General features: G+C 33.2%; 53 protein-coding genes, 1 tRNA gene, 1 other RNA gene and 2 pseudogenes (1 of these 57 running past the window's edge). 25 read left to right on the top strand and 32 right to left on the bottom strand.

From position 1 onward, the window contains the following. Both dcuC and ACLL8X_RS07355 read right to left on the bottom strand, forming a co-directional pair. Positions 1-53, bottom strand: partial view of a C4-dicarboxylate transporter DcuC gene (gene dcuC / locus ACLL8X_RS07360; RefSeq protein WP_411990279.1) — the start only. It extends 1,387 nt beyond the left edge of the window; 53 of the gene's 1,440 nt are visible here — the first part of the coding sequence; its start codon is at positions 51-53; its stop codon lies beyond the left edge, outside the window. Positions 54-56: 3 nt separating this feature from the next. Beyond that, entirely contained in the window at positions 57-419 is a 363-nt protein-coding gene (locus ACLL8X_RS07355) for a RidA family protein (protein ID WP_411990278.1), read from the bottom strand. Between the two features lie 168 nt (positions 420-587). On the opposite strand from ACLL8X_RS07355, the gene ACLL8X_RS07350 reads away from it, so the two are divergent. Then, positions 588-1,244: a helix-turn-helix transcriptional regulator gene (locus ACLL8X_RS07350; RefSeq protein WP_411990277.1), complete on the top strand. Its 657-nt coding sequence runs from the start codon at positions 588-590 to the stop codon at positions 1,242-1,244. On the opposite strand, the gene ACLL8X_RS07345 is transcribed toward ACLL8X_RS07350, so the two are convergent. Both ACLL8X_RS07345 and ACLL8X_RS07340 read right to left on the bottom strand, forming a co-directional pair. Further along, the gene (locus ACLL8X_RS07345; protein WP_411990276.1) at positions 1,245-1,715 is read right to left on the bottom strand and encodes a Cj1386 family hemin-binding protein; all 471 of its coding nucleotides are present in this window, start codon (positions 1,713-1,715) and stop codon (positions 1,245-1,247) included. It abuts the gene before it with no gap. A gap of 59 nt (positions 1,716-1,774) precedes the next feature. Then, positions 1,775-3,196: a catalase gene (locus ACLL8X_RS07340; protein ID WP_411990275.1), complete on the bottom strand. Its 1,422-nt coding sequence runs from the start codon at positions 3,194-3,196 to the stop codon at positions 1,775-1,777. Between the two features lie 164 nt (positions 3,197-3,360). Between ACLL8X_RS07340 and ACLL8X_RS07335 the strand changes: the two genes are divergently transcribed. From ACLL8X_RS07335 to fldA, 3 genes are read left to right on the top strand one after another with little or no spacing between them, the layout of a single operon-like run. Then, positions 3,361-3,675: a DUF2325 domain-containing protein gene (locus tag ACLL8X_RS07335; protein WP_411990274.1), complete on the top strand. Its 315-nt coding sequence runs from the start codon at positions 3,361-3,363 to the stop codon at positions 3,673-3,675. Between the two features lie 2 nt (positions 3,676-3,677). Continuing rightward, positions 3,678-4,373 carry a hypothetical protein gene (locus ACLL8X_RS07330; protein WP_411990273.1) on the top strand — a complete coding sequence of 232 codons (696 nt, stop codon included), beginning with the start codon at positions 3,678-3,680 and terminating at the stop codon, positions 4,371-4,373. After that, a complete protein-coding gene (fldA, locus tag ACLL8X_RS07325) occupies positions 4,373-4,864 on the top strand; it encodes a flavodoxin FldA (protein ID WP_411990272.1) in 492 nt (163 codons plus the stop codon). Before ACLL8X_RS07330 ends, fldA begins: the two co-directional genes overlap by 1 nt. A gap of 32 nt (positions 4,865-4,896) precedes the next feature. Here the strand turns inward: fldA and ACLL8X_RS07320 are convergent, their stop codons facing one another. Genes ACLL8X_RS07320 through selA form a run of 4 tightly spaced genes read right to left on the bottom strand, consistent with a single transcriptional unit; the run spans position 4,897 to position 9,315 of the window. Continuing rightward, entirely contained in the window at positions 4,897-5,424 is a 528-nt protein-coding gene (locus tag ACLL8X_RS07320) for a hypothetical protein (protein ID WP_411990271.1), read from the bottom strand. 7 nt (positions 5,425-5,431) lie between these two features. Next, entirely contained in the window at positions 5,432-6,142 is a 711-nt protein-coding gene (locus tag ACLL8X_RS07315; protein WP_411990270.1) for a bifunctional thiol oxidoreductase, read from the bottom strand. 48 nt (positions 6,143-6,190) lie between these two features. After that, positions 6,191-7,996, bottom strand: a complete 1,806-nt coding sequence (selB, locus tag ACLL8X_RS07310) for a selenocysteine-specific translation elongation factor (RefSeq protein WP_411990269.1) — start codon at positions 7,994-7,996, stop codon at positions 6,191-6,193. Beyond that, positions 7,993-9,315 (bottom strand): L-seryl-tRNA(Sec) selenium transferase, encoded by a 1,323-nt coding sequence (selA, locus tag ACLL8X_RS07305; RefSeq protein ID WP_411990268.1) that lies wholly within the window; start codon positions 9,313-9,315, stop codon positions 7,993-7,995. The genes selB and selA overlap by 4 nt, the downstream gene beginning before the upstream one ends. 69 nt (positions 9,316-9,384) lie before the next feature. On the opposite strand from selA, the gene ACLL8X_RS07300 reads away from it, so the two are divergent. Then, positions 9,385-11,049, top strand: a complete 1,665-nt coding sequence (locus tag ACLL8X_RS07300; protein WP_411990267.1) for a 4Fe-4S dicluster domain-containing protein — start codon at positions 9,385-9,387, stop codon at positions 11,047-11,049. A 145-nt stretch (positions 11,050-11,194) separates the two neighbouring features. Here the strand turns inward: ACLL8X_RS07300 and ACLL8X_RS07295 are convergent, their stop codons facing one another. The 6 genes from ACLL8X_RS07295 to ACLL8X_RS07270 all read right to left on the bottom strand — a co-directional run bounded on the left by ACLL8X_RS07295 (position 11,195) and on the right by ACLL8X_RS07270 (position 18,892). Beyond that, positions 11,195-11,980: a hypothetical protein gene (locus ACLL8X_RS07295; RefSeq protein WP_411990266.1), complete on the bottom strand. Its 786-nt coding sequence runs from the start codon at positions 11,978-11,980 to the stop codon at positions 11,195-11,197. 129 nt (positions 11,981-12,109) lie between these two features. Further along, a complete protein-coding gene (locus ACLL8X_RS07290; protein ID WP_411990265.1) occupies positions 12,110-13,078 on the bottom strand; it encodes a Cj0814 family flagellar-dependent secreted protein in 969 nt (322 codons plus the stop codon). 1 nt (position 13,079) lies between these two features. After that, complete coding sequence (locus tag ACLL8X_RS07285; RefSeq protein WP_411990307.1) at positions 13,080-13,295, bottom strand: hypothetical protein; 216 nt, start codon at positions 13,293-13,295, stop codon at positions 13,080-13,082. A gap of 101 nt (positions 13,296-13,396) precedes the next feature. Beyond that, a complete protein-coding gene (locus ACLL8X_RS07280) occupies positions 13,397-13,603 on the bottom strand; it encodes a hypothetical protein (protein ID WP_411990264.1) in 207 nt (68 codons plus the stop codon). A 562-nt stretch (positions 13,604-14,165) separates the two neighbouring features. Further along, positions 14,166-17,279, bottom strand: coding sequence for a S8 family serine peptidase (locus ACLL8X_RS07275; protein WP_411990263.1), 3,114 nt, complete (start codon positions 17,277-17,279; stop codon positions 14,166-14,168). A 317-nt stretch (positions 17,280-17,596) separates the two neighbouring features. After that, positions 17,597-18,892, bottom strand: coding sequence for an MFS transporter (locus ACLL8X_RS07270; protein WP_411990262.1), 1,296 nt, complete (start codon positions 18,890-18,892; stop codon positions 17,597-17,599). A gap of 168 nt (positions 18,893-19,060) precedes the next feature. Here ACLL8X_RS07270 and rdgB point away from each other — a divergent pair, with 168 nt between their 5' ends. Next, positions 19,061-19,657: an RdgB/HAM1 family non-canonical purine NTP pyrophosphatase gene (gene rdgB / locus ACLL8X_RS07265; RefSeq protein WP_411990261.1), complete on the top strand. Its 597-nt coding sequence runs from the start codon at positions 19,061-19,063 to the stop codon at positions 19,655-19,657. 34 nt (positions 19,658-19,691) lie between these two features. On the opposite strand, the gene ACLL8X_RS07260 is transcribed toward rdgB, so the two are convergent. The 6 genes from ACLL8X_RS07260 to mqnE are packed head-to-tail and all read right to left on the bottom strand — an operon-like array spanning position 19,692 to position 26,337. Next, a complete protein-coding gene (locus ACLL8X_RS07260; RefSeq protein WP_411990260.1) occupies positions 19,692-22,166 on the bottom strand; it encodes an efflux RND transporter permease subunit in 2,475 nt (824 codons plus the stop codon). Continuing rightward, the gene (locus tag ACLL8X_RS07255; RefSeq protein ID WP_411990259.1) at positions 22,166-22,735 is read right to left on the bottom strand and encodes a Tgt2/MlaC family protein; all 570 of its coding nucleotides are present in this window, start codon (positions 22,733-22,735) and stop codon (positions 22,166-22,168) included. The genes ACLL8X_RS07260 and ACLL8X_RS07255 overlap by 1 nt, the downstream gene beginning before the upstream one ends. Before the next feature lie 9 nt (positions 22,736-22,744). Beyond that, positions 22,745-23,443: an MlaA family lipoprotein gene (locus ACLL8X_RS07250; RefSeq protein WP_411990258.1), complete on the bottom strand. Its 699-nt coding sequence runs from the start codon at positions 23,441-23,443 to the stop codon at positions 22,745-22,747. A gap of 43 nt (positions 23,444-23,486) precedes the next feature. Continuing rightward, positions 23,487-23,930: a phosphoribosyltransferase gene (locus ACLL8X_RS07245; RefSeq protein WP_411990257.1), complete on the bottom strand. Its 444-nt coding sequence runs from the start codon at positions 23,928-23,930 to the stop codon at positions 23,487-23,489. A 13-nt stretch (positions 23,931-23,943) separates the two neighbouring features. Then, the gene (locus ACLL8X_RS07240; RefSeq protein WP_411990256.1) at positions 23,944-25,263 is read right to left on the bottom strand and encodes an NCS2 family permease; all 1,320 of its coding nucleotides are present in this window, start codon (positions 25,261-25,263) and stop codon (positions 23,944-23,946) included. 9 nt (positions 25,264-25,272) lie between these two features. Further along, positions 25,273-26,337 carry an aminofutalosine synthase MqnE gene (gene mqnE / locus ACLL8X_RS07235; RefSeq protein WP_411990255.1) on the bottom strand — a complete coding sequence of 355 codons (1,065 nt, stop codon included), beginning with the start codon at positions 26,335-26,337 and terminating at the stop codon, positions 25,273-25,275. 137 nt (positions 26,338-26,474) lie between these two features. Between mqnE and ACLL8X_RS07230 the strand changes: the two genes are divergently transcribed. The 3 genes from ACLL8X_RS07230 (at position 26,475) to fumC (ending at position 32,152) form a co-directional block, all read left to right on the top strand. Continuing rightward, on the top strand, positions 26,475-28,823 hold the full coding sequence (locus tag ACLL8X_RS07230) for an ACT domain-containing protein (RefSeq protein WP_411990254.1): 2,349 nt from the start codon (positions 26,475-26,477) through the stop codon (positions 28,821-28,823). A gap of 3 nt (positions 28,824-28,826) precedes the next feature. Further along, complete coding sequence (glmS, locus tag ACLL8X_RS07225; RefSeq protein ID WP_411990253.1) at positions 28,827-30,626, top strand: glutamine--fructose-6-phosphate transaminase (isomerizing); 1,800 nt, start codon at positions 28,827-28,829, stop codon at positions 30,624-30,626. 134 nt (positions 30,627-30,760) lie between these two features. After that, on the top strand, positions 30,761-32,152 hold the full coding sequence (fumC, locus tag ACLL8X_RS07220; RefSeq protein ID WP_411990252.1) for a class II fumarate hydratase: 1,392 nt from the start codon (positions 30,761-30,763) through the stop codon (positions 32,150-32,152). Positions 32,153-32,187: 35 nt separating this feature from the next. Here the strand turns inward: fumC and ACLL8X_RS07215 are convergent, their stop codons facing one another. Next, on the bottom strand, positions 32,188-33,231 hold the full coding sequence (locus tag ACLL8X_RS07215) for an AI-2E family transporter (protein WP_411990251.1): 1,044 nt from the start codon (positions 33,229-33,231) through the stop codon (positions 32,188-32,190). Positions 33,232-33,234: 3 nt separating this feature from the next. Further along, complete coding sequence (gene ruvB / locus ACLL8X_RS07210) at positions 33,235-34,242, bottom strand: Holliday junction branch migration DNA helicase RuvB (RefSeq protein ID WP_411990250.1); 1,008 nt, start codon at positions 34,240-34,242, stop codon at positions 33,235-33,237. 91 nt (positions 34,243-34,333) lie between these two features. On the opposite strand from ruvB, the gene ACLL8X_RS07205 reads away from it, so the two are divergent. Continuing rightward, complete coding sequence (locus tag ACLL8X_RS07205; RefSeq protein WP_411990249.1) at positions 34,334-34,744, top strand: histidine phosphotransferase; 411 nt, start codon at positions 34,334-34,336, stop codon at positions 34,742-34,744. Further along, positions 34,744-35,101, top strand: a transfer-messenger RNA (tmRNA) gene (ssrA, locus tag ACLL8X_RS07200). The genes ACLL8X_RS07205 and ssrA overlap by 1 nt, the downstream gene beginning before the upstream one ends. 29 nt (positions 35,102-35,130) lie before the next feature. Here the strand turns inward: ssrA and ACLL8X_RS07195 are convergent. The 4 genes from ACLL8X_RS07195 to ACLL8X_RS07180 all read right to left on the bottom strand — a co-directional run bounded on the left by ACLL8X_RS07195 (position 35,131) and on the right by ACLL8X_RS07180 (position 39,059). Then, complete coding sequence (locus ACLL8X_RS07195; RefSeq protein WP_411990248.1) at positions 35,131-35,385, bottom strand: hypothetical protein; 255 nt, start codon at positions 35,383-35,385, stop codon at positions 35,131-35,133. Further along, positions 35,382-35,993, bottom strand: a complete 612-nt coding sequence (locus ACLL8X_RS07190; protein WP_411990247.1) for a DNA adenine methylase — start codon at positions 35,991-35,993, stop codon at positions 35,382-35,384. The genes ACLL8X_RS07195 and ACLL8X_RS07190 overlap by 4 nt, the downstream gene beginning before the upstream one ends. Beyond that, on the bottom strand, positions 35,978-36,895 hold the full coding sequence (locus ACLL8X_RS07185) for a DNA cytosine methyltransferase (RefSeq protein ID WP_411990246.1): 918 nt from the start codon (positions 36,893-36,895) through the stop codon (positions 35,978-35,980). The genes ACLL8X_RS07190 and ACLL8X_RS07185 overlap by 16 nt, the downstream gene beginning before the upstream one ends. An 85-nt stretch (positions 36,896-36,980) precedes the next feature. After that, positions 36,981-39,059 (bottom strand): RNA degradosome polyphosphate kinase, encoded by a 2,079-nt coding sequence (locus ACLL8X_RS07180; RefSeq protein WP_411990245.1) that lies wholly within the window; start codon positions 39,057-39,059, stop codon positions 36,981-36,983. Positions 39,060-39,251: 192 nt separating this feature from the next. Here ACLL8X_RS07180 and nrfH point away from each other — a divergent pair, with 192 nt between their 5' ends. The 4 genes from nrfH to ACLL8X_RS07160 all read left to right on the top strand — a co-directional run bounded on the left by nrfH (position 39,252) and on the right by ACLL8X_RS07160 (position 42,456). Further along, positions 39,252-39,767 carry a cytochrome c nitrite reductase small subunit gene (nrfH, locus tag ACLL8X_RS07175; protein WP_411990244.1) on the top strand — a complete coding sequence of 172 codons (516 nt, stop codon included), beginning with the start codon at positions 39,252-39,254 and terminating at the stop codon, positions 39,765-39,767. Between the two features lie 14 nt (positions 39,768-39,781). Further along, positions 39,782-41,614, top strand: coding sequence for an ammonia-forming cytochrome c nitrite reductase subunit c552 (locus ACLL8X_RS07170; RefSeq protein WP_411990243.1), 1,833 nt, complete (start codon positions 39,782-39,784; stop codon positions 41,612-41,614). A gap of 121 nt (positions 41,615-41,735) precedes the next feature. Then, positions 41,736-42,302, top strand: a complete 567-nt coding sequence (locus ACLL8X_RS07165) for a hypothetical protein (RefSeq protein ID WP_411990242.1) — start codon at positions 41,736-41,738, stop codon at positions 42,300-42,302. A 64-nt stretch (positions 42,303-42,366) separates the two neighbouring features. Next, a tRNA-Ser gene (locus ACLL8X_RS07160) sits at positions 42,367-42,456 on the top strand. A 117-nt stretch (positions 42,457-42,573) separates the two neighbouring features. Here the strand turns inward: ACLL8X_RS07160 and ceuE are convergent. From ceuE to ACLL8X_RS07130, 6 genes are all read right to left on the bottom strand, one after another. Continuing rightward, positions 42,574-43,554: an enterochelin ABC transporter substrate-binding protein CeuE gene (gene ceuE / locus ACLL8X_RS07155; protein WP_411990241.1), complete on the bottom strand. Its 981-nt coding sequence runs from the start codon at positions 43,552-43,554 to the stop codon at positions 42,574-42,576. Positions 43,555-43,567: 13 nt separating this feature from the next. Then, positions 43,568-44,323 (bottom strand): enterochelin ABC transporter ATP-binding protein CeuD, encoded by a 756-nt coding sequence (gene ceuD, locus ACLL8X_RS07150; protein ID WP_411990240.1) that lies wholly within the window; start codon positions 44,321-44,323, stop codon positions 43,568-43,570. Next, positions 44,320-45,258 carry an enterochelin ABC transporter permease CeuC gene (gene ceuC, locus ACLL8X_RS07145; RefSeq protein ID WP_411990239.1) on the bottom strand — a complete coding sequence of 313 codons (939 nt, stop codon included), beginning with the start codon at positions 45,256-45,258 and terminating at the stop codon, positions 44,320-44,322. The genes ceuD and ceuC overlap by 4 nt, the downstream gene beginning before the upstream one ends. Continuing rightward, positions 45,251-46,219: an enterochelin ABC transporter permease CeuB gene (gene ceuB / locus ACLL8X_RS07140; RefSeq protein ID WP_411990238.1), complete on the bottom strand. Its 969-nt coding sequence runs from the start codon at positions 46,217-46,219 to the stop codon at positions 45,251-45,253. Before ceuB ends, ceuC begins: the two co-directional genes overlap by 8 nt. 129 nt (positions 46,220-46,348) lie before the next feature. After that, positions 46,349-47,347, bottom strand: a complete 999-nt coding sequence (locus ACLL8X_RS07135) for a phospholipase A (protein WP_411990237.1) — start codon at positions 47,345-47,347, stop codon at positions 46,349-46,351. Continuing rightward, on the bottom strand, positions 47,344-47,919 hold the full coding sequence (locus ACLL8X_RS07130; RefSeq protein WP_411990236.1) for a molybdenum cofactor guanylyltransferase: 576 nt from the start codon (positions 47,917-47,919) through the stop codon (positions 47,344-47,346). The genes ACLL8X_RS07135 and ACLL8X_RS07130 overlap by 4 nt, the downstream gene beginning before the upstream one ends. Before the next feature lie 61 nt (positions 47,920-47,980). On the opposite strand from ACLL8X_RS07130, the gene ACLL8X_RS07125 reads away from it, so the two are divergent. The 10 genes and pseudogenes from ACLL8X_RS07125 to ACLL8X_RS07080 all read left to right on the top strand — a co-directional run. Next, complete coding sequence (locus ACLL8X_RS07125; protein ID WP_411990235.1) at positions 47,981-49,288, top strand: NFACT RNA binding domain-containing protein; 1,308 nt, start codon at positions 47,981-47,983, stop codon at positions 49,286-49,288. Position 49,289: 1 nt separating this feature from the next. Continuing rightward, positions 49,290-49,622, top strand: a complete 333-nt coding sequence (locus ACLL8X_RS07120; protein ID WP_411990234.1) for a hypothetical protein — start codon at positions 49,290-49,292, stop codon at positions 49,620-49,622. Between the two features lie 8 nt (positions 49,623-49,630). Continuing rightward, complete coding sequence (locus ACLL8X_RS07115) at positions 49,631-50,356, top strand: phosphatidate cytidylyltransferase (RefSeq protein ID WP_411990233.1); 726 nt, start codon at positions 49,631-49,633, stop codon at positions 50,354-50,356. After that, on the top strand, positions 50,353-51,423 hold the full coding sequence (gene dxr, locus ACLL8X_RS07110) for a 1-deoxy-D-xylulose-5-phosphate reductoisomerase (RefSeq protein ID WP_411990232.1): 1,071 nt from the start codon (positions 50,353-50,355) through the stop codon (positions 51,421-51,423). Before ACLL8X_RS07115 ends, dxr begins: the two co-directional genes overlap by 4 nt. 1 nt (position 51,424) lies before the next feature. After that, on the top strand, positions 51,425-52,819 hold the full coding sequence (pgp1, locus tag ACLL8X_RS07105) for a peptidoglycan D,L-carboxypeptidase Pgp1 (RefSeq protein ID WP_411990231.1): 1,395 nt from the start codon (positions 51,425-51,427) through the stop codon (positions 52,817-52,819). Continuing rightward, positions 52,816-53,823, top strand: a complete 1,008-nt coding sequence (gene tsaD / locus ACLL8X_RS07100; RefSeq protein ID WP_411990230.1) for a tRNA (adenosine(37)-N6)-threonylcarbamoyltransferase complex transferase subunit TsaD — start codon at positions 52,816-52,818, stop codon at positions 53,821-53,823. The genes pgp1 and tsaD overlap by 4 nt, the downstream gene beginning before the upstream one ends. Beyond that, positions 53,824-54,339, top strand: coding sequence for a type II secretion system protein (locus ACLL8X_RS07095; protein WP_411990229.1), 516 nt, complete (start codon positions 53,824-53,826; stop codon positions 54,337-54,339). It abuts the gene before it with no gap. Further along, a pseudogene (locus ACLL8X_RS07090) lies at positions 54,340-55,588 on the top strand (DUF2920 family protein). Between the two features lie 98 nt (positions 55,589-55,686). Beyond that, a complete protein-coding gene (locus tag ACLL8X_RS07085; protein WP_411990228.1) occupies positions 55,687-56,943 on the top strand; it encodes a DUF2920 family protein in 1,257 nt (418 codons plus the stop codon). Between the two features lie 10 nt (positions 56,944-56,953). Then, a pseudogene (locus ACLL8X_RS07080) lies at positions 56,954-57,671 on the top strand (motility associated factor glycosyltransferase family protein); the annotation flags it as partial.

The following is a 57,671-nucleotide window of genomic DNA, read 5'->3' as shown; positions in this document are numbered from 1 at the left end:
AGCATAAAAACAAGTAAAAAAACACTAAATAAGGAAAAAACAATACCTAGCATGTTTTATCCTTTTTGAGCGATAATCTCTATCTCTACTTTAGCTTTTTTTGGCAGATCTTTTACTGCAAAAGCACTTCTTGCTGGATAAGGAGCTTTAAAAAATTCAGCATAAATTTCATTAAAGGCTACAAAATCATTAATATCAGCTAAAAAGCAAGTGGTTTTAATCACCTTATCATAACTGATACCATTTTCTTCTAAGATAGCACCGATATTTTTTAAAGATTGTCGGGTCTGTTCTTTAATGTCGGAACTTTCAATTTCACCTGAAGCAGGATTGATAGGAAGTTGTCCTGATATGAATAAAAGTCCATTTGCTTCTCTGTAAGCTGAGTATGGGCCTATAGCCTTTGGATAGTTTGACATAAATTCTCCTTTGTTAAATATAAATTGAATGTATTTTATCACTACAATAATAATTTGTCAATAGTTTATTATCATAATAATAAAATTTTATTTTTAAGAAATATTTTAAAGTATAAAGAGTAAAATTGAGCTCTAAATTTTATGTAAAAATTTCTTTAAGGTAATTTTATGGATGAGGGACAAAAACAGCAGTTTATAAAATTGACATATTTCTTAGGAGAAGTTTTAGGTGAGCAATATGAGATAGTTTTTCATGTGATTACAGAAGATGGAGCTTATCTTGCAGCTATTGCTAATAATCACATCAGCGGAAGGAATTTAGATTCGCCTTTGACTGCTTTTGCAAGTGAGCTTATACAGAATAAAAAATATTTAGAAAAAGATTTTTTATGTGATTATAAGGCTCTTGTTGGGAAGTCAAAATTAATCAGGGGTTCTACTTTTTTTATTAAAAATCATGATAGATTAGTAGGTATTTTGTGTATCAATCATGATACTAGTGTTATGAGAGATTTAATATGTAAAATGATTGATTTGGAAAAAATTGGAGATATGAGCGAAATTTTAGGGAATATCAACCTTTCTCAAAATGATTCTAATGTAGAAACGCTAAGCCACTCCATAGAGGATATTTTGATTCAAAGTGTGGATTCTAGCTATTTAAATTCTGATTATCAATTAAGCATAGTGCAAAAAGAAGAAATTGCTAAAAAATTATATGAAAAAGGTATTTTTAACATCAAAGGAGCAGTTCCAATTGTGGCAAAATTCTTAAAAATTTCAGAACCTAGTGTTTATAGGTATCTGAAAAAATTTAAAAAATAATTAGGACCTTTTTACAAGTTGAAGTATTTTTAAACTTATTCTTTTGAGAAAATTCTTTTTGGATTTTTTAAGTAAAAATTCCGCTACATCCTTGCGTCCAAACATAATAGCAAAACCATAAGGCGTCATTCCTAAGCCGTTGTTTTCATCGATATTAGCTCCATATTGAACCAAAAGCTCACACATAGGCAAATATCCTTTAAAACAAACTCCAGCCAAAGGAGTCTGACCCCTATCATTTTTTTCATCGACCTTAGCACCCTTTTCTAAAAGCATTTTAGCACTTTCATAAGAATTATTATAAGCAGCTAACATAAGCAAAGTATCGCCTTTATGTGTTTTTAAATTCACATTTAAACCCGCTTCTATCATAATTTTAAGATTTTCACATTCATCATTTCTTGCAAAATTAAAAGCCATTTTACAAAGTTCGGCAAATCTTTTTTCTTCTTCTAAACTAAGAGCTATCATTGTATTTCCTTTATCATTAATAATCTTAAATTTGCCACTAAAAAAGTGGCAAGTAAAAATTATTTTCCTAAAGCTTCTTTTACACCCACGGCATAATCAGGCGAAATTTTTTCAAAATGTCCTAAAGCTCTGTCGATGATTTTAGCTTCCACACCTTCCATTGAAGCGGCGATATTAGAAAAGAGTTGATTTTTTTGACTCTCATTCATTAGATTAAACAAGGCTCTAGGTTGAGTGTAAAAATTCTCATCCAGTGGAGCGTATCTTTGGGCTACACCTTCTAGGTCTAAGTCAGGTTCGAGATAAGATTTATCTTCTTTAGGACCATCATAGCTATTTGGCTCATAATAAGCTGCGTCATTTTTATAAGTGTCAAAATTCATAGCACCTGCGACATTGTAGGTATTGACTTCACTTCTGGCACGATTGACAGGTAAAAGATGATAATTTGTTCCTATTCTATACCTTTGAGCATCAGGATATGAAAAAATTCTAGCTTGTAGCATTTTATCAGGGCTAAAGCCAATACCCGGAACTATATTGCTTGGACTAAAGGCAGCTTGTTCTACTTCGTTGAAATAATTTTGTGGATTTTTATTTAAAATCATTTCGCCTATATCTATCAAAGGCACAATGTTATGTGGCCAAACCTTAGTCAAGTCAAAAGGATTAAATTCAAGTTTTTCTGTATCTTTTTCAGCTAAAATTTGAACTTGAACCTTCCATTTTGGGAAGTCTTTGTTTTCTATAGCATTGTAAAGGTCTCTTTGATGACTTTCTCTATCTTTTGCTATAAGTTCAGCGGCTTCTTTGTTGGTAAGATTTTTAATGCCTTGTTGGGTTTTAAAATGAAATTTTACCCAAAATCTTTCGTTTTTATCATTGATAAAGCTATAAGTATGACTTCCAAAACCATGCATATGACGATAGCTTGCAGGGATTCCTCTATCACTCATAAGAATGGTTACTTGGTGTAAGCTTTCAGGGCATAAACTCCAAAAATCCCAAGCTGCATTGTTGCTTCTTAAGTGAGTTCTTGGGTCTCTTTTTTGAGTGTGGATAAAATCAGGAAATTTATACGCATCACGAATAAAAAAAGTTGGAGTATTATTTCCCACTAAATCCCAGTTTCCTTCTTTGGTATAAAATTTAATGGCAAATCCACGCACATCTCTTTCTGCATCGGCTGCACCTGCTTCACCTGCAACGGTTGAAAAGCGTAGAAAAAGAGGAGTTATTTCTCCTTTTTGAAATATTTTTGCTTTAGTATAAGCGGATAAATCAGCAGTGATTTTTATCTCTCCGTATGCACCGCTTCCTTTAGCGTGGACCGTTCTTTCTGGAATTCTTTCTCTGTTTTGATGAGCAAGTTTTTCAAGTAAGATATAATCTTGTAAAAGTAAAGGACCTTTTGCACCCGCACTAAGCGAATTTTGATTATCCGCAACTATATTACCAAAGTCATTGGTTAGTTTTTTCATTGTTTTCTCCTTAAATAATAATTTTTATTAATTAAAAAATTATATCTATTAAAAATTAAAATTAACTGAAAAGCATATTATTGATAATAAATTTCAAAATAAATTTAGTTTTTCTATATTATAATAATAATTATCAAAATATAAAAAATCACAAAGGAGAAGCTATGTCAGTTTTGGTTATCGGTGCGGATGAAATCACTCCCATTAGGGCTGTTTTACAGGATTTAGGTGCTAAAAAAATAGAACATTGGGATGCACGCAATGAAAATAGAGTCAATCGCAAACCCATTCCTTGTGATACAGAATGTATAGTTATGCTAACGAGTTTTTTAAATCACAATACTATGAAAAAAATTAAAAGCGAAGCTAAAAAACGCAAAATTCCTTTAGTTTGTGCAAAAAGAAGCGTGAGTTGTGTGTATTGTGAGTATTGTAAAATTTTTAATCTCGATAAAGAATTTTCCTGCTACAAGGGTTGAAAATGCTATTTGGATTCGATGATAAACAAGAATTTATACCACAAATTTACAGCTCTTTAAGCAAAAAAGAACTTAGGATAAATTTTTTAACCCAATATAATGCTAGTGTTGATGAAACTTTAAGAATCCCACTTTTTTACGCAAGAAGTGCTAAGAATTTAAAAATGATATTTGAAAATTTTTTATATGATATAATACATATTCATTTTAGCAAAATCAAAAATATAAACGCTAAGTTTAGTATGTATGCTTCTTGCTTTCCAAAAAGAAAAAGTTTGATTTTCAATACGAAAATATCTAAAAAAAATGACTTTTTAAAACTTTTAAGAATTTATTTTTATGGTATTTGTTTTGATGCACAAAATTTGTTTAGTTCTTATGTCTATGATAAAATTTCTTTTAAAAATAATGGGAAGATTATAAATCAAAATGGCGACCTTATCATAATCGATAAGAAATTTGCCATATTGCCACTCTGCAAAGAAATTAATACGCATAATTTAGAAATTGAAAATGAAATTCATAAGTTTTTAGTTTTAATAAAAGAAAACAATTTTGAGAAATTTTATATAGTTTGTCCACGTAATAAAAATTTCACACATTTCATTGAAATAAAACATTTTTTGTATGATTTAAACAAAACTATGTTAAAATTAGTCCCGTATAAAATATCAAATCAACTTATAAGGAGAAAATAATGTCAGTAGCAGTAATTTACGGAAGTGCTATGGGAAATACGGAAGGTGCAGCGAATACTATCGCTTCAAAGCTTGGAATCAGCGATGTTTTAAATATTGCTGATATTGATGCGGCTAAGATTAATTCTTATGATAAATTAATCTGCGGAACTTCAACTTGGGGAAGTGGTGATTTGCAAGATGATTGGGATGGTTTTGATTTTTCAGGACTTAGTCTTGGCGGAAAAACAGTGGCTGTATTTGGTATGGGTGATAGTGAGAGTTATTCTGATACTTATTGCGGTGGTATGGGTAAATTAGCTGAAAATTTAAAAAATTCGGGTGCGACTTTAGTAGGAGAAGTTTCAACTGATGGTTATACTTTTGAATCAAGTGATGCGGTCGTAGATGGCAAATTTGTAGGACTTGCACTTGATAATGACAATCAAGAAGACCAAACCGAAGCTAGAATTGATGCTTGGGTAGAGCAAATCAAAGCTCATTTTGCTTAATTTTCATATCAAGAGCTTCTTGCTCTTGATGCTTAAAAATAAAAAAAGCTTACTATTTGATTTATAATCTTATTTTCTAAAGACAATTGACAGCGTTTTTTATTACTAAGATAGGCTGTTCTTGCGAGAAGGCTTGTTTTTTGTCCGTGATTTTTGGAATTGATTTGTAAATTAACTTGCATAGTATAATAGTTTTCTACCAACCATTCTCCATCGCTTTCTAAAGGGTCAAAATCATAAAAAAACCTTGCTGAAGTTGTGATTTTTTGAGCATAGGAATGTTTTTTCATATCCACAAGATTGATTAAAATTTCATAATCTGCATTATCTTTTACTTCTCTTAAGCCTAAATTTTTAAGTTTTAGAGCTAAATCTCTATCTAGAGTAGTTTGAAGTTGGCTAGGATTTTGAAAGGAAATTTTAAAGCTTTGTTGTTTTTGTGATTTGATGAAAATACCTTCATTGCTTGTTTGAATAGAGCTTTGTATCAAGCTTGTATTAGCACAAGCACTCATAAAGAGTGCTAGAAACAAGCTTAAAATTAAAGTAAATTTAGTCATTAGCAGGCTATTTTATGATGGTTGGGGTAGCACTAAGACCCAATGAGCGATATTTTTCATATAAAGAAAAGACTTCTTTTAATTCCGCATCGCTTACTTTTGGATAAGTTTTGATATTTGCATCGTAATATTTATTTAAAATCGCAATTTTTTCTTTATCATTTTTCGCTTTTTTCGTTTCTTTATAAATCAAAGCAGATTTTTCAAAAGCAGATTTACCATGCACCGGGGTTAAAATATAATTAACCTGATAGTTTTTAAGCTCGTCTTCAATTTGTGCTAAATGCTCTCTACAATAAGGGCATTCAGGGTCTGAAAAAACATAAATAGCGGGTTTATTTTTATCGCCTAAAGCAACGACCATACTCTCTTTTTGTGCCACGGCTTTAGCATTTTTTGCGAAGTTTTCCCTAGCTTCTTGAAATTTTTTCATTTCATATTCTTGGGCGTAAGAAATTCCAGTTTTCAAGTCGATAAGATCAGGAACAATAATATTATCTCTCGTAAAAAGAATATTTTGTTGTTTTTGACCATTTAATTCAATCGTTACAATAACACTTTCAAAGCCCGTATTTCCTATTTTTTGACGCTCACCCACATTGATAGTGGCATTTGGAAATTGTGCCTTAATGCTTTTTGAATAAAAATCACTGATTTGCGAATTGCTCGCAGCAAATAAAGATGCCGAACAAGCAAGAATTAAACTTAATTTTTTCATAGCTTAAAATCCTTTAAATAAATTTATGTTTAATTTTATAATGATTTTCTAAATATTGGTTAAAAACCTTTTTTCAGCTTCCTTGCTAACTTGAGGAAAGCGGTCTAGGTATTCTAAATACGCAATAGCATATTTTCTTGAAAGATTAAAATGTTCTTTCATACTTTGCACATCAAGTTTTTGGTTTTTTAACAAATTTAGACATTCTTGCATTAGTTTGTCAAGGGCTTGTTTTTCGACAAAAAGATTGTGCGAAAGTCTTATGACTAGGGCTTTTTGCGTAAGTTTTTTGAGTATATCATCTCCGCTTTTTCTATCTAATTCTAAAAAGTCGTAAAGATTATAAGGTGCTTGGGGTTTTATGCCTTGTTTTTTTAAAATTTCATACATTTCATTATTGTTTTTTTCTTGAAGTTTTTCAAAATCTATGCCTTTTTTAAAATAACTTCCATTTTGAAAATTGAGTAAATCAGACAGCTGGTCTAAACCAAGCTTACAAAAGCTCTCACTCGCCCAAGCAATCCTTAAAGCCAAAGAATGTGCTGAAAGCATAGCATAAGGGTTTTTTTCAAGTATGAATTTTATAAATTTTTTAATCTCTTCTAAGCTTTGCAGCCTATAAACATTGAGATTTTTTTCATCGACAAAAACTTCATTCAATTCTTTTGCTAATTCTAAGGCTTTTTGATGGGAAAGCTTAAATCTTTGATAGCTTGAAAGTAAGCCAAAGCCGTATTTGTGCGTATCTTTTAAAAAAGAAAAAGCGGCTTTAAAATCTTTGTTTTTTAAAAACATTAAAAATTTATTTTTTTGTTCTTTTTTTAAAGGTTCGCTTAAGGGATTTAAAACTTTGCCACCCCCTACAACGCGATTATTTTGCAATAAAATAAAATTTTCATCAAAACTTAAAAACATATTTTTATCGAATTTACAATGCACGAAAAATTCATTATTTTCTAGTTTTTTTAAGATATTGAGTTTGCATTCGATTTGTTTTGAACCCACGCAAAAAATCATTTTGCTATTTTGTAAATTTTTTGCACTCACTAAGGCATCGCATTCTTTAAAGGCTTTAAAATAACCTTTTTTACTCAGCAAATAACCTTTTTTAAGCTCTTTGTAATCACAATTTAAGCTTAAGGCTACGCGGCTAGAAGCTTTGATTTGTTTTAAATTTGTATCGTGGTTTTGTATGTTTTTAACAAGAAGTTCTTTTTGGGTATCTAAGCAAATGATTTTTTCATTTAAGCCAATGCTTCCTTCATTAAGACTTCCTGTAACAATAGTGCCTACGCCCTTTAAAGAAAAAACCCTATCGATATAATAACGAAAAACAAGTCCTTCGTCATTTTCTTTATTTTCTAGGGTGTAGAGATAGTTTTTTAATTCTTCTATGCCTTGATTATTTTTTATACTTGTATGAAATACCTTCAAAATAGGACAATCAAGCTTTTTTAATTCATCTAAAATCAGCGAACTTTTTTTGTCTAAATCTTCACACAAATCGCATTTACTAAGCACTAAAATAATATTTTTAACATTGAGAATTTGTAAAATTTCTAAATGCTCTAAACTTTGCTCTTTTAAACCCTCGTTAATATCCACAACAAACAAACAAGCACTAAAGCCAAAAGCTCCACTTACCATAGTTTTAAGCAAATCTTTATGTCCGGGAACATCAATAAAAGAAAGATTTTTATCCCCTATTTTAAGATTTGAAAAGCTTAAATTTATAGTGATTTGTCTTTCTTGCTCTTCTTTTAAGGTATCGCCTTCAAAATCATTTAAAGCTCTAATAAGAGAAGTTTTTCCGTGGTCAATATGTCCTGCTGTGCCTATAATGACGGATTTCATAAGTTTTCCATTTGATTGATTTTGAAGATGAGTTTTTGAATTTCTTCTTCCCTTATCGTTCTAAAATCAAGGACAAATTCATCATTTTCTATGCGTCCTATGATGTTTTGACTTCTAAATTTATCTTGCAGCTTTAAAGCAGCTCCTTTAAAGGCTAAAACGCAAGTATCCAAACTTTTATCAGGCATAGAACCCCCACCTACTAAACTTTTACTTCTTTTTAACTCGCTTTGAAATTTCAATTCTTTTTGCGTTTTTAAAGCCTTTTCTTCTATAAAAGATAAATCATCATTTAAAAGTTTTAAGCTGGTGATTTTCTCATAATCCTTTTCTAAATAAGCCTTTAAGCTCTCGTTTAAAAAGGCTAGGGTAAGTTTATCCACTCTTAGCATTCTTAAGAGTTGATTTTGCCCAAGTTTTTCTATGAGTTCTTTTTTGCCAAGTATGATTCCAGCTTGAACGCTTCCAAAGAGTTTATCTCCGCTAAAGCTCAAAATATCGCATTCTTGCACAAGTTTTTTTATTTTGGGTTCATTTTTAATGAGTTTTTTGTTTAAATTTTCACACCAACCCGAACCCAAATCATAATAACTCAAAAGCCCCCTATCTTTTGCCAAGCAATGCAAGTCTTTGATATGAACTTCGCTGTGAAAACCCATAAGGGCAAAATTAGATTTATGTGTTTTTAGGATTAGGGCTGTGTTTTCATTGATAGCCTTCTCATAGTCTTTTAAATGGGTTTTATTGCTTGTGCCTACTTCAGTGAGTTTTACGCCCGCAGCTTTGATAACTTCAGGGATGCGAAAGCTTCCTCCAATTTCCACAAGCTCCCCCCTTGAGCTTATAATTTCTTTATCAAAGCAAAGAGAATTTAGCACCAAAAAAACAGCTGCGGCGTTGTTATTTACCACTAAAGCTTCTTCACATTCAAAAAGCATTTTAAGCTTTTCAAGCACTAAGGCATAGCGAGAACCCCTTTTGCCGCTTTGCAAATTAAATTCTATATTAGAATAATTACAAAGCACCTCTTCACACGCCCTATAAAGCTCTTTATCAATCACACTTCTGCCAAGATTAGTGTGTATAACCACTCCGCTTGCATTAATGACACTTTGTAAGTCTTTTTGGTAAAAGGCTTTGATTTCTTTTTGAATTTCTAAAAGCAAATTTTCTTTGGAACTTACATTTTGAGTGTTATTTTCTTTAAATTTGGACACAACTTTTTTGCAAAAGAAAGCCTTGATATAAAAGGGATGGGATTTTAAACTTTCATCATTGATAAGGGTGTTAATTTGTGGAAAAGTTTTTAATTTGTTCATCTTAAGCCTTAAGAAAATATTGGGTTATTTTAACATAGAATTTACAAAATGATGTTTTTAAGGAAGATAATGCAAGATTTTGTTTATGTGAAAAATGATGTTTTAATCCCTTTGCCTGATATGATTGAAATTTTAGAGCAAACAAGCGATAAGGAAGTATTTATTTGCAATGATAAAAATCAAAAAGCACAAATTTACGCCCCTGAGATTAATTTTTATCTTAAAAATTCTCAAGATTCAATTTTAGAGCAAGGCAAAAATGTTTTAAAACTTTATGAAGCTAGGGCAAATGCTTATGATTTGGGACTTGATTTAGAGCAAAATAAAAAAGTGCAAAACCGCATTATTTTAGTTGATAGTGATGCTAAAACAATGGAGTTTTTAAAAGAGCGGGGTTTTAGGGTCATTGCTTTAAAGAGTGCTGAAATTTTAGCCGTTTTTGGAAGTGTGGGTGAGCTTTGTGCTGTGGTTTTAAATCAAGGCGAAGAGTTAGAACTTGATTTTGATTTTTTGCTTTTTAAGGCTGAAGATTTAAAGGCTGTGCGTAAGGATTTTACAAGACAAAGTGGGTGTTATAATCTTTTAACTTTCAAAAATCTTGAAGAATTATTAGAATTTTTACAAAGCAAAAGTCCAAATTATACTTATAAAACTTATATTACTTACAATGCTAGTGTGTGCCAATATCATCAAAGACGCAGTGAGCATTGTGCTAAATGTGCTGAAATTTGCCCTACAACAGCGATTTTAAAAGATGATGAAAAAAAACATTTGGAATTTTCACAAATTGATTGTTTGGGTTGTGGAGGATGTATTAGCGTGTGTCCTAGTGGTTCGCTTGATTATGCTCCTATGCCAAGGACGAGTTTTTTTACACTTTGTGGGTTTTATGAAGATAAGAAGGTTTTGATTGTCCCTAAAAAAATGCCTTTGGAAAATTTAAATTTTAGCTTACCAAAAGATGTTTTGCCTTTTATGATAGAGGGCGAAAAATGGCTTTCGGCTACGCATTTTTTGGCACTTTTGCAAAGCAGTGGGGCAAATTTGGTTTTTTATACGGATTTTGTATCTCGTGGTAGTGATGAGGCTACTGTGCTTTTAAATACTTTTTTTGAAAGAAAATTTGGAAAAAAAGCCGTTTTTATCGCCAAAGATGAAAAAGAATTGCAAAATGTTTTAAAAGAGCAAGAATTCATAGAAAATTTGAAATTTGATTTTCATAACAATACCCTAACTACAAGGGAAAATTTCGCCCAAAGAATGCAAAAAATGATTGCAAATGAAGATTTTGGCAGTATGGAAAGTGGTGAGTGGTTGCGATATGGTAAAATAGAGCTTAATCCTAACACTTGCACCCTTTGTCTTTCTTGCGTGGGTGCTTGTAATGTGGGTGCTTTAGTCGCTGATGCTAAAGAAAATGCTTTGAAATTTAATGCCGCACTTTGCACGACTTGTGGGTATTGTGAGTTAAGTTGTGCTGAAAAAGATACTTTAAAGCTTGTGCGTAGTGGAATGGAGTTTAGACCTGCTTATTTTGAGTATCAAGTGATGGCTAAAGATGAACTTTTTGCCTGTATAGAGTGTGGCAAGGAATTTGCAACTAAAAAAGCCGTAGAAAAAATAGCCAATTTAATGAAGTCTAAGTTTGGCAACGATGAGGATAAAATCAAAACACTTTACTGCTGTGCGACTTGTAAAGCAAAAGTAATGCTTGGAGCAAAAAAATTTGATTAGAGCCAATTTTGTCACCCCGAAACTCGTTAGAGTTGAAGCAATCTGCTTAAATTCTAAGTATAGATTGCCACGAAGCTTGACAGCTTCTCGCAATGACAATATTATCACGCTTTGCCTTGTAAAGCTCACAATGACACCATAATTCTCACACCCTTATATCCACACTTTTATTTTGTAAATTCTTTTGAGTAAGGATTTGATTTGCTTCATTATCATCACTTATTTTTATACCCAAAAGAAGTTCTAATTCTTTAGCCTTATTAAAGCTATTTTCTAAAAGCTTTTTTAGGAATTCATTGCTTATATTATTATCTTTATAAGTTTCTTTATTTTTGCTTTCTGCTTGAATGGCTTTGAAGGGTTTTTCACTTTGTTGAGTGATAATTTCATCATCACTAGAAAGCAACATTTTATCGCCCATAGCCATTTCGTATTCTTTCACAAATTCATCGTGTCTTTGCTTAAAATCTATGTATTTAGTTTTAAACTCATCTAAGCTTAAATCTTTACTTATAAGTGCGTCAAATTCTTTATAAAATTCATCTGCTTTTTTGATGATGTCGTAGCCTAAATGAAACATCTTAGAATAAGAAACAAAAAAACCTAACATCATTTTCTCCGTAGTTGGGTCCCATTTTGTATAAGCAGGATTAAAATCTTTTAAAGGGGATTTTTCTATTTTATTGGGGTCTTTTAAAGCATTTGACTTCATAAAGTTGTTAAATTCTTGCATATCTTTTTTGCTAATACTTTCATCAAGTCCGAATATTTTGGGATTATACTCAAATTTTTTTCCACGATAAGGCAAAGCACCTTCTCCTGTTATAACGGCTACTCCGTGTTTGTTGATTTTAAAGTCAATATTTTTATCTTGTTTAAAATTTGAAGTGTTATAATCATAGTTTAAATTTGAGTTTAGGCTATTTATCATTTTTATTCCTTGCAAATCATATCGGCAAAGTAACCTAGTAGCTTAATATTTATTTTGTTTCTTTTTGCCATATATTTTTAAAACCACTATGAATAAAATAATGAAAAGGCTTTAGGGTTATTTTACACTCTACACCTTCATATCCAAAGACCTTTTGACTTTGTTTTCATTATTTAAGAGCAATTTTAAATGTTTGCCTATAACTTCTTCTATAAGCTCCATAATGCTTTTGCCATTATTATCTTGCGGACTTTTAAGCTCTTGCATTTTTTCTTTAAAGCTTTGAATATCAGTGTCATTCATAGCTTCTAAAAAAGTTGCGACAGCCTTAGGATTTGTCAAATTTAAAGTTCCACTCAGTGCTTTATCCAAAGAATTCACTTCACTTTGGCTTAAGCTCTCATCAAGTCCTTGAATTTTGCCCCATATAGTTGTTTCGCCGGAAATAAGGGGTTTAGGAGTTATTCCCGTATGAACATTTTTGCTTAAAAACCCCACTAAAAGCCCTGCTTTTGTTAATTTTCCATTCTCATCTGTGTATTGCTTCGCATCTATTTTAAAATAGCCCTTGCTTAAAATATTTGTATCAAAGGGCTTTGGAGTGCTACCTTGCTCATTATCCATAGTGAAAAAACTAGGAACTATACTTTCATTACTAGAAATATTTTTAAAACCCCCACTTTGCGAAATTTGCTTTACTTCATCATAGGAATACAGCTGTTTAACTTCGCCACTTTGCTTGTCTATTCTGTAATTTTGTGGAAAATAATTTGCCAAATCTTCCTTGCTAAAGCTCTGTTTTGAAGAAAGCTCATGAGATTTTTCTAAAAGCTGAGAGACTATTTTATAAGCATTGCCTAAGGTTTTGGCTATATCTATGTTTTTATAGCTTTGAAAAGTGCCATTAGCTTCCGTTTTAAGAAAGCTTTGCATAGTGCTTGAGTGGATTTTATAATCTTTTGGAATTCCTGCTGCTTCATTAAAATCACTTGTAAAATAGCCCTTATTATCCACCTTATAACCTAAAACTTCATTCTTAGAATTTTGACGATTTAAAGCAATGTTAGAATTATAAGAACCAAAATTAACGCTTAACATTTTAAAAACCCATTCCATTTTTCAGTTGTTGTTCGTATCTGTATGGCATTTCTCTAACAATAGAATTGCTACCCAAATTAGAATTAATCTTATATACTCTATTCAAGGCTGAGTTTTTTACACCCGGGCTTGTATCGCTTAAAGCACCCCTAGTTACCTTAGCTAAAAAACCTTCAGCAAAGGCAGAACTAACCAATAAAGTAAAAATCTTTTTCATTTAAAATCCTTAGCTAAATTATTTTGCAAGTTCCTTAAAACTACCATCGGCTTATTAAAGATTAAAATTCGCACTAATTAGATGAATTTGTGTGAAATAAATTAAGCAGATATATCTAAAAGCTTGTCATTTTTGTTCTTAATATCTGTATCTAGAACATCGTTGGTGTCTTTTTTTACTTCAACTTTTTTTATATCTTTTTCTTTTTCTTCCTGTTTTTCCATTAGCTTTAGAGTATCGTATATTGCATGACACTCCTTTGGCATACACTCGTGGAAACGGCGATTAGAATTTAAAAAAGCCATCATTTAAAGTAGTATCCATATCTATAAATTAATTGACGCCCAAATTTTTCTCTTTTTGTCGAGATATTCATTTTTTTCATTTTCCACTCCTTAAAAATTATTCTATACTGAAATAATTGTAGATTATATAAAATTAATTAAAACTTAAGAATTAAAAAATTTACTTCAATTAGGTAAAGTTTAGAAACAAAAAGTTACCTTTAGTAAAAACTAAAAAGTTTTAAAGTTTCTTATGTAGTTTTAATAAGCAAAAAAATACTATTTATTAGGGTGAGAAAAATATAGAAGACTTACATTGATTTAAATCAAGTGTGAAATTTAAATCTGTTTTTATTACAAAAGGTTTTGAGCCTAAGTCCGTCATTGCGAAGCCTTTGGGCTGAAGCAATCTGCTTTAATTTTTGGTATAGTTTGTTTCGTTTCACTCGTAATAACGGATAGCATTGTCACCCCGAAATTTGGTTAATCAAATTGAAGTAATCCCTTTAAATTTAAGAGCAGACGCAAAGGCTGATGGATTACTCTTGCGACTTCTCGCAATGACGATAAAGTCCGAACTACCGCTTTAGAATTTAAATCCCGCACTCAGTTTAGAGCCGATGTTATAGTCTTTATTTGTAAATTCCTGCCTTAAATCAAAGCCGAAAAAATAATTCCTAATTTCCCAGCTATAAGCCAAACTCAAAAGAAACAAATTCTTATCCAAATGATAATTTTGCGTAAAAAGCTCATCGCTAAAGTCTTTAAAAGCTACCTTATTTTTAAAAACCTTGCCACTTAGTCTTCTTTCATAAGCAAAAAGGGCATTAATTTGAGAAAAATCATACTCATAGCTCGTATTTACGCCTAGCATTAGGGTGTTGGTATTGTGATTTACTTTTTGATAAGACTTTGAAAAAATACCATCATTTTCCTTAAAAGCACCCTGATGAATGAGAGTATGGGTAAAATAATAAAAAGGCGCAATATTAAAAGCATAAAAGCTAAAATCCTTAGCCAAACCCAAACCCCCGCTTAAAACGACATTATCATAACTCGCATCAAAGCTCTGTGTGCTAGCATAAAGCCTTCTTTGCATATCGTTTTTTCCATAAGCCAAAGCCAAACCACCTAAGAAACGAAAATACTCCAAATCCGCATTAAGATTTGCACCAAGATTAAAATGATTGCTCTTAAAATCCGCTTCGCTAAATTCAAGCTTTGAGCGAGCTATATTCGCACTGAGATTAAGCACGGAATTAGAGCCTAAGGAATTTGCCACGCCAAATTCAAAGCCTGTGAGTGTGCCATCATAATCCTTGCCATTATATTTTTTAAAATGAGGCGCAAGATAAAAAAGATGATTTTTTTCTTCTTCATAAAAATCAAAAGGCACATCGCTTAAAAGACTGGCAAATAAAACGGGTTGCGAAGCTGTTTTAAAGGATGAGAGATTAGAAAATAAATTATTTTGCACGAATTTTTGCTGTTCGTTGATAAATTCAACATTATTATGCAAATAAGCATTAGAATCAATGCTTCTTATACCCGCTTCATAGTCCTTAGCATTAGCCGTATCTAAAAAGCCAAAATAATTCTCATAAGCTTGAGTTAAATTAGCACTGGAGCGGATTTTTCTAAGCACTGCTCCTGCGGTGCTGTTAGGGGTATTGTAAGCATTAGGTTTAAGCTCAGGGATAATGTCAAGCTTATTGATACTTAATTTATCCTCATCTAACACAAAATCAAGAGAATTGCTATCTAGCACCCCCACAGAGCTAAAATGATGAAGGCTGTTTTTAAGTCCCCCAAGCTCTATGGTTACAGGCTTTTTAGCAGGATAAAATTCGCCTTGAAGGGGTAGGTATTCTAGCTTACCGCTTTTTATATCATATGAACTTGCTATAAGCATAGAATTTCCCCTTGTATCAAAATCAAGTTGCAAACTACTATCAGCACCTTCTTGGCTATAAGTCCCGCCTACGCTAAGATGGCTTAAGTCTTCCTTGCCCGGTCTTACTATGCCTTCATTGTGTAAATTCTTTTCTATCTTGCCATCTCCACTAAGCTTCGCACCCTTTTCCACATAAACATTGCTTAGGGTAATAGTCCCACCGCTTTTATCAGGCTTTAACACAAGTTTCATATGCCCTTCTTTGACTAGGGTGGGGGCTTTGTAGTTTAAATTTCCTGTGAGTGTAAGGGTGGATTGTCCCTTTTTGATAAAACCCGCATCAAAACTACTATCAAGCTCAAAAGGAGCATTAAAAGCAGTAGCTAAATGATACTTATCATCCCATTTTCTTTGATTAATATCATTGCTAAATACAGCGTCAGTATTTTGCGTATCTAGAGTATAATAAGCTGCCTTAGCTTCGTTTTTATAAACCAGCAAGGAATCATCATTTAGGCGGTTAATATCGATTAAAGCAAGTCCTTGCATAGCTTTTTTAGCGTCTAAAATGCCTTGTCCAAAGACCTGTTCTTTGCTAAGACTTATCCTGCCATTAGTGCCTTGATGGGTGTTAGGCTTGGCTAAAAATTCATTAATCTCCGCATCGCTATAACCACTATCTTTTAAGTCTTTTTTAAGAGTAGCTTCATCATTTGGCACAGGAGAATCAATATAAACTATGGTGTAAAGCTGAGTGTTGGTATCTAAACGAGTGAGTTTAACGGTGAGTTTAGGAACTAAAAAATCATTATTTGCCGTGCTTAAAAGCACATCTGCAATTTGTTTGCCGTCTAAAAAAGGATATTTTTCACTCACTAAGGCTGCTACCCCACTTACAAAAGGAGCTGCCATAGAAGTGCCGTTTTTGCTAGTGTAGCCATTATCTGCTGAATTAGCAGAGCTAATATCATAGCCCGGTGCCATTAAGGAAAAAAGTGTTGAGCCTTGAAAGGCATTGCTGAAATCTGCTACACCCTTGCTTGAAACTTCCCATTTTGAACCATTTTGCTTAATATTCGCAGAATCTAAAGCCCCCACAACAAGCCACGAAGGCAAATCGCCATTGTAGTAGGGATAAAGTGGAGCAAGTCCGGCTGAGAGCATACCCTCATTACCCGCTGCAAAGACGGATAAAACATGTCTTTCATCGGCTAGTTTTGTCAAAGAAGAGATGGGGGTTTTGGTTGAAGAAGCTATTTGTAGGACAAATTGTTCTACTTGATTGATATTATTTACCAAATCACTAATAACGCCTTGGTCTATTTTTTTATTTTGAAAAGGGAAATAATTATAGCCCCAGCTGTTATTAATGATTTTTACTTCGCTTTTATCCTTGAAATAATCATAAGTGTTAATAGGAGTTCCACTTGAAACTGTACTGGCAAGAGAGTAAAAATGAGTATCATAAGCTACCCCATAAGGCGTAGAAGGGTTTTGAAATTTACCCACAGCTATACCTGCTACATGAGTGCCGTGTGTTTCTTGCTGAAAATTGGGTGTATAACCCACAGGTAAAGCCTCGCCTAAAAAATTATCCTTAAGGCTAGGATGGTCCTTTTTAATAGGAGAATCAAGAATGCCTATAACCACACCCTTGCCACTAAAGCCCTCATTATGCACATCTTGAAGATTTATGAGCTTAAAATTAGCATTGGCAAAGCAAAATTCCAAGCTAAAAACTAGGAAAAAAGCGGCTTTTGACAGGGGTTTGATTTTTTTTATAAAATTTATCATTTTTTCTTTCATTTTATTACCTTTTTTGTTATTTTTGTAAATCGACAAAAATGGGACTAAATTTAATTCTAGCTAAATTATAACAAATAATGCTTTAAATAAGGATATTTGAGCCTAAGTCCGTCATTGCGAAATTTGACTTGTCAAATTGAAGCAATCCCTTTAAATTTTTAGTATAGTTTGCTTTGGCGATAAATCGCCTCGCAATGACAATATTATCACGCTTTGCTTTGTAAAGTTCGCAATGACGGGTAGGGTATGGCTTGTTTGAAGATTTGAGCACCTTCAAACCCAGTTTTATAAATAAATAAAGAACAAAAATATATTTTTCAAATTTGATTTTCTAATTTTTCTTTATTTGTCAGTTTGCTATCGAATTTTATGACAAGATTTTTGGAATTTTTATAAATATCTACAACGCCCAAATTTTGACTAAAACTTGTGAAATTCAAAGGTGTTTCTAAAGGCAAATAGAGATTTTTAAATTCGGCAGGGTTTTTTAAGAAAAACAAGGCTACAAGCCAAAATAGGGCTAAAATCACTAAAATAATCGCCAAAAAATTCAAAGCATCCAAGTGCAAAAATATCCCACCTACAATACCGCCTATGAAACTTCCACCATATCCAAAGGCATTAAATAGCCCTAAGGCTGCACCTTTTTCATGAACTTTGCAAAATTTAGAAGCACAGCTTTGCATAATGGGTTCGTGTAAGTTAAAGCCTATGAAAAAAATCACCACAGCTACGATAAAAAATTCCATAGAATGACTAAGAGCAAAGAAAACATAAGAAAGTATGAAAAAAACCACCCCTAAGAGTAAAATTTGCTTTGCTAAACCCCTTTTTTCGCCCAAACTCCCAGCAAAACCCATAGCGATAAAACCCGCTATCATAGAAGTGCTATAAACAATCCAAAGCTTATTTGCCTCAAAGCCTAAATGCTGAACTAAAATAATAGGAATGCTTAAAAAAGCTATGCTCATAAGCATTTTTTGCATAAAATTAGTCAGGTTCATAAGGGCTAAATTTTTTTGTTTAATAAGATGAAAAAAAGGAGTTTTTTCATTTTCGTGAGTGATTTTGTTTTCCTTAGGCACAACGCTATAAAGCAAAAGTATGCACAAAAGCGACAAAGCCGCACTCAAATCAAAAAGACTAGATAGTCCCCATTTCGCACTCATCAAAGGAGAAATCACCATAGAAGCTGCAAAACTAAGTCCTATGAAAGAACCCATAATCGCCATAGCTTTAGAGCGATTTTCTTCTGTGATGAAATCACTTATCATTGCCGTAGCCACAGCCCCAATGGCTCCTGCACCTTGAAGCATTCTGCCTAAAAGCATAGTGTAAATATTATCCGCAAAAGAACAGACTAAAGAGCCTATTATGAAAATAATAAGCCCTAAAAGCATAGTTTTTTTACGACCGATTTTATCGCTTAAAATTCCAAAAGGCATTTGTAAAATCATTTGAGTTAAAGCATAAACACCCACTAAAAGCCCTACTAAAAATTCATTGGCACCTTCGAGTTTTAAAGCATAAAGGCTTAAAACGGGCAAAACGATAAAAAGCCCAAAAAATCTTGTTCCAACGATGAAGGATAAGGGTAAGACATTCTTTAGCATTATCAATTTCCTATTAAATTTGAAAGTTAAATATGGGATAATTTTACTATGAAATGGATTAAGTGTTGATTAATAAAAATGGAGCTTTTGATATTTAAAAGCTAGGCACAAGGATAAATTTTATAAAATCATATTTTTGTTGTTGATATTATTTTGGAGTTTTTATTTATGAAAATCATCTTAGCCACAAGCAATCCACATAAGGTTTTAGAGCTAAAAGAGCTTTTGAAAGATTTTGAAATTTATACTTTTGATGAGTTTTTAACTCCTTTTGAGATTGAAGAAAATGGAAAGAATTTTAAAGAAAATGCTTTGCTTAAAGCAAGAGCGGTTTTTGAAGCTTTGGATGAAAAGCAAAAAAAAGATTTTATCGTCTTAAGCGATGATAGCGGTCTTTGCGTGGATGTGTTAGAAGGAAGACCGGGGGTTTATTCTGCACGCTTTAGTGAGCAAGGAGATGATAAAAATAACCGCATTAAGCTTGTAAGTGAGATGGCAAAAAAGGGTTTTAAGGAAAGCAAGGCTCATTATGTCGCTTGTATTGCTTTAGTGGGTTTAATGGGAGAATTTAGCACACACGGCATTATGCACGGACGCGTGATAGATACGCAAAAAGGTGAAAATGGCTTTGGCTATGATGCGCTTTTTATCCCAAAGGGTTTTGATAAAACCTTAGCCCAGCTTAGTGCTGATGAGAAAAATAGCATTTCCCATCGCTTTAAAGCTTTAGAGCTTGCAAAAATCATTTTAAAAATTTTAAATTAAAGGATAAGAATGAAGAATTTTTTCAAATATATGGCTATTCTTGTTTTAGCTTATGCTGTTTATGTGGGTTTGCAGAGTTGGTTTTCCTAGAATAAAGGCTAATTAAAAAGCTTGGAAGCAAAAACAAGCTCCCACCTAGAAGCAAAATCATTACAAAAATAGTTAAAATTCCAAAATAAATCGTAGGGATAAAATTACTACTCATCATAATGCTAAAGCCCAAAACTATGCTAATAGTAGTATAATAAAGTGCTGAACCTATGCTAAGGTGAGAGTTTATAATGGCTTTTTCTAAGCTATTGTTTTTAAGCTCTTCTTTGAAGCGGTAAATATAGTGCAAGGCATCATCTACACCTATACCTATGGCAATAGCAGCTATGGTAATGCTCATCATATCTAAAGGAAGTTCTAAAAATCCCATAAGGGCAAAGACTACGCTTAAAGGGATGATATTGACTAATATAGCAATGAGAGCAAATTTTAAATCCCTAAAAACAAGGATAAAAAGTATAAAAATAGCTAAAATCACAAAAACAAGTGTATCAAATTGCGAAGTAAAAAGACTTTGGAGCATATTATTATAAAGCACCATTATGCCTGTGATTTGAACTTCTACGCCTTCATTTTTTACAAGTTCATTAAGTTCTTTTTTTAGCTCTATTAAAAACTCATGGCGTCTTAAATTCACATCAGAATCAACCATACGCATACTAAAACGCAATTCGTTATTTTCTATGCTTACAAAGGGTGAGAGTAAGTCTTGCTTAAATTGAATAGGCAAATTTTCATTTAAAAACGCAAGGGCAAAATCATCTAAATCTTTTCCATCATTGATATTTTTTCCTAAGGTTAAAAGGCTATTAAGACTTAAAACTGAGCCTACAAATTCTTTATTTTCTAAAAATTCATGGACTTTTTTCGCAATGCGTGTTTTTTTGGAGTCAAACCAATAAGTATCTTGTTTAGCTAAATTTTCAAATTCACTTTCAAAACTATCAAAGCTATCACTTGTATTTTGATTGTTTTTATTATCTGGGAAACGAATGATAACTTCTAAAGGCAAGGTTCCTCCTAAATTTCTATCAATAACCAAAAGCCCTTCTTTAATCTCACTACCATCTTTGAAATAATTCACAAAGGAATTTTCGACCCTGAGTTTTGAAATGCCTATTAAAGCTAAGATTATAGCAAGAACTGAAATTCCATAGATTAAGCGTCTTTTTTTAGGGTTAAGAGCGCTCTTAGCACAAAAGGCTAAAAGATTAAATTTAAACTCTTTTTTAGGGTAAGTTTTTGGTTTTAAAAGAACTAAAATACTTGCTAGAAATAAATAACTAAAAACAAGAGCCAAGCCTATACCTATACTCATCATAATGCCTAGTTTTATGATAGGCTCGATATGAGAAAGGATTAAAGAAAAAAATCCTATCATAGTTGTAAGGATAGCGTAAAAACTGGGATTTGCTTTGGCTAGTAGGCTACTTAGCACTATGCGTTCTATTTTGGCTTTGGGGTGGAGCCTGGTGCTTTGGATAAAATGTGTGATTAAATGAACAACTACACTTAAGGTGATGATTAAAACCAAAGCAACATAATTTGATGAAATCACTGTGATTTGAAAATTTAAAAGAGCAAAAACCCCACTTGTAGCACTTAAACTTATAAAACAAATAAAAAGAGGCAAAAAAACAAAACGCCAAGAGCCAAAAAAATAATAAAGCGCAAGTCCTAGCAAAAACACAAGAGAAACGCCATAAAGCACAAGATCAGATTTTATATAGCTTATCATATCATCAGCAATCATACTCACACCACCAAGATAGAGTTTGTCTTTGTTTGTTTCATATTTTTTAACTATGCTTTTAATAGCATCTAAGCTTTGTTTTGTGATAACTTTTTGCTTGTCTTGATGTTCTTTTATGGCAAGGCGAATTTGTTCTTTTTCTTTTTGATTTGTGGCTAGGTCGCGTTTTTGTATAAGTTCATTATAAATCACATCAGGTTTTAAGTAAATAATCACTCCTGTTATTTTTCCATCTTTTGAGATAATATTGTTTTTATAAAAGGGGCTATTTAAAATTTCATTTTGGGCTTTTGTGCGGTTTATGTCTTGGCTTTGTATGTTTGGGATATTTTTCAAAAGTTCTTTTAAATCCGTATTTTGTGAGCTTTGGAGTAGGGGAGCATTGATAATGCTAAAAATGCGTTCTACTAAAGGCACTTGCTCTAATTCTTCGTGGAGTTTTTTTAATTTGGCTAAATTTTCATTTGAAAAAGGTTCTTCACCGTAGGGTTTGAAAGCTAAAAGTAAAAAATTATCGCTTTTATAATGTTTTGAAATCTCCCTAAAAGTTTTTAAATCCACATCATCTTCTAAAAGCAAACTTTCAGCACTTGCATCTACACTAAGTTTAAAAGCAAAAAAGCTCAAAAACAGACATACAAACAAGGTTCCAAAAAAAGTGCTTTTTGGATGAGAAATAAAAAATTTTAAAAGCTTGGCAAGCATTATTCTATGACTATGTTTTGAAGCTTTTGAAGTAGGGCGTCAAAGCCTTGATTGGCTAAAATATCTCCAAATTGTGAGCGGTAGGTTTGCACTATGCTGACGCCTAAAACATCTACATCATAAATTAGCCAGTCGTTATTATCATTGTAAAATTTAAAAATGATATTTTTTTCTTCCCCATCTACTACCATAGAAGTGTTTAGAAAATAGCGTTTTTCATTCTTTAATTCCCCAGCTTTGACTTTTAAAACTTGGTCTTTATAAAGGCTTAATTTATCAGTAAAGCTTTTTTTAAGACTTGCTTCAAAGGCTTGAGTGAATTTTTCTTGTTCTTCCTTGTTTAATGTAGAATAATTTTTTGAAAGACTAAGTTTTGCCATAAGTTTATAATCCATAATACTATCAAAAAGTTTAAAAATGCTTTCAGCAACTTGTTTTTTATCTTCTTTGCTATTTTGTAAAAGCCTTAAGCTTTCATCGATATTTTTTTGCATAGTGCCAGAAATTTCATTCAGTTGTAAGGCAAAAGCATTAAGTAGTAAAACTAAAATTAAGCCTATTTTTTTCATTATTTTCCTTTATTTGCTAAGTTCATTGCGTCTTTGCTCATAAGCATCACGCAAGAAGGGATATAAATTAGGGGTATTATGATAAATTTCATCAATTTCATCAAGTGCGAAACTAAGTTCATTGCCAAAGCCATAAGCACTCACAGCAATACTTAGCCAATTAGGCTCAATATAAGCTGTAGGGATTGCATACCAAAGTGCAGGTAGGCTTAGAGTGTCTCTTAAATTGCTAGGTCCTAGCACAGGCAAGACAATATGAAAACCGCTTCCCACGCCCCAGTGTGCCAAAACGGTTCCTAAGTCCGCAGGATGTTTTTTAAGTCCCATTTTAGACGCCACATCTCTAAGCCCACCAAAACCCATAGTGGTATTGGCTACAAATCTTTTAAATTCCTCTCCTGCATTTTCGAATTTAAATTGCAAAACATTAGCTACAAAACGCAAAGGAGCAAGTAAATTATCAAAGAAATTTCTTGCTCCCACTCTAAAAAATTCAGGAGTGATGGTGTTGTAAGTCTTTAACATAGGACGCAAAGCATAATCATACAAAGCCACATTAAAATCTGTCATAGCCCTGTTATATCCCAAAAGCGGGTCGCTTACTTGATAGCTTTGATATTCTTGCTCAAAATCATCTAAATTCTGCTCTTTAGCAAAGGCAAAAATAGCAAAAAAAAGCAAGATGAAAGATATAATTTTTATTTTCAAACCAAACCCCTAAAAATTTTAAAAATAAAATTGTAGCAAATTTTTAATCAATATTTATATCCCAGTAAAAATCCACCCATTCTTTGGCTTCTTTGACCTTAAATTCGGGCTCTAAAAGGGCAGTTTTTTTATAAAAAATCGTTGCGATTTTTAACTCAATATGGGGAAATTTTTCAAGCAAAACTCTTTTTATTTCTGCTAAACTTTCTCCACTATCTACTATATCATCAATGAGTAAGATTTTTTTGTGCTGACTTAAATCGGGTATGTTAAAGATTTCAATAGTATCGAGTTTTTTTGTATCATCATAATGAATAGAATTTAAAGCAAAAAGCTGACGCGTTTTTAAAGCCACTGCTAAAGAATGTCCTAAACTCATCCCCCCTCTTGCTATGGCTAAAAGCACATCAGGATTAAAGTCTTTTCTAAGCTCTTTAGCAAGAATTTTTACATCTTCTTTAAATTCTTCATAGGAGTAAAATATCATTATATATCCTTATTTATTGTAATGCTATAAGTAAAAAATTACCCAAAGATAGCAAACTTAAAACTATAATGCCAAGATTGATTTTATCCCATTCGCGTTTAAAAATTCTTACAAGCAAATAAGAAAGAAAACCAAAAGCAAAACCTGTGGTGATTGAGTAGGTAAAAGGCATCATAATGATGGTAAAAAAGCTTGCTACGGCTATGGCACTATCTTTAAAATCTATATTTTTAACTTCCATAAACATCAAAATCCCCACCATCACAAGCACAGGATATATTGCATTTGCAGGAATGGCTTTAAAAAGTGGTAGTAAAAAAAGCGTAAAAGCAAAGCAAATAGCTACAACTAAAGCCGTAAGTCCTGTCCTTCCACCGCTTTCAACTCCTGTGGTGCTTTCAACAAAGGCAGTAACTGTAGAAGTTCCCGTTATTGCTCCTAAGGCTGATCCAGTGGCATCTGCCATTAAAGTTTTACTTAGTTTTTTTTCTCCGTTTTTTGGGTCATCAAAAATCTTTCCCCTTTCGCCTACGCCCGTGATAGTTCCTATGCTATCAAAAAGTTGAGTGATGAAAAAAGTTAAAATTATAGGTATCATAGTAATGTTTAAGGCACTTTTGATATCGAGTTGTAAAAAGATGGTTCCTAATCCATTTTCCATGCCAAAATTAGGCAGGGAAAGAATTTGTGTAGGAAAGCTTGCATTGTTTAAATGAAAAGACCAAGCGATAATAGAACTTATTAATACCCCTAAAATAAAAGCCCCGCGAAGTTTTATAGCCCAAAAAAAGACGATTAAGGCAAGGGTAAAAATTCCAAAAAGCACAGATGGATTTTTGAAATTTCCTAGACTGACTAAGGTGTCTTTATTGTGTGCTATTACACCCATTTGACTTAAACCTAAAAAAGCTATAAAACAGCCCAAACCTGCACAAATTGCAAGTCGTAAATCTTTAGGAATATTACGGATAACCCAAAGGCGAAAGGGAGTAAAAGAAAGTATGAGAAAAATAATGCTTGAGATAAAAACCGCTCCTAAGGCACTTTGCCAAGGAATATTTTGACCCAAGCAAACTGCAAAGGTAAAATAAGCATTTAAACCCATTCCAACGCTCATAGCCACTGGAGTGTTAGCAAAAAAAGCATTAAAAGTGCTTGCAACTATGGTAATTATAGCTGTTGCGGTGATTAAAGCTTCTATGGGCATACCTGTGTGGCTTACTATGCTAGAATTTACAGGAATGATATAAACCATAGCCAAAAAAGTTGTAAGACCTGCTATAATTTCAGTTTTTAAATTCGTGCCATTTTCCTTAAGTTTGAAAAAATTCATTATGTTTCCTTAGTAGCTTTTTAGTTCATTATAAAGACTATCGCGCTCAACAGGGATAAGATTTGAAGTTTTTATCATATCGATAAAAGTTTTTAACTTCGTGCCTTTAGCAGATTTGGCTCCGCCTGCACTTTGTATGCTTTCTTTTTCTATGGTGCCATCTAAATCATTGGCTCCAAATTCTTGTGCTACCATCGCTAAATTTAAAGTCATTGTCGCCCAGTAAGCTTTGATATTTTTGATATTATCAAGCACCAAACGAGAAATGGCTAGGGTTTTTAAGATTTCTTCGCTATCAACAAAATTATCTGTTTGTATAAAGCTATTATCCCTTTGCCAAACCAAAGGAATGAAGGCATTAAAACCCCCTGTTTCATCTTGTAGTTTGCGAAGTCTTAGTAAATGGTTGATTCTGTGATGTCTTTTTTCTATGTGTCCAAAAAGCATAGTCGCATTGCTTTGCTTACCTTTTTTGTGCCAAAGGCTGTGAATTTTAAGCCAGTTTTCACTGCTTACCTTGCCGTGGCAAATTTTTTTACGCACTTCTTCATCGAAAATTTCAGCCCCACCACCGGGCATAGAATCTACGCCATATTCAAGCATTTTTTCTATCACTTCTTCATAGTCTAGCTTCCATCTACGATGGAGAAAATCCACTTCAGCAGCTGTCATTGCCTTGATGTGTATGTGGGGGTATTTTTCTTTTATCATTTTAAAGATTTCTAAATACCATTGCCAAGTGGTGTCTTTATTGTGTGCTGAGACTATATGCACTTCTTTGGTGCCGCGTTTTGCAGTATCGGCTACGATTTGCATAATTTCTTCGTGGCTCATCAAATAAGGATTTGGGTTTTTGCGGTGTGCCGAAAAAGCACAAAATTTACAGGTATCCGCACAGATATTGGTCGGATTAATGTGGCGATTGATATTAAAATAAACTTTTTTTCCGTGCAGCTTTGTGCGTTTTTGGTGAGCGTATTTGCCTAAGGTAAAAAGGTCTAAATCCCAAAGCCTATTTGCTTCTTCTTCGTTTAATCTTTCTTCATTTTCAAGTTTGCTAAGTAAATTTTTCATTTGATTTCGCTTTTTTGTTTTTGTAAAGAAGCATTATAATTTTTGCTTACTGAAAAAAAGTTTATAGCAAAAGCCAAAATAAAAGATATTTTTGTTAGTATTATTTTTTCAAAGTATGAAGCAAAGAGAGCAAAAATTTGTTAAATAAAGAATTAGAACTTTTTAAAAAAAACCTTAGCTCCTATACCCAAAGTTGTAGGAAATTTTTTCTTAAACAAGGAGCGTTTAGTCTGTATCATTCTAAAAATATGGATAATTTCATAAAAAAAGCTTACGATATTGTGCTTAAAGAATGTTTTGATGAATTTTTGCCCCCAAATGACAGCATTCCTTTTTGTGTTTTGGCAAGTAAGGCGTATGCTGGTAATAGCCTTTGTTTTAATGAAAGCATTTCTTTGATTTTTGTTTATAAGGACATTAAGGCTTTTCATTTAAAGCCTATGATTAAGGCTTTTATCGAAATTTTAAATGATGTGCATTTGCAAATTGATTCTGTTATCTTGGAATTTAACGGGCTTTACAATGCCTCTAATGAGCTTAAAACTTCCATCATTCAAACGCGTTTTATATGTGGTTCTAAGCCTTTATTTAAAGGGATTAAGGCGAAATTTGAGAGTATTTTAAAAGAGCATAAAAATGATTTTGCTAGACTTTTACTTTCAAATTTTAAAGAATTTGACCTTCCTTTTATTAAGCAAGAATTTAATATCCAAAAAGATTTTGGAGGATTAAATCACTTAAGGTCCTTAGAAAGTTTGCTTGTTCTTTTTAAAACTTCTCCAAAAAATTATGCTTTAAGCTTTATGGACGAGAAAAATTTAAGCCAGTTGCGTTTGGCGGGGGATTTTTTGCTTTCTTTAAAGTCGGCTATGAATTTATTAAGTGCTAAAGATGAGAATGAATTTTTGCTTATTAATGTTGGGGATTTGAGTGAGTTAATGTATAAAAAGGCTAAAAAACATTTTGGGGCAAATGAATTGCTAGTTCAAAAAGCCTTGCAAAGTATGCATACCATAGGTTTTTATACGCATTTTTTAGCCGAGCAAATTCAAAATCAATCAGAACACACTCCTAAACAAGGGTATAAATTTAAAACCCTTGTAGAGCTTTTAGAATATTTATTAAGGCTTGAAGATAAGCCTATGATTTTCCCGCTTCATTTAGTTTTTGCATTAAGAAATTTAAAATACGGCAAAAAAGATATAGAAAAATCTTTGGTGCTTTTTAAAAGAATTTTTTATAAAAGACATAGTTTTTGTATTTTAAAACTCTTGCTTGATAGTGGAATTTTAAAGGATTTGTGTAAGCCTTTTTGGGCGGTTCGTTTTTTAAGCGATGAAGAAAGCAATTATAGCTTTGATGAGCAGGTTTTTCTTATGCTGCATGAATTTGAAAAATACGAAGATGAGTCTAAGATACTCCAAAAACTAAAAAGCGATGAAAAAATGCTTTTAAAACTTATCATACTCTTAAGTGCCATAGAAAGCGAAAATGAAATTTCTTTAGCCAGTATATATAGGGCGTATTGCTCTAAACTAGACTTGAAAAATGAAATTTTAGAATGGGGTCTTAAAATATTTAAAAACAATAATGCCTTAAAAGACCTTGTCGAAAAGGAAGATATTTACAATCCTATTGTTGTAAGCACTTTGGTTTCTAAGCTAGAAAATTTAGAAAATTTAGAGCTTTTATACACTTTAACTTGGCTTAAGGCTAAGGCTTTAAATTCCAATGCTTTTTATTTTAGAGTTCTTGATAAACTTTTAGAAAATGCAAAGCAAGGTTTTGAAGATGAAAATCTACTTGAAGAAAGTGCAAGAAGGGTAAAAAAAGAATTAACACTCAAAAGAACTAAGATTTTTTTAGAGCAAGATGAAATTTTGCAAGATAAAATTACCCATATCAAATCGAGTCTTTTTATTATCAAAAATAGCTTTGAAGATATTGTGATGATTTCTAAGTTGGCAAAAGAGAATGACTTTAAATTTTGGTTTAATAATCAAGCCAATCTTAGCTTACAAATTATCGCACCCCTTCATTTTAATATCGCTATTATTTTAAGCTCTTTGACAAATTTAAATCTTATTTTTATGAATTTTTTTGAACTTTTTGATGATAAAATTTATTTAAGATTTGAGTATGATAATATCATTAGCGATACGCAGAAATTAAAGCTTTGTGAGCTTTTAAATTCAAATCTTTCTAGCTTTAATCCAAGAAAAATCAAAAAGCCAATCATTAAAAAAGATGAGTTAAAATTAGACTTAAATTATTCTAAAATGTATGCCAAGCTTAGTTTAAATACCAAAGACCAGCAGGGTTTAATGGCATATTTGATGAATGTTTTTAATGAATTTAAGCTTGTTTTATGTGCGGCGAAAATTCAAACCATAAGACAAAGGACGCGTAATATTTTTATCTTTCAAAAGAATGAAAATTTAGAGCATAGCGAGCAAAAATTAGTGAATTTATTAATAAGTGAGTGAAAAATGTGTGGAATAGTAGGTTATATAGGAAATAAAGAAAAAAAGCAAATCATTCTAAGTGGGCTTAAAGAACTAGAATACCGCGGCTATGATAGTGCGGGTATGGCTGTGATGAAAGAAGGAGAACTTAGCTTTTTTAAGGCTGTGGGTAAGCTAGAGAATTTAGCCAATAAATGCACGGGTTTTGAAAGCGAAGGCTATGGTTTTGCCATAGGACACACAAGATGGGCAACACACGGAAAGCCTACTGAAATTAACGCACATCCGCATTTGGGGCAGTATTCTTGCGTGATACACAATGGCATTATAGAAAATTATAAGGAACTTAAAGACAAGCTTGAAAAAGAGCAGAGCGTGTGCTTTTTAAGCCAGACAGATACTGAGGTTATAGTTCAGCTTTTTGAATTTTATGCAAGAAATTTGGAAGTTTTTGAGGCGTGGCAAAAGACCATTAAGGAGCTTCGCGGAGCTTTTGCGACCTTATTGCTTACGAAAAAAGACCCAAGCCGTGTGTATTTTGCTAAAAATGCCGCCCCTTTGATAGTGGGAAGAAATAGCTCTAAAGAATGGTATTTTTCTTCAGGGGACGCATCTTTAATAGGAAATTGCGATGAGGTGGCGTATCTTGAAGATTTGAGCTTAGGATATGCGAGCAAAGATGAGCTTGTGATTTATGAAAACGATGCTTTAAAATCCCTTCATTTTTCTAAACTTTCAAGCGATAAGGCTTATGCTAAAAAAGAGGGCTTTCGTTTCTTTATGGAGAAAGAAATTTACGAACAAAGCCGCGTGATGAGTGAAGTTTTAATGGGGCGTATCAGGGGCGATGAAGTGGTTTTTGATGAGCTAAATAATGAAGATTTGACTCAAGTCGATGAAATCACGCTTTGTGCTTGTGGGACAAGCTATCACGCTGCAATGGCAAGTGCTTATTTATTTGAAAGAATCGCTAAGGTTAAGGCTAAAGTGGAGATTGCTAGTGAATTTCGCTACCGCCAAGCCCTTATAAACAAGGGCAGTCTTTTTATCGTTATCTCTCAAAGTGGAGAAACAGCTGACACGCTAGAAGCTTTAAAAATCGCAAAAGAGCAGGGTGTTAAAACTTTTGCGATTTGCAATGTGGATAATTCCAATATAGTGCGTTTAGCACACCTAAGTCTTTTAACGCGTGCAGGTATAGAAAAAGGAGTCGCTTCAACTAAGGCTTTTGCCACTCAGGTTTTAACGCTTTGGATGTTGGCTATTTTTATAGCACAAAAAAGAAAATTAAATGTCTTAGCTGAAGTTAAAGCCCTTTTGCATACTCCAAATTGTGTGAGCGTAAAACAAGCTTTGCACGAAAAAATTCATCGTTTAGCTAAACGCTATTTGGACGGACATGGCTTTTTCTTCATAGGTAGAGATGTGTTTTATCCTTTGGCTTTAGAGGGAGCTTTAAAGCTTAAAGAATTATCCTATTTGCACGCTGAAGGTTATCCTGCTGGAGAAATGAAGCATGGTCCTATTGCTTTGGCTGATAGCAAACTCTATACCATAGCCTTAATGCCACAACATATGCTTTATGAAAAAACAAAGTCCAATGTCGAAGAGCTAATAGCCAGAGATTCTACGGTGCTTAGTATTTCACCTTTAGAATTTGATTTGAGTGATGATTTTATAAAAACTAATGAACAAGAGCATTATATGTGTGAATTTTTTGAAATGATGGTCATAACCCAGCTTTTGGCTATGGAAATTTCCATTCGTTTAGGCAATGATGTGGATATGCCAAGAAATTTGGCTAAAAGCGTAACAGTCGAATAATCCGTGCAGTTTAAGCAAACTGCACATAAACTTCAAAATACTACAAAAAAGATAAATAAATTTTAAATTATAAGCTAACTTTATGCTTATTTTTGTTTAAATAATTTTAACAATATTTCTAGAAAGGAAACACTATGCAATACAGAGTTGAACACGACACTATGGGTGAAATTAAGGTCCCAAATGACAAATACTGGGGGGCGCAAACGCAAAGAAGTTTTGAAAATTTCAAAATCGGTTGTGAGAAAATGCCAAAGGTTTTAATCTATGCCTTTGCAAATCTTAAAAAATCTTTAGCTTTAGTCAATAACAAGCTTGGCAAACTCGATGATACTAAGAAAAATGCCATAGTTAGTGCTTGCGATGAGATTGTTGCAGGAAAATTTGATGATAATTTTCCCCTTGCGATTTGGCAAACGGGTTCTGGCACACAAAGCAATATGAATATGAATGAAGTTATTGCTAACCGTGCAACTGAAATTATGGGTGCAGATTTTCGCAAAGAAAAGCTTGTGCATCCTAATGATGATGTTAATATGAGTCAAAGCTCAAACGATACTTTCCCAACCGCTATGAGTATAGTGGCTGTGGAGCAAGTGGAAAAAAAACTTATCCCTGCACTTGATGAGCTTATTGTAACTTTTGAAAAAAAAGTAAAAGAATTTGAAGGCATTATCAAAATAGGACGCACCCATCTTCAAGATGCCACCCCGCTTACTTTGGCACAAGAATTTAGCGGTTATCTTTCTATGCTAACACATTCAAAAGAGCAAATTATCGCTTCTTTGCCTACTTTAAGGGAACTTGCCATTGGTGGCACAGCGGTTGGCACAGGACTTAATGCCCATCCGCAATTAAGCGAAAAGGTAAGTGAAGAACTTAGCAAACTTATAGGCACAAAATTTGTTTCAAGCCCAAATAAATTCCACGCCCTAACCAGCCACGATGCTATTAATTTTACGCACGGAGCGATGAAGGGTTTAGCAGCAAATTTAATGAAAATAGCCAATGATATAAGATGGTTAGCCTCAGGTCCTAGATGTGGTCTGGGTGAGCTTATTATCCCTGAGAATGAGCCGGGAAGTTCTATTATGCCCGGTAAAGTAAATCCTACTCAGTGCGAGGCTTTGACTATGGTAGCTGTGCAAGTGATGGGTAATGATGCGGCTATTGGTTTTGCGGCGAGTCAGGGAAATTTTGAACTTAATGTCTTTAAGCCCGTGATTATTTATAATTTTTTACAAAGCCTTGATTTACTAGCTGATGGGTTGCGTTCTTTTAATGAGCATTGTGCGGTGGGTATAGAGCCAAATCGTGAAAAAATTGATTACAATCTTCACAATTCTTTGATGTTAGTTACCGCTTTAAATCCACATATAGGCTATGAAAACGCTGCAAAAGTGGCTAAAAACGCTCATAAAAAAGGCATTTCTTTAAAAGAAAGTGCGATGGAATTGGGCTTGGTTAGTGAAGAAGATTTTAACAAATTTGTTGAACCTTCTAAAATGATAGGTCCAAAAGCCTAAGAGCTATCCTTATCCCCTTGATGGGGATAAGATAATTAGATTAAATTCTTTTCTTTTAAAATCACATACATTCTTAGCGTAGATACAAAAAAGGTTAAAATCGCAGGACCTAGTATAATGCCCCAAAAACCAAAGCTTGAAATTCCAGCTATCATAGCTAAGAAAATGAGAAGCTCATTGATTTTGGTTGGTGTTTTGACAAGTTTTTTATTAATCCACTTGATGATTAAAGGTTTGATTAAGGTATCTGCTACGAAGGAAATGACAAGCACGCAATATATCAAAATAACAAGAGCCGAATTAAGAGAATTGGAAGCAAATTCATACAAGCTTACAGGCACATAAACCAAAGCCCCGCCCACAGCAGGTATAAGAGAGCTTACAGCAAAAATGACCCCCATTAAAATTCCATCATAACCATAAAACATTGTAATAAGACTAAAAAGTGTTCCTTGAAAAATCGCCACTATTACCATAGAATAAAACACCACAGCCATAACATTACCCACTTCACTTAAAACATCATCAAGCTCTTTTTTTTCGATAGGAATGATAGATTTAAGATAAATCACAAGTTCAGTGCCATATAAATTTGCAAAGAAATAAAACACACAGATTAAAAACATATCTACAAGAAATTTGGCTCCTGATTTAGTAAAACTTGAAGCATAGTTTAGAATTTGCTTTGAAATGCTATTTAAGTCTATGGAAGCTAAAAATTCTTTGATTTTAGGTTCTAAAAAATTAAAGCTTTCAGGCAGGGTAAATTGATAGTTTTTGACATAATCAAGAGTTTGTGTGATTAAATTAATATCAAAATTCTTTAAAGCCTTAGCTAGTTCTATCATAGCATAAACAAAAGGCGCAAAGAAAAGCAAAACCATACAAGCTGTCGTAAGGGTTGAAGCTAAAACCTTATGTCCCTTAGTGAGATTTAAAAATTTCGCATTGATATTTGAAGTGGCAACTGCCATCAAGCTTGCGATAATAATCACAAGCAAAAAGCCCTTAAAAAGATAAAGCAAAAAGGATAAAGCGACTAAAATAAAACAGACAAGAAAGATTTTTCCACTTTTCAATTTTCACTCCTCAAACAAGCTTTTTTCGTAATTTAATTTTAAAGCATTATAGCTCTTAGTGCTTGCTATGCGTCCTTTTGCGGTGCGTTCTATGTAGCCGTTGGCTAACAAATAAGGCTCTATGACATCTTCTATGGTGTTTTCATCTTCACTTAGAGCCGCAGCAAGGCTTGCAAGTCCTATGGGTCTTTGTTTGGCAGCGGTTAAAAGCTCAAGGTATCTTAAATCCATCGCATCAAAGCCAAGCTCATTAACGCCCAGTGAATTTAAAGCTTCATTAGCCCTTTGTTCTGTGATAATTTCTTCATCATTCACATCGGCAAAATCCCTTACTCTTTTTAAAAGCCTTAGAGCGATTCTAGGAGTGGAGCGACTTCTTTTAGCGATTTCAAGAGCGGCTTTTTCTTCACAAGTTTTATTCAGTTTTAAGGCTGCTTTTTGAAGTATGATAGCCAGTTCGCTGTCTTTATAAAATTCAAGGCGAAACTGCATTCCAAAGCGGTCTCTTAAGGGGTTACTAAGCATACCCGCACGGGTTGTGGCTCCTATGAGAGTAAATTTTGGTAAATCGATTTTTATGGTTTGGGCTGCAGGTCCGCTTCCTATGATAATATCAAGGCGGTAATCTTCCATAGCAGGATACAGCACTTCTTCAATCGCAGGGCTTAGGCGGTGAATTTCATCGATAAAAAGTATATCCTTTTCGCTTAAATTCGTAAGTATGGCTGCTAAATCCCCGCTTTTTTCTATCATAGGAGCGGCGGTTGTTTTGATATTTGCCCCCATTTCATAGGAGATGATGTTAGCCAGTGTCGTTTTTCCAAGTCCGGCTGGACCGCTAAAAAGTATATGGTCTAAGCACTCATCTCGTTTTTTGGCTGCGTTTATAAAGACCTTTAAATTTTTTTTGATATTTTCTTGACCTATATAACCATCAAAATTTGAAGGACGCAAGGAAGTTTCGTAAGTTTCATCGAAGGAGTATTTTTCTATTTCTACTATTCTATCCATAATCTTTGCTTATATTTTGGGAAAATTAAAATAAGATTTTAGCTAAAATTTGCTAGAATTTACATTAAACTTTAATGATTATGGTTTAAAAATGGGAATTTTAACAAAATTAGAATTAGACTATGAGTTTGATGATATAGAGAAATTTTTGCAGTTTTTTAGGACTATGTGCGATAGATTTGAGCCTTTAATCATCAAGCTTGGAAGCGATAGTGTGCGTTATAAAGAAGCCATTAAGGAGCTTGAGACTTTGGCACACAATACCGCTTGGGCGGCAAGACGCTTAAATCTTGATGAAATCACGGATTTTTGCGTGTTTTGCGAAGAGATGATGGCACAAGCAAATCGTTTTGATGGTCCTGCAAGTGAAGAATTTACCGACTGGATGCTTTTGATGAGCGACCAATTTGAAAAATATTGCCGTTCATATGAAAATGATGATTCTGTTTTAGCTGTTTTTAATCCTTTAATCGTTAATGTTCCAAATATTATTTCCAAATAGGGAGCGACTTGGCTTCGACAGGAGTAGGTCTGCTTAGATGGCATGCCGCTTTGGGCAAAGCGTAAAAAGCCTAAAAAAATTAAACGCAAACAATATTAAATTCGCTCCTGCTTACGCTAAAGCTGCGTGAGTTCAGTTGAGCCTGAATTTTAAGTCATACTATCTAGCTTAATTTTCAGTCGTCTTTGATAGTGTAGCCTTGTGTTTGACACGCACAGGGTGAAATTCAAGTCTTAGCCTTGCTTTTAAGTTTTGGAAGATGAGCGAAGTAGGGTGAAAAAGTCATCTTTGCTAAGCATGTAGAGGTCTTTGTGGGGTTATTTTTGGACAGGGGTTCGATTCCCCTCGCTTCCACCATAATTTTCATTGAGTATTATACATCGTCTTTAAATGAAATCCAACCTTGATTTAAAAAACTGATTTATGGATTTTCTAACTGAACCAAAATCTGATTTTGGATTAAAGGCATTTACTTTTTCTTGTAATTCTTGGTATTTTTGACTGTTAATTTGTGGATTTTTATCTAAAAAATCAATTATTATTTTTAGGCATTGGTTGAAATTATTGCCATAAAAATCACTATATTCAAGTGTGAGTTTCCAGTAATTTTCGTATTGTTGGTTTGTTATAATTTTTTTCATCTTAGTTTAAGCTCAAAAATAAGCACGATTTCTTGGTTTTGTTTTTTATTTTCTTTGCCAGTTACCTTATATATATGTGGTTTTTGATAAATAAAAAAACTAAGTGTTAAATTGGACACACTAGCAATTATTTCATTAGGATTTGGCTTACTTTTATTGTTTAGACTAATGACTATATAATCAGTCTTTCCTATGGCTTTTTCAAATATAAGTTTTAAATTTTGCAAAAAGGTGTTTTTGTTTGTAAAATCCGTGTATTGTTTAGTTTCTTTATTAAATATCTTATCGTAAGAACCATAAAAATTAAAATAATTATTCATCGTAAAAGGATAGGGCGGGTCTATGTATATCAAATCTACTTTTATTATTTCATCGAGTATTTTTAAGCAATCAAGCTTGTGTGAAAAATTTTCTAATCTATTGTCAAAGATAGCATTATTGTATTGTTTAAGATTTAAATAAATATGCTCTAAAAAACTTATATTGTGGTAGGCTCTACGCCTGCCATATTTTTGATAACTCAATTCTTCATCTCTAAATTTGACAATTTCTTCCCATTTTATACACATTCTTGAATACGGGATTTTGCGTATCATGGCTCTACGCAAGAATTGCCATAAAAGATAAAATCATCGGGAAAACTTTGAATTCTTGCTAATTCTCTTGCACTTAAAGCTCTATTTTGAGAATAGTGAAAAACCTTTCTCATATCGCCTGTTATAGTGATGGAAGGTTTAGTGCTGTCATAGCGAATATATTTTCTTATATCGCCACTTTTTGGTCTTATTGAGAGTGGAATTTGCTCTTTATTGCCACCGTCTTTAACATAAGACATTTTTTTTAGCATTTGACTTGAATGCATCATAGCGTTGTGATTAGGTATTTGAGATTTTTCGCCACTTCTTAACTTGGGTAAATCATCTATTGCTTTTTTGATGCTGATTTGAATGTTTTCTTTTTTTGGAAAAATAAAAGTATTCTTTTTTAAGGTTCCAATGATAAAAATTCTATTTCTATTCTGTGCTATGCCATAGTCTTTAGCATTTAAAATTTCATATCTTATTTCATAGTTAATATCGCAAAAGCATTGTAAAATCTCTTTTAGCGTTTGTCCTTTATTATGTCTGGCAAGGCTTGCAACATTCTCCATTATAAAAATTTTAGGCTTGATATTCTTTATAAATTTTAAATAGGCTAGAAAGAGTTTATTTCTTTCATCTTGAAGCTGCATTCTTCCAATTTTCCCTGCTAATGAAAATCCTTGACAAGGATGACTTCCTATAATAACTTCAAAATTATATTTTTGTTGCAATTTTTGTATATCCTCATCATTAAAGCTTAAAATATCACGGTTCATATGCTCAATGAAATTAAAATTTTTTTCATAGCTTAGGGATAATTTTGGATTATTGTCAATTGAAAGCCGTATATTAAAAGCTCCATTTTTTAAAAAACCTAAAGAGAAACCACCTGCTCCGCTGAATAAATCTAAAGTATTGTATTTTTTCATTGCAAGAAGGTAATTCTCATTTTCCAAGTCTTATCAAACATCTTTATCCTTGCCCTATTTAAAACATAAAAAAAGCTATTTTAAACTAACTTTCCTTAAAAAGCTTAGAAGCTAAATGTGTAGCACGGCTTTGGTCTTTTTTGAGTGTTTTGTAAATTTTACTCACATATTCTTCTAGGGTTTGTTGAGAATCTATGGTTTTGTCATTTGAAAAGATTTTTTCATATTCCCCATCGTTTTTAAGATTATAAGCTAGGGCATTATCGCTAAGTTGCAAACGCAAAAACTGCGATAATTTTGCCTTGCTTCTTTCATCATAGATGGGCGTCATCAGCTCCAAACGCCTTTCTAAATTACGCGGCATCCAATCCGCACTTGAAATAAAATAATTTGGCTCACTATGTTTAAAATAAAACACCCTAGCGTGTTCTAGGTATTTTCCTATGATACTTCTAACGCGTATATTTTGGCTGTATGGCTCATCAGGTCTTAAACAGCAAATGCCCCGTATGATTAAATCAATCTGCACCCCTTGCTCACTTGCTTCATAAAGAGCCTTGATAATATCGCTATCTACAAGCGAATTCATCTTGGCTACGATGACGCCTTCTCTTGCCTTGCTAGTTTCTGTGCGTATCATTTCTAAGATTTTTTCTTTGATTTGATTAGGACTCATAGACAGGCTTTGTAAACGGCGGTTTTTGCTAAAGCCTGAGAGTATGTGAAAAAAGCTTGTCGTATCTCTAGCAAATTCAGCCCTTGAGGTAAAATAACTCACATCGGTATAGATTTTTGCACTACTTGCGTTGTAATTTCCTGTGCTTAAATGGATATAAAATTTAAGCTTATCACCCCTTTTGCGAATGACTTGAGAGACCTTAGCATGCACCTTAAAGCCAGTAATACCATAAACCACATGCGCTCCGGCGTTTTCTAAAGCCTTTGCCCAATGAAGATTGTTTTCTTCATCAAAACGAGCCTTTAACTCCACCATCACCGTAACTTGCTTACCATCGCTTGCGGCATCGATAAGTGCTTGAACTATGTTTGAGTTTTTTTCTACCCTATAAAGTGTCATTCTTATGGAGATGACCTCAGGGTCCTTACTTGCTTCTTTGATGAATTTATAAACCGGGTCGAAGCTTTCAAAAGGCTGTATGATGAGTATATCTTCTTTGTCCATCGCATCAAAAATGGACAAATTCTCATCAAAAGGCGGCAGGGTCTTAGGGGTATAAAGAGGGCTTAAAAGATGGGTAAAGGTCTTATTCCCCACAATTTGCCAAAGGCTAGGAAGATTGAGTAAAATAGAATATTCATAAACATCTTTGTGAAAAATTTTCATATGGGTATTGAGAAATTCCACGATTTGCTCATCGGCATTTTTTTGAATTTGAAGTCTTACGAAAGCTCCTTTTCTACGCAGTTTCAAGCCTTGCTCTAGTATCATCATAAAATCATCAGCCTCTTCTTCTTCGATAACCATATCCGCATTTCTTGTAACCCTAAAGGCAGCTGAAGCTAGGAGTTTGTATCCGGGAAAAATTTCATCTGCGTGCTGATGGACTATGCTTTCTATGGGGACATAGATATTGGTGCTTACTTCATAAAAGCGAGGCAAAACCCTTGGAATGCGTATCATTCCAAATTTCACATTCTCAGGATGGGCTTTATCGCAAATTTTAACCGCCAACGAAAAGGAAAGATTATTTAAATGCGGAAAAGGATGAGTAGAATCAACAGCGATAGGAACGATAACAGGAAGGATATTAGAGAAAAAATACTCATCGCATTTTTGCTTGAAATTAGAATCTAAATTTTCATAGTGCTTGATGAAAAGATTTTCTTTTTCTAATTCGCTTGTGATTTCATTAAAATAATGCTCTAAAAGCTCTTTTTCTTGGTGTAGGTATTTGCGTATAGCCTTAAGCTGCTCTAAAGGCGACATTTCATCACTGCTGCTTGCATTCACTCCTGCTGAAAAAAGTTGTTTTAGCCCTGCTACTCTTATCATATAAAACTCATCTAAATTTGTGCAATATATGGCTATAAATTTTAACCTTTCTAATAAGGGCAAAGCTTTAGAACATTGGTCTAAAACGCGAGAATTAAAACGAAGCCACGAAAGTTCGCGGTTGATAAACATAGTAGGATGGGTTTGCATGGAATTTTCCTTAAATTTTTTTATAATTTTACCATTTATTTTAAAATTATTGAATATCAAAGTTTTTATTTTTTAGGTTAATTAAGAGTAAATATATCTTTAAAATTATATTAAAACTATCTATGATAAAATCGCAAAATTTATTTCTAAAAATTCTGTTACATTGTTGTTTCATTTATGGGTTTTTAGGAAATGATAAATTTAAGGAGGAAAATTTTGAAGAAAACTTCGAGTCTTTTTAGCATTTTTCTTGTTTTGCTTTTTGTTTTCTTTGCAGTTGGATTTTATACTTTTTATAATGCCAAAGGCACATCTTATTTAAGCAATGCGAGCGAATCCTGTAATAACTGCCACATTATGAATGAAGTTTATAATGAATATATGGCAGGACCGCATTCTCAAAAAGTAAAGGGTGAAGCAAGAGCAACCTGTGTTGATTGCCATTTACCACACAATTTTTTAGCTAAGTGGATAGCTAAAGCAGAAAGTGGTTTAGGACATGCTTATGCTTTTACTTTTAAGCTTGATGAGCTTCCTACAAATTTGAGTGCCACTGAAAAAAGTAAGAAAATGGTGCAAGAAAATTGTATCCGTTGTCATGCAGATTTTGCTCAAACAGCTATCAATGCTACAACAAATCCACATACAGACAAGTCATTAAATTGTGCTTCTTGTCATAAAGATGTTGGACATAAACACGGAATTTAATAAGGAGAAGATGAATGAAAAAAAATATTTTACGCTTAGGTATTGTTGTTTTGGTTTTACTTATAGCGGGGGTTTTATGGTTAAATAATGATATCAATCAAAAAAAGAAAGATGAAGCAAATAAAAATGCCATTGCAGCAAATGCTGATTTTTCTCTGCTTAGTGATGATGACCCAAATTTTGAAAAATGGGGCAAGGTTTTCCCAGAGCAATTGAAAATGTATTTAGAAGTTGAAAAAGAAGAACCACAAGCAACTGAATTTGGTGGAAATTTGGCTTATTCTAAATTGATTCGTTTTCCGCAACTAACTATACTTTGGGCGGGTTATCCTTTCAGTCTTGATTTTAACGAAGAGCGGGGACATTTTTGGGTTCAAATTGACCAAATGAAAACCGCAAGAAACAATAAAGATTTTCTAAACGCCCACGGACTTGCCGCTTTTAAGGGACAACCAGCAGCCTGTATGAATTGTCACAGTGGATGGACTCCGTGGCTTATCAAAAATGCTGCTAAAGGAGATTTTACAGCATTTAATTCTACAAATTATTGGACTATGATTAAAAATATCCCTGCCGTTGATGGTATAGTAGAAAATTCACCCGAACATGCAGGAGCGCATGGTGGAAAAAGAATGGGTGTAACTTGTGCGGATTGTCATAACCCAGATGATATGAGCTTAAGGCTTACACGTCCAGCAGCTATTAATGCTTTAGTATCAAGGGGATATGAAAAAGATCCTGTGCAAGGTGTAAAGGCTAGCAGGGAAGAGATGAGAACTTTGGTTTGTTCTCAATGCCATGTTGAGTATTATTTTAAACCAACAGGTGAAAAAGTGAAAGTGATGGGCGAGACTATTGCTGATGATGATTCTAAAAAATGGTGGAATGGCACTCAAAAAAATTATGATGACTATGAATTTTGGAGAGATGGTAATAAGGCTAAAGAAATCGAAGTTGATGGATTGGTATTAGCTTTTCCTTGGAGCGAATGGAAAAAAGACCAACCTTTTAGAATTGAAATGCTAGATGATTATTATGATAAAGTTCGTGGGATATTTGGGGCCGATTTTATCCATAAACTTACAGGGGCACCGATTATAAAAATTCAACACCCAGAAAGTGAGCTTTATAGTGGGGGTGTGCATGCTGCAAATGGCGTAAGTTGTGCGGATTGTCATATGCCTTATATTAGAGAAGGGGCTAAGAAAGTGACTCAGCACAATATCACTTCTCCTTTAAGAGATATTAATTCTGCTTGTAAATCTTGTCATAAGCAAAGTGAAGATGAGCTAAAAGCTCAGATTCGCGATATACAAAATGGTGTAGCACACAATCAAAGAACAGCAGAATATGCAATAGTTAGTTTGATTATGGATACTAAAAAAATACGTGATGAGTTGGGGAATATGGAAAAATTCCAAACAGATGGTAAAGCGGATGTGAAAAAAATCAATGAAGAATTAAAAGAAGTTTTAGAACTTCACCGCAAATCACAGATGAGAGCAGATTTCGTTAATGCTGAAAATTCAACAGGTTTTCACAATCCAAGAGAAGCTTCAAGAATGCTTTTGCAAGCTGTAGATATGGCAAGAATGGGTCAAGCTAAGCTCGTGGAGCTTGCTGCTGCAAATGGGATTAAGGATTTTAAAATTTCAAATTTAAGTTTCGAAGATATCCAAAAACTCAATCCCGGTGAGCTTTATTACAAAGTTGATGTAAATGGACACAAAGCAGGAGAACGCTACTATGCGGATGAAAAAGAAGTCAATGGCAACCCTCCTAAAGAACTTTTAGAACAAGATAAAAATCTTGCCCCTTATAATTATCAATTTATTGATAAAAAATAATTCTAAGCCCTATTTTTAGGGCTTATTTCTATGTTTATATTTTAAATTTCAAAAATTCACTCAGGCTTCACTTTTTTTTGTCAAAATAACACAAATTTTGATAATCAAAAAGGAGTTAAAAATGATTAACAAGAACAAATTGTTTAGGCAAATTCACATTTATGTGAGTTTATTTTTCTTACCTTGCGCGGTTTTATTTGCTTTTACCGGAATTGCTTATATTTTTGGTTTTAATCAAGATGTAGGCATAAAAAAAGAAAGTTATATTTTGCAAAAAAATATTCAACCCGGAAAAGAAAAAGAAGAGCTTATCCAATTTCTTCAAGAAAATAAGCTTAAAATTCCAAGTGATACAGAGTTAAAGCAAGGCAGGGGAAAGGGCAATAATGCCGCATCAACTATGGGTGGTGTGCATTATAGTATCGATATGATTGCTAAGGATAATAATAGCTACGAAATTACACTTAAAACAAGAAGCTTATTAGGTGATATGATTATGCTTCATAAGGATAAAGGAGCTTGGTATTTTTCTGTATTGAGCGTAGGCTTTGGTGTGGTTTTATTTTTGCTTTATCTTTCTGGACTTATGATTACTTTATTTGCGAATAAAAAAGACAGAAATAAGCAGTATTTAGTTCTTGCATCAGGCTTTATCATAACCTTACTTTTGGCTTATTTTAGTCTCTGATTTCTCTAGCTTTTTTTAAGCTAGGAATTATATATTTTCGGGTATAATCACACTTTACTTCATTGGACAGATGGGTGAGTGGCTGAAACCACACCCCTGCTAAGGGTGCAGATCTTAACGGGTCTCGAGGGTTCAAATCCCTCTCTGTCCGCCACAAATTTTATCCTTTAGTATTTAAACGAGTTAAATCAGTTTTATCATTTTTAAAGGCGGGTGTAGAAAGAGCCATAAAAAAACTTTCTTAAAGGGTGCAAGGATAAGCCCTTGCGAATTATTTTATAGAGTCTTTAAGCTCTAAAATCATAGCCTTTAAGCATTCTAAGCCATTTCCGCTTGCTAGATACCAATACTCTGGGTCAAGATAGATGATTTTGTTATTTTGTGCGGCTTTGGTTTTGGCAATCAGTGCATTATCAAGTATGCCAGCAGCCCTTTCTTTATTGCCCACTATGACATTTCTATCGACTACAAAGATATAATCAGGATTTTTCTCAAGTATAAATTCAGCATTAATGCTCTTGCCGTGTGTGCCTACCCTTAGGCTCTCATCTGTGGCATTAATACCTAAAACATCGTGTATAAGTCCAAAGCGAGATTGGGGACCAAAGGCGGAAATTTTATTTGAATTAGTAAGCACGATAAGGGCTTTTTTATCTTCATCCACTAAGCCTTTGGTTTCTTCTATTTCATTTTTAATTTCTAGGATTTTCGCTTTGGCTTCATTTTCTAATCCATAAAGTTTTGCTATGCTTAAGACATTATTTTTAACAGAATCAAAAAAATTCGCATAATCAAGTCCTACAAATAAAGTAGGTGCGATTTCTTTTAATTTTTCATAAAATTTACTCTGTCTTCCTGAAATGATAATAAGCTCAGGTTTTAAAGCATTAATAGCTTCTAAATCAACTTGCTGCACCCCGCCCACACTAGCCTTATCCTTAAACTGCTCTAAATATTTTGGCAGGTTTTGAATAGGCACACCGACTACTTTATCGCTCAAACCCAAAGCATCAAAACTATCTAAAATTCCAAGGTCTAAAATAACAACCTTAGAAGGATTTTTAGGAATTTTATTTTCGCCTAGGCTATCTTTGACTAAAAAACTATCCCCCTCATCACTCATGCTAATAGGCACGGTTTTAAGCGTATCATCAGCTTGTGCCGTGCTTGTGTTGTTTTCACTAGAGCTTGAATTGCAAGCTGTGAAAAAAAGACTTAAAATGCAAAATGCAAAAACTAAAATTTTTTTCATATTTTCTCCTTTTTTAAAAATAAATACAAATTTTCTTACCATCGATTTGGCTTACGGGTATATCCATATCATAAATTTGTTTTAGGGTTTTTTCGTTGATGATTTCATCTTTTAAACCTTGTTTTAAGAGTTTTCCGTCTTTTAAGGCTATGATTTCATCCGAGTAAATCGAAGCAAAATTAATATCGTGTAAGATAACCGCTATGCTTTTATTAAAGTCTGTAACCAGATTACGCATAAGTTGCATAATTTGGACGCTATGTTTCATATCAAGATTATTTAAAGGCTCATCAAACATTATAAATTCAGTATCTTGAGCGATAATCATAGCAATAAATGCCCTTTGCTTTTGACCCCCACTTAGGGTATCTAAAAATTCGTTTTTCAATGCACTAAGTCCCATATATTCTAAGGCTTCATTGATTTTGCTTTTATCCTTTGTATCCAGCCTTCCTTGAGAATGCGGAAAACGCCCAAAAGCCACTAATTCTTCAACTTTTAATCTCAAATTAATATGATTTTGTTGCTTAAGAATGGAAATTTTTTGTGCTAAATCCCTTTCTTTATAGCTTTTGATATTAAGTTTATCGATGAAAATTTCTCCACTGCTTGGTTTTATCAAGCGACTTGCAAGGGCTAAAAGAGTGGATTTTCCTGCACCATTGGCTCCTATTATAGAAGTGATTTTACCCTTAGCAAAATGAATGTTTAGCCCTGAAATAATGGCTTTGTTATCATAAAATTTACTAATATTTTGCAGTTTTATCATAATTTATTGCCCCTTAATACAAGATAGATGAAGTATATTCCGCCTAGAAAATTGATAATCACGCTTATGGTAGTATTATAAGCAAACACCCTTGAAACAAAAAATACCCCGCTTACTAAGGCTAAAATACTAATCAACACACAAGCACAGAGTAAAATGCTGTGTTTAGCGGTCTTAAAAAGCTCATAAGTGATATTAACCACTAAAAGTCCTAAAAAGGTAATAGGTCCTACAAGTGCAGTGCTAATGGCTGTTAAAATAGCGATGATAATCATAAGTTGTTTTGAAATTTTTTGATAATTTATACCCAAATTTATAGCCAAATCCTTGCCTAAATTCAAAGGGTCTAAGAATTTCACATATTTAAGCGTGTATAAAAGGGTTAAAAGGGTAAAAACAAAGGCTAGGCTTAAAACATCAAAGGCGATATTGTCAAAACTAGCAAACATCCTGCCTTGTATCACCATAAATTCATCAGGGTCGATTAAAACCTCAAAAAAAGAACTTAAAGTGCCAAAAAGCGTTCCAAAAACAAGCCCCAAAAGCATTATAAGATAAATGCTTCTATCACTGCTAAATAAAATTTTATAAAGTCCTAGTGAAAAGATTATCATACAAAGTAAAGAAATTAAAAAATTCACATCATTTTTATAAACGCTTAAATTCGCAGAACCAAGCGAGAAAATAAGCGCACTTTGAAGAAGCATATAAAGTGAGTCTAATCCTATGATAGCAGGGGTTAAAATTTTGTTATTGCAAAGGGTTTGAAAGATAAGAGTAGAAACTCCTATGCAAATAGCCACTATAATAATGGCTACAATTTGCAAAGAGCGATTTTTTAAGGCGTATGCGTCAAGATTGTTTGAGTTTGCAAACATAAAAACAGCGACCATAATAAGGGTTAAAAGGCTTAAAATCAGCATTTTCTTAAGCATAAGCCTTCCTTTTTAGCAAAAGAAAGATAAAAATCGCAGAACCTATCACACCTGTGGTAATGCTTAAAGGCATTTCAAAAGGAAAGATGATAAGCCTTGAGATAATATCGCAAATGAGTAAAAATAAAGCCCCAAAAAGTGCTATATAAATAAGATTTTTTCTAAGATTATCGCCTCGGTAAAGGGCTACTAAATTGGGGATGATAAGCCCCAAAAAAGGTATGATTCCAACGCTTACAATCACCACGCTTGTAATGATAGAAACAAGGAGTAAGCCTAAAAACAATATCCCATTATAAGAAATTCCAAGATTTAAGGCTATGTCTTGACCCATACCCACTATGGTGATTTTATGCGCTAAAAAATAAGCGACTATGAAAAGGGGCAAAGCTATGTAAAGCAGCTCGTAATTTCCTTGCATAACATTTGCCATACTGCCTTGTAGCCAACCTTGTATATTTTGTATATAATTTAAAGCGTAAGCAAAAAAAGTGGTTATAGCACTGACTATGCTTCCAAACATCAAGCCTATTAAAGGCACGAAAATCACATCTTTAAGTTTGATTTTTCTTAAAATTTGCAAGAAGATAAAAGAGCCTAAAAGTGCAAATACAGAAGCGATGAGAGCTTGAGTAAAAAAAGAAGTGTGAGCAAAAAATATCAAAGAAATAAGTATGCCAAACCTAGCACAATCCATAGTTCCTGCTGTCGTAGGAGAGACGAATTTGTTTTGGGTGAGTTGTTGCATAATAAGTCCGCATAGGCTAAGACTAGTCCCTGTAAGTAAGATAGCAACCAATCTTGGAATGCGAGTGAGTAAAATGATTTCTACTTGAGAGGAGCTTAAGAAAAAAATATCACTGATATTAATGCGTATAACTCCTATAAATAAGCTTAGTCCCCCAAAGAATACAAGCAAAATTATAAGCACTTTCAAATCCAATATATGCCTAAAAAACAAAGTCTTCCTTATACTAATAATAATTATCAAAAATTGAAATTATAATGAGTTTTTTTTAAGAAATAATAAAATCAAAAGAGCGTAAAATCTAAGCTAACTTTGTTTTTGAGTGGGGAATTTATTTTGAGTTTAATAAGAAAGCAAAAAGCCCGTTGAAAGTCTTTGCAAGTGTTTGTTATAGTCTATAAGGCTTTCTCCATAGCCATTAAAATATTGCAAATACCAATAAATTCCATTGTTAAAAATATCATAACCCACATCAAGCTGGATTGCTCCTTTGTTAGCTTTGAATTTAAGATTATTTCTTAGCATGAGATTGATAAAATAATCCTCGCCCAAATACGCTAAATTTACATCAAAATTTCCCATATAATGTAAAATAGCAGGGTTATCATCATCTTCTTTGCTTTCAGGAATTTTATACCAAAGGCGTGGAACAAATAAAAATCTATGATACAAAATAGCTGTGGATAGATAAATTCTATTCCACGAACGAGACTCTAAATTTTCATCATTCTTGCCATTGCTTTCGTGTAAAAAGCCTAAGCGTAAATTGTTGAAGAATTTATAATCTTTAAAATACAAAGGAAAATCCACAAAAAATTCAGGCTGATAGTTTGTCTCTCTAAAAGGAGAAGAATGGCTATAATTTTGCCACCAAGAAGTTTGAGTATAGCCTATGTAATACTTCTCATCAAAGCCTAAGAAATCTTCAAAAAGCCTTTTTTTAACACTGATTTGAAATTTCATTTCGATTTTTTTATTTTTAGTCCCTAAAGAATTAAAACTATAAGCAAAGGGTAAAAAATAATTCATTTTATAAGAGCTAATGCCAAGGGGATTAAAGCTTTCATTTTCTCCAAGATAATTAGCCAAAGCAAGGCGAGAAAAGTCTTGCTTTTCTTCTTTGTTTGCGATGATGGAAGTTTTTGTTGGGGAGCTTTGTTTGGGTAAATTAGAGCTGTTTTGTTCTTGAGAAATCAAAACAGGGGAATTTTTTAAAGCAAGTTTTTTATAAAGTTCCATCGCTTCTTTATAAGCTCCTTGTTTTTCGTATTCTAAAGCTTTGTCTAAATCATTAGCCATTCCAAAAAGAGCTAGGCTTAAAAATAAAACAATCCTTTTCACAGCCACTCGCTTTTAAATTTTTCATACTCTTTAGGAAAATTTAAATTTAAAAAAGTATCTTCATCGTCAAATTCTACAAATTGCGTTCTTGCTTTGGAAAATAAAAGTCCTAATTTTTGCTCATTTTTTTCTAGTAATTCTTTGCAGGTGCTAGCCAAAGAACTATGATAAAATCCACATAAAGGATGCTTGTATAAAGGAGTTTTGGCTATGATGATTTTATAATCTTGCTCTAAAAAAGGAAGCATTTTTAAAAGTTCTTTTTCGCTTATTTTGGGTGTATCCACACTGATGATAAAGACAAATTCATTCTTAAAATAAGAAAGTATAGAATAAAGCGCAAGCATAGGCGAGTGGATTGAAAATTTAGCATTATCCTTGATAAGTTGAAATTCGCTTTGAAATTTATCTTCTTTAACGCTTACATAAACGCTTTTAAAAATTTGAGAAAATTTATACACTTGAAATTGAGTTAAATTTTGGTTTTTAAGAAGCAATTTACTTTTATCCTGTCCCATACGGCTTGATTTTCCACCGCATAAAATCACGCAATTTAGCTCATTAAGTTGCACAACTTTCCTTTTTTATTATCATTTTATCACAAATTGACTAAAATATTTTATAATTTCTTTTATGAAATACACAGAGCTTTTACAATTACAAACTTTTTTTTCGGCTTTTAAAAAAATCGATTTTTTAAAGCGTATTAATGACAATATCTTAGAACTAAGCCTAGATAAACAAAGATTTATTTTCGACCTTACTCGCTCTATGAGTGCTATTTACACCGCAAAATTAAATGCGAAAAATTATAATGCCCCTTTTGATTTTATGCTTAAAAAATATTTTAATAATGCCCTTATAAAAGAAGTTAAAGTCCTTAAAGATAACCGCATTTTGTGTTTTAGCGTCAAAGCCAATAAGGCTTATAAAAGCTATGAGAGTAAAATTTATTTTGAATTCACAGGCAAGAATACCAATGCCATTATCACAGATGAAAAAGGACTTATTATAGAAGCTTTAAGGCATATTGATAAAAGCTACCGCATTATCAAACCCAATGTAATATTAGAGTCTTTAAAACCTTATAAAATGGATGAAAAATTCGAAGAAATTAAAGATTTTAAGGCTTATTTTTCTTCCCAATTTACAAGTTTTTATGAAAATAAAATCAAGCAAATAAAAAATTTAAAACTTGCACAAGTGGATAAAAAAATACAAAATTTGCAAGAACTTTTTTCTAATTTAGATGAAGAAAATTCTTTGCTTTTAAAGGCTGCGGCTTATAGAAAAAGGGCTGAGGTATTGTTTGCGAATTTAAGCTTTTTAAAAGACTATGAAAGGGAATTTAGCCTTGATGATTTTGAAGGCAAAAGGCTTGAGTTTAAACTGGAGTTTAGTCCTAAAGAGAGTGCTAATTTATACTATAAAAATGCTAAAAAATTAGAGCAAAAGGCTAAAAATTTAAACATACAAAGGCAAAATTTAAAAGAAAAGCTAGAATTTGCTTTGAGTTTGAAAGAATTATTATTTCAAGCTAAGAGTGAAATAGAACTTGAAATTTTATTGCCTAAAAAAAATAGCAAAAAAAACAACCAAGAAAAGCAAGAAGATTTTGTGGCGTATTTTTATTTTAATGAGTTTAAAATTTGCGTGGGTAAAAATGAAAAAGGCAATGAATTTTTGCTTAAAAATGCAAAAAAAGATGATTTATGGTTTCACATAAGGCACCTTCCTAGCGCGCATACTTTGATTGTCTCAAACAAGCAAAAAATCAGCCTTGATGTGATAGAATTTGCCGCAAGACTTTGTGTAAGCTTTTCTAAGTTAAAGAAAGGTTCGTATTGGGTCGATTATACCTTGAAGAATTTTGTCAAGGTTCAGCAAAAGGCGTTTGTAAATTATACAAATTTTAAAAGTATTCATATCATAAAGGATTAAAATGCCAGTTAGCCCAGTAGGAAATATGAATTTTGTAAATCAAAATATGGCTTATCCCGCTACACAAGCAAGTAACGAGCTTGCAAAAGAAGGTTTTGCAGCTACGCTGAATATGGCTGAATTTAACGAAAAGGAAAAAACCCTAAACAAGCTTGAGAAAGTCAATGAAGCTCACGAAATCAAAGAAGAGATTAAAGAAAAAGCCGAGCAAGAAGAAAAAAAGAAAAAGCACAAGCAAGAAGCTAAAACTAGCGATGATGAGAAAGAAGATGAAGAAGCAGAGCCTAGTTTTAAAGATGCACAAAGCATTCATCATTTAGATATGAGTATATAAGGAAAAATATGTTTAATGCCACCCGAATTATTTCAGCCTTTGTGATGATAGGCGCTATTATCATCATAGCGCTTATTAATCAATTTTTTATCAATTTTATCCTTTTTGCGGTTTTATTGTATATAGCTTTTAACGAAGCAAAAAAGCTCTTTGCCTTAGAGCAAGTTAGTATTATTCCCCTAGCCTTAGCTTTTATTTTGGGAAGTTTATCGCATAAGCCTTTGGCTTTTGGGATTTTGGCTTTGTTATCAGTGCTTGGATATTTGGTTTATAAAAAAACTTCTTTAAAGCCCGCTCTTATCTATCTTTATCCTTCTTTGCCTATTTTAGCACTTTGGCAAGTGTATTTAGAGCAGGGTATGTTCGCGCTTTTTTGGCTTATTATCATAGTGGCTGCTTGTGATAGCGGGGCGTATTTCATAGGAAAGCTTATGGGCAAAACTCCTTTTTCTCCAACAAGCCCAAACAAAACCTTAGAAGGACTTATAGGTGGTCTTATTTGTGCGAGTGTTATAGGGACCTTAGTGGGAGTTTTTGTTTATAGTTTTTGGCTTTCTTTGCTTTGTTCTTTTTTTGTAGCGATTTTTGCAGTGATTGGGGATTTGCTTGAGAGCTATTTTAAAAGAGAAGCGGGTGTAAAGGATAGTGGTAAGCTTATCCCAGGTCATGGGGGAGTGCTTGATAGGATAGATGCGGTTATTATCGCTGCTTTTGTGATGGTGGCTCTTTTATGATACTTTTTGGAAGCACGGGTAGCATAGGGGTAAATGCCCTTAAACTTGCCGCTTTGAAAAAAATTCCCATTTCTGCCTTAGCTTGTGGGGACAATATCACGCTTTTAAATGAACAAATCGCAAGGTTTAAACCCAAATTCGTTGCCATAAAAGATTCAAAAAATAAAGCCCTAGTCAAACACGATAAGGTTTTTATAGGTCAAGAAGGATTAGAGCAAATTTTAACTCAATGCCAAGATAAGCTTTTACTCAATGCCATTGTGGGTTTTGCAGGACTTAAAAGCACTTTAAAGGCTAAAGAATTAGGTAAAAACATAGCCCTAGCAAATAAAGAAAGCCTTGTCGTGGCGGGAAAGTTTTTAAAGGGAGCCAAATTTTTACCCGTAGATAGCGAACATGCGGCTTTGAAATTTTTACTCGAAGGTAAAAAAAATATAGCAAAGCTTTATATCACAGCAAGTGGGGGAGCTTTTTATAGGTATAAAATCAAAGATTTAAAAAGCGTAACTTTCCAAGCTGCCCTAAAACACCCCACTTGGAATATGGGAGCAAAAATTACCATAGATAGTGCGACTATGGTAAATAAGCTTTTTGAAATCATCGAAGCTTATCATTTGTATGATTTTAAAGAGCTTGATGCCTTGATAGAGCCAAGGTCTTTAGTGCATGCGATGTGTGAGTTTAAAAACGGAGCTAGCACAGCGTATTTTTCAAGGGCAAATATGAAATTAGCCATTTCAGATGCTATATTTGAAAAACACGATACGCAGGTTTTAGAGCCTATTGATTTTAGTAAAATGCCTGCTTTAAAATTCCATAAAATTAGCACCAAAAAATACCCTATTTTTAAGCTTAAAGATATTTTTTTAAAAGAGCCAAATTTAGGGGTTATCATCAATGCAGCTAATGAAATAGGAGTGCAAAATTTCCTTGCGGGTAGGGCAGGGTTTTTGGATATTGCTGGGGGAATTTTTAGGGCTTTGGATTATTTTGGAGTGCCTAAAATTTCAAGTGTAGAAGAAGTTTTTGAGTATGATAATAAAACAAGAGAATATTTAAGGAGTTAAAATGAGATTTTTTTTAACCATTTTATTTTTTATGAGCAGTATTTTTGCCCTAGAGCTAGAATTTAGCGTAGGAGAAAATGGAAAAAGCTTAGATGATAATAATACTATTTTGATTTTTGGCGGTATTCAAGGCGATGAGCCGGGGGGTTTTCACGCTGCTAGTTTGCTTTTGAGTGATTATAATATCACTAAGGGCAAAATTATAGTCGCTCCTAATTTAGCCTTTGATAGTATCATTAGGCGTTCGCGTGGAAGTAATGGCGATTTAAACCGCAAATTCGCAAATATCAGTCCAAAAGACCCTGATTATAAGACCATACAACGCATTAAAGAGCTTATTTTGCTCCCTGAGGTAAGTATGGTTATCAATCTTCACGATGGTTGGGGTTTTTACAAGCCCACTTATATAGATTCTTTGCAAAACCCGAAGCGTTGGGGGAATTCTAGCGTGATAGATACAAGTGAGATTAACGCTACTAAATACCCTGACCTTGAAGGCATCGCCACACAAACCATAAATAGCGTCAATGCTTCTTTAGCCGACCCAAAGCACGCCTATCATCTTAAAAATACCAAAACTGAAGAATTAGGCGATACAGAAATGCTTAAGGCTTTGACTTATTTTGTGATTTCAAACCACAAAGCCGCTTTTGCCAATGAAGCGAGTAAAAATTTGCCCGTGAATTTAAGAGCTTATTATCATCTTTTGGCTATTGAGAATTATCTAAAAACTGCAGGAATTGAATTTAGCAGGGATTTTGAGCTTACTCCCCAAGGCGTTTATGAAGCGATAAATAGGGAACTTGAAGTGAAGCTTTTTAATGATAGGGTTTTGCTTTCTTTAAAAAATCCCCGCAAAGTGATGAAATTTGTGCCTTTTCCTGTTAATAAAGAGCTAAATTATAACACCAGCAATGAGCTTACCGCTGTGATTGCTGAAGGGAATTCTTTTTTCGTGCAGTATGGGAACCGTTTTCAAACAAGGCTTTATCCTGAGTATTTGGAATTTAGCGATGCTTTTAATGAAGTAACCTTTCAAGTTGATGGCAATGAAACTTCCGTGCCTTTTGGAACTAAGGTCAAGGTAAAAGAAAATTTTCTTATCCCAAAGATAGCCAATGTGCGTGTTAATATCATAGGTTTTGACTACGCAAAGGATGAAAGTGGCGTTTTAGTCCATAAAAAAAATATGCAAAATCCTTATTCTTTAGATATGGCGGGCAAAATTTATAGGGTGGAATTTTATGAGTTAAGGGGGGCAAATTTACAACAGCTTTTAGAGGCAAATACGAATAGCAAGTTGATTAAAAACGCTAAAACTTTGGATTTAAACACTCTTAAATCAGCAAGAATGAAAGATAAATTCTTAGGTTCTATTTTAGTGGAATTTGAATGAAAAGCCTTATCTTAGCCATAGAAAGCTCCTGCGATGATAGCTCCATAGCCGTGATAGATAAAAATACCTTAGAATGCAAATTTCATAAAAAAATTTCCCAAGAGCTAGAACATAGTGTTTATGGTGGGGTGGTGCCAGAACTTGCTGCTAGACTTCACAGCCAAGCACTGCCAAGCATACTTTGGCAATGTAAAGAGTATTTTAACAGGCTTTGTGCCGTAGCGGTTACGAATGAACCCGGTCTTAGTGTGTCTTTGCTGAGTGGAATTTCTATGGCAAAAACCTTAGCGAGTGCCTTAAATTTGCCTTTAATTCCCATCAATCATCTTAAAGGTCATATTTATAGCCTGTTTTTAGAGAGTAAGTTAGAAAAAGATGGGGGAATTTTGCTTGTAAGTGGGGGGCATACTATGGTGCTTTATCTTGCAAATGATGGGAGTTTGGAGCTTATAGCAAGGACAAATGATGATAGTTTTGGTGAAAGCTTTGATAAGGTGGCTAAGATGATGAATTTAGGCTATCCCGGTGGGCTTATCATAGAAAATTTAGCTAAAAAAGCCCAGCTTAAAAATATCCATTTTAGCATTCCCTTAAAGCATTCTAAAGAACTTGCTTTTAGTTTTTCGGGGCTTAAAAATGCGGTAAGAATGGAAATTTTAAAGTATGAAAATTTAGATGAAAAACTAAAAGCAGAACTAGCCTATGGTTTTCAAAAATCAGCTTGCGAGCATATTTTAGATAAGTTAGAAAAAATTTTTCATCTTTATAAATTTAAAAATTTGGGCGTGGTAGGGGGTGCGAGTGCGAATTTAACCCTGCGTTCTTTGCTTTCTAAGCTTTGTCAAAAATATAATTGCGAGTTAAAACTTGCTCCCTTAGAGTATTGCTCTGATAATGCTTTGATGATAGCAAGGGCTGCGGTTGATGCTTATGAAAAAAAGGAATTTGCCTTTATAGAAGAAGATATTTTAAGCCCTAAAAATAAAAATTTTTCAAGGATATAGATGAAAAAAGCTTTTACTATATTAGAACTTGTTTTTGTGATGATTATTTTAGGAATTTTAGCTGCTATTGCTCTGCCAAAAATGAGTTCAAGCAAAGATGAAGCTGAGCTTAGCAAGTCTTTAAATAATCTTAAAACTTTGATGAATGATATTAGCATTTACACCTTAAAAAACGATAGCTTAAGCTCTATGAAAGCTATGAGTAATGTAAGTGGGGTTGAAAATGTGGATTTTACACAATTTAGCGGTGTCAAAGAAGTCAATTTTCGCGTAGGCGATGATAAAGAATGTCTAAAACTTATTTTTATAAATAAGGCTGATTTTATTTTGATGGGAATTTCAAGCAATGAATCAAGTAAAAATGCCCTTATCCGTGCGGCTAATCAAGGCAAAGAGAATTTAGAGAATATCGACTTTACAAGCACTTCAAACAATAAAGCTTGTGTGGCTTTAAGCAAAAATGAGAATTTTAAAAATTTAGCAAGTAAAACTTATGTTTTAATGGGGAGTATGTAAATGATAGTGAATAAAACTTATGAAATTGACTCTTGCGATGATGTGGAGTTAGGCATCAAACGCACTTCAAAGCTTGAGTTTAAGCTTTGGTATGATGAGTCAAAAGAGATAGAAGCTTTGGTTTTTATCATATCTGGGCTTGGGGGAGATGCGAATGAGAATTACCGTGAGCATTTGGCTGAAACTATATCTAGCGAATTTGATGTTGCTGTGGTCGGGGTTAATTATCACTGCATTGGAAATCGTCCCCAAACAGGTTCAAGCTTTTATTTAGATGATATAGACAGGCTTATTTTAAAAACAAGTTGCGAAGCTATTGATATAAAACTTCCTCATAGTGCTGATGAAATTCAAAACTACAAACAAATGAATGAAATTTTTTATTTCATCAATAACAGTATTATTGAAGGTAAGCAAAAAGGTATATTTATGCCAAATTATTCTTTAAATTTGCATGTGAGTTTGCAACCTACCAAAAACGAGTATCAAAATTTCGGGCTTATGCAAGCAATTGATTTGTTAAACACGGCACTTTATCTTAAAAAGAACGCTCCTTTTAATACTACGGGGGGGGGGGGTTCCCATTATTATGATAGGTAGTTCTCACGGGGGATATTTAGCCCATCTAGCGGCTAAATTTGCGCCTTGGCTAGTCGATGGGGTAATAGATAACTCTAGTTATGCTAAATTTTTGTGGAGACTTGTAGGTTTTGGAAAGGAGATTGATTTTATGCAATACAGCGAGTTTTCGACTTTTGTCCATCATATTAAAATGCATTGTTCTACAAAGACCTTTTGGACAAGTAATACTGCCTCGCCTTATTTTTTCTCTCCTGCTAGAAGAATGATAAGGTATATACTAGAAGAGAACCATCTTAAAATTCAGAGCAAATATCCAAAGGCGTATTATGTAAGTTATCATTCTGTTTGCGATAAAGAAATAGCTCCACCCGATGAGAAAATAAAATTATATCAGTGTTTAAAAGATTTTAAATTTGACGCAAAATTAAATATGATTAAAGATTTTAGTCAGGTTGATGGTAAATTTATTAAAAATTTAGAGCATGGTATGGGAATGTCTATAAAAACTTTGATTTTCAAAGAACTCCCCTTAATGCTAGAAAAAATAAAGCAAAATAAAGCAAAAAAAGATTGTAAAGAAAAATGCGTTAGCTATCCTTGTGAAGATTTACTTTATCAATTTAGCCAACGCAATGATAAAATAGCACTCAAAATAGAAAAAATTTAAGGAAAGTTCAAGTGACCTTTGTCAGTGTGGCTTTGAGTAAAAATGAGAATTTTAAAAATTTAGCAAGTAAAACTTATGTTTTAACAAGGAGTTTGTAAATGATAGTGAATAAAACTTATGAAATTGACTCTTGCGATGATGTGGAGTTAGGCATCAAACGCACTTCAAAGCTTGAGTTTAAGCTTTGGTATGATGAGTCAAAAGATATTGAAGCTTTGGTTTTTATAGCACAAGGAGTGGGTGCTGATTGCAATGATAAATACTTAGATTTGATACTTAAATCCTTGCTTAAAACTTTTAATGTAGCCTTTGTCGGGGTTAATTATCACTGCATTGGAAATCGTCCCCAAACAGGCTCACGCTTTTACCTAGATGATATAGACAAACTTATTTTAAAAACAAGTTGCCAAACCATAGACCTTAAACTTCCTTTTGATTTAAGTGGAACTTGCGACCAAGATAGAGCAGCTGAAATTTTTCGCTTTATCAATGATGCTCTCATAGAAAGAAAGATGAAGGGTGCAATGGACCCTAATTTTTATTTGCAGTTACATACCACTATGCAACCTACCAAAAACGAGTATCAAAATTTCGGACTTATGCAAGCAATTGATTTGTTAAATACGGCACTTTATCTTAAAAAGAACGCTCCTTTTAATACTACGGGGGGGGGGGTTCCCATTATTATGATAGGTGGCTCTCACGGGGGATATTTAGCCCATCTAGCAGCTAAATTCGCACCTTGGCTAGTTGATGGGGTGATAGATAATTCTAGTAGTGCAAAGTTTTTATTTTTATGGCGTTTTGTAGGTTTTGGAAAGGAGATTGATTTTATGCAATACAGCGAGTTTGCGACTTATAATTTTTATAATCATATTCGAACTTGTGCTTCGACTAGGACCTTTTGGACAAGTAATACCGCATCGCCTTATTTTTTCTCTCCTGCTAGAAGAAAAATTCGTAATCTTTTTGAAAATGAGCATTTGGCTAGACAAGCTAAATGTTTAAAAACTCATTTTGTGAGTTATCATTCGCTCAAAGATGAGTATATTCCTTTGGAAGAAAAAAATATTTTTTATAAAGAACTGGCTAACTTAGGATTTGACGCAACTTTACATACTATCACTAAAGAAGCTCAAATCGATGGAAAATTCATTAAAAACTTAAATCACGGAATGGGAATTCCACTCAAGCTTTTAATCAAAAAAGAACTCCCCTTAATGCTAGAAAAAATAAAGCAAAATAAAGCAAAAAAAGATTATAAAGAAAAATGCGTTAGCTATCCTTGCGAAGATTTACTTTATCAATTTAGCCAAGAAAATGATAAAATAGCACTCAAAATAGAAAAAATTTAAGGAAAATTCTGTGTTGGAAAAAAACATACAGGCTTTATTAAGTGGTGTCAATGAACCCTTAGGAAATAAGCTTTTAACTTTTATACAAACTAAAACCTGCTCTTCTTTTAGTATAGATGAAAATTTAAATATCTATGATAAAAACAATAAGATTTTTATGTATGAAAATTTAGAAGAAGAGCTTAATCATTTTTATCAAAGTATTTTAGAAAAAACTCATCGTTATCCTTTTATATGTATTTATGGTATAGGCAATGCTTTATTGATAAAAAATTTAGCCAAGCATTATAAACATCTTTTTGTCTTTGAAAACGAAATAGAGCTTTTTATCTTAGCCTTAAGTGCGGTGGATTTAAGCGATGAGTTAAAAAGTGGCAAAATTTATCTTGTGGATATAAATGAAGAAAGAGCCGACATTCAACTACTTATACTTTTTGACCAAAATGATATGTTTTTATGGTTAAACCTTTACAAAATGTTTGCAAATAATTCCTATTATAAAGAGTTTTACCTAAATTCTTGGCGTGAGGCTAACGCATTTTGCGAGAAAAATATCGAAGTCGTGATAAGAAATTTAAGTCTCGGTTTAGACATTCCTTTTGAGTGCTACGCCAATCTTTTACAAAATATCCCTGCTATGCTTGAGAGCATTCCTTTTCAAAGAATTTTAAGCGAAAGAAAAAATAGCTTTGAAAATGCCATAGTCGTTTCTGCAGGACCAAGCCTAG

The organism is Campylobacter parajejuni, from assembly GCF_046764905.1.
GTDB lineage: Bacteria > Campylobacterota > Campylobacteria > Campylobacterales > Campylobacteraceae > Campylobacter_D.
The sequence above is the reverse complement of the archived record's forward strand: the minus strand, read 5'-3'. Positions and strand labels throughout refer to the sequence as shown.

What these genes read in the sequence shown, in the direction of transcription:
- mqnE (WP_411990255.1), bottom strand. Translation starts at nt 26,337, where the DNA reads ATGAAAAATTTACTTAGCAAACTTGAAAATGAAGAAAGATTAAACGAA.
- ACLL8X_RS07320 (WP_411990271.1), bottom strand. Translation starts at nt 5,424, where the DNA reads ATGACTAAATTTACTTTAATTTTAAGCTTGTTTCTAGCACTCTTTATG.
- ACLL8X_RS07165 (WP_411990242.1), top strand. Translation starts at nt 41,736, where the DNA reads ATGATTAACAAGAACAAATTGTTTAGGCAAATTCACATTTATGTGAGT.
- selB (WP_411990269.1), bottom strand. Translation starts at nt 7,996, where the DNA reads ATGAAATCCGTCATTATAGGCACAGCAGGACATATTGACCACGGAAAA.
- ACLL8X_RS07270 (WP_411990262.1), bottom strand. Translation starts at nt 18,892, where the DNA reads ATGCTAAAGAATGTCTTACCCTTATCCTTCATCGTTGGAACAAGATTT.
- selA (WP_411990268.1), bottom strand. Translation starts at nt 9,315, where the DNA reads ATGAACAAATTAAAAACTTTTCCACAAATTAACACCCTTATCAATGAT.
- rdgB (WP_411990261.1), top strand. Translation starts at nt 19,061, where the DNA reads ATGAAAATCATCTTAGCCACAAGCAATCCACATAAGGTTTTAGAGCTA.
- ACLL8X_RS07285 (WP_411990307.1), bottom strand. Translation starts at nt 13,295, where the DNA reads ATGAAAAAGATTTTTACTTTATTGGTTAGTTCTGCCTTTGCTGAAGGT.
- ACLL8X_RS07240 (WP_411990256.1), bottom strand. Translation starts at nt 25,263, where the DNA reads ATGAATTTTTTCAAACTTAAGGAAAATGGCACGAATTTAAAAACTGAA.
- fldA (WP_411990272.1), top strand. Translation starts at nt 4,373, where the DNA reads ATGTCAGTAGCAGTAATTTACGGAAGTGCTATGGGAAATACGGAAGGT.
- ACLL8X_RS07345 (WP_411990276.1), bottom strand. Translation starts at nt 1,715, where the DNA reads ATGATAGCTCTTAGTTTAGAAGAAGAAAAAAGATTTGCCGAACTTTGT.
- ceuE (WP_411990241.1), bottom strand. Translation starts at nt 43,554, where the DNA reads ATGAAAAAAATTTTAGTTTTTGCATTTTGCATTTTAAGTCTTTTTTTC.
- pgp1 (WP_411990231.1), top strand. Translation starts at nt 51,425, where the DNA reads ATGAGATTTTTTTTAACCATTTTATTTTTTATGAGCAGTATTTTTGCC.
- ACLL8X_RS07335 (WP_411990274.1), top strand. Translation starts at nt 3,361, where the DNA reads ATGTCAGTTTTGGTTATCGGTGCGGATGAAATCACTCCCATTAGGGCT.
- ACLL8X_RS07180 (WP_411990245.1), bottom strand. Translation starts at nt 39,059, where the DNA reads ATGCAAACCCATCCTACTATGTTTATCAACCGCGAACTTTCGTGGCTT.
- ceuC (WP_411990239.1), bottom strand. Translation starts at nt 45,258, where the DNA reads ATGCTTAAGAAAATGCTGATTTTAAGCCTTTTAACCCTTATTATGGTC.
- ACLL8X_RS07280 (WP_411990264.1), bottom strand. Translation starts at nt 13,603, where the DNA reads ATGATGGCTTTTTTAAATTCTAATCGCCGTTTCCACGAGTGTATGCCA.
- ruvB (WP_411990250.1), bottom strand. Translation starts at nt 34,242, where the DNA reads ATGGATAGAATAGTAGAAATAGAAAAATACTCCTTCGATGAAACTTAC.
- ACLL8X_RS07290 (WP_411990265.1), bottom strand. Translation starts at nt 13,078, where the DNA reads ATGTTAAGCGTTAATTTTGGTTCTTATAATTCTAACATTGCTTTAAAT.
- ACLL8X_RS07300 (WP_411990267.1), top strand. Translation starts at nt 9,385, where the DNA reads ATGCAAGATTTTGTTTATGTGAAAAATGATGTTTTAATCCCTTTGCCT.
- ACLL8X_RS07205 (WP_411990249.1), top strand. Translation starts at nt 34,334, where the DNA reads ATGGGAATTTTAACAAAATTAGAATTAGACTATGAGTTTGATGATATA.
- dxr (WP_411990232.1), top strand. Translation starts at nt 50,353, where the DNA reads ATGATACTTTTTGGAAGCACGGGTAGCATAGGGGTAAATGCCCTTAAA.
- fumC (WP_411990252.1), top strand. Translation starts at nt 30,761, where the DNA reads ATGCAATACAGAGTTGAACACGACACTATGGGTGAAATTAAGGTCCCA.
- ACLL8X_RS07260 (WP_411990260.1), bottom strand. Translation starts at nt 22,166, where the DNA reads ATGCTTGCCAAGCTTTTAAAATTTTTTATTTCTCATCCAAAAAGCACT.
- ACLL8X_RS07275 (WP_411990263.1), bottom strand. Translation starts at nt 17,279, where the DNA reads ATGAAAGAAAAAATGATAAATTTTATAAAAAAAATCAAACCCCTGTCA.
- ACLL8X_RS07255 (WP_411990259.1), bottom strand. Translation starts at nt 22,735, where the DNA reads ATGAAAAAAATAGGCTTAATTTTAGTTTTACTACTTAATGCTTTTGCC.
- ACLL8X_RS07350 (WP_411990277.1), top strand. Translation starts at nt 588, where the DNA reads ATGGATGAGGGACAAAAACAGCAGTTTATAAAATTGACATATTTCTTA.
- ceuD (WP_411990240.1), bottom strand. Translation starts at nt 44,323, where the DNA reads ATGATAAAACTGCAAAATATTAGTAAATTTTATGATAACAAAGCCATT.
- ACLL8X_RS07085 (WP_411990228.1), top strand. Translation starts at nt 55,687, where the DNA reads ATGATAGTGAATAAAACTTATGAAATTGACTCTTGCGATGATGTGGAG.
- ACLL8X_RS07245 (WP_411990257.1), bottom strand. Translation starts at nt 23,930, where the DNA reads ATGATATTTTACTCCTATGAAGAATTTAAAGAAGATGTAAAAATTCTT.
- ACLL8X_RS07120 (WP_411990234.1), top strand. Translation starts at nt 49,290, where the DNA reads ATGCCAGTTAGCCCAGTAGGAAATATGAATTTTGTAAATCAAAATATG.
- ACLL8X_RS07115 (WP_411990233.1), top strand. Translation starts at nt 49,631, where the DNA reads ATGTTTAATGCCACCCGAATTATTTCAGCCTTTGTGATGATAGGCGCT.
- tsaD (WP_411990230.1), top strand. Translation starts at nt 52,816, where the DNA reads ATGAAAAGCCTTATCTTAGCCATAGAAAGCTCCTGCGATGATAGCTCC.
- ACLL8X_RS07125 (WP_411990235.1), top strand. Translation starts at nt 47,981, where the DNA reads ATGAAATACACAGAGCTTTTACAATTACAAACTTTTTTTTCGGCTTTT.
- ACLL8X_RS07330 (WP_411990273.1), top strand. Translation starts at nt 3,678, where the DNA reads ATGCTATTTGGATTCGATGATAAACAAGAATTTATACCACAAATTTAC.
- ACLL8X_RS07355 (WP_411990278.1), bottom strand. Translation starts at nt 419, where the DNA reads ATGTCAAACTATCCAAAGGCTATAGGCCCATACTCAGCTTACAGAGAA.
- ACLL8X_RS07195 (WP_411990248.1), bottom strand. Translation starts at nt 35,385, where the DNA reads ATGAAAAAAATTATAACAAACCAACAATACGAAAATTACTGGAAACTC.
- ACLL8X_RS07295 (WP_411990266.1), bottom strand. Translation starts at nt 11,980, where the DNA reads ATGATAAATAGCCTAAACTCAAATTTAAACTATGATTATAACACTTCA.
- ACLL8X_RS07315 (WP_411990270.1), bottom strand. Translation starts at nt 6,142, where the DNA reads ATGAAAAAATTAAGTTTAATTCTTGCTTGTTCGGCATCTTTATTTGCT.
- ACLL8X_RS07095 (WP_411990229.1), top strand. Translation starts at nt 53,824, where the DNA reads ATGAAAAAAGCTTTTACTATATTAGAACTTGTTTTTGTGATGATTATT.
- nrfH (WP_411990244.1), top strand. Translation starts at nt 39,252, where the DNA reads ATGATAAATTTAAGGAGGAAAATTTTGAAGAAAACTTCGAGTCTTTTT.
- ACLL8X_RS07185 (WP_411990246.1), bottom strand. Translation starts at nt 36,895, where the DNA reads ATGAAAAAATACAATACTTTAGATTTATTCAGCGGAGCAGGTGGTTTC.
- ACLL8X_RS07340 (WP_411990275.1), bottom strand. Translation starts at nt 3,196, where the DNA reads ATGAAAAAACTAACCAATGACTTTGGTAATATAGTTGCGGATAATCAA.
- glmS (WP_411990253.1), top strand. Translation starts at nt 28,827, where the DNA reads ATGTGTGGAATAGTAGGTTATATAGGAAATAAAGAAAAAAAGCAAATC.
- ACLL8X_RS07170 (WP_411990243.1), top strand. Translation starts at nt 39,782, where the DNA reads ATGAAAAAAAATATTTTACGCTTAGGTATTGTTGTTTTGGTTTTACTT.